Annotated in this window: 45 protein-coding genes (1 of these 45 running past the window's edge); 29 read left to right on the forward strand and 16 right to left on the reverse strand. The window is 67.2% G+C overall.

Features of this window, described 5'->3' with window-relative positions:
- Window positions 1-95: 95 nt before the first annotated feature.
- The gene (gene lipB, locus Q9R30_RS12130; RefSeq protein WP_311217729.1) at window positions 96-764 is read right to left on the reverse strand and encodes a lipoyl(octanoyl) transferase LipB; all 669 of its coding nucleotides are present in this window, start codon (window positions 762-764) and stop codon (window positions 96-98) included.
- A gap of 163 nt (window positions 765-927) precedes the next feature.
- Between lipB and Q9R30_RS12135 the strand changes: the two genes are divergently transcribed.
- A complete protein-coding gene (locus Q9R30_RS12135) occupies window positions 928-2595 on the forward strand; it encodes a serine/threonine-protein kinase (protein ID WP_311217730.1) in 1668 nt (555 codons plus the stop codon).
- Window positions 2596-2622: 27 nt separating this feature from the next.
- On the opposite strand, the gene Q9R30_RS12140 is transcribed toward Q9R30_RS12135, so the two are convergent.
- The gene (locus Q9R30_RS12140; protein ID WP_311217731.1) at window positions 2623-3549 is read right to left on the reverse strand and encodes a TIGR01777 family oxidoreductase; all 927 of its coding nucleotides are present in this window, start codon (window positions 3547-3549) and stop codon (window positions 2623-2625) included.
- Between the two features lie 73 nt (window positions 3550-3622).
- Between Q9R30_RS12140 and Q9R30_RS12145 the strand changes: the two genes are divergently transcribed.
- Window positions 3623-7129, forward strand: coding sequence for a S41 family peptidase (locus tag Q9R30_RS12145; RefSeq protein WP_311217732.1), 3507 nt, complete (start codon window positions 3623-3625; stop codon window positions 7127-7129).
- A 67-nt stretch (window positions 7130-7196) separates the two neighbouring features.
- Here the strand turns inward: Q9R30_RS12145 and Q9R30_RS12150 are convergent, their stop codons facing one another.
- The 5 genes from Q9R30_RS12150 to Q9R30_RS12170 form a co-directional block, all read right to left on the reverse strand.
- Complete coding sequence (locus tag Q9R30_RS12150; protein ID WP_104997535.1) at window positions 7197-7625, reverse strand: OsmC family protein; 429 nt, start codon at window positions 7623-7625, stop codon at window positions 7197-7199.
- A gap of 205 nt (window positions 7626-7830) precedes the next feature.
- Window positions 7831-8181, reverse strand: coding sequence for a hypothetical protein (locus tag Q9R30_RS12155; protein WP_104997536.1), 351 nt, complete (start codon window positions 8179-8181; stop codon window positions 7831-7833).
- A 151-nt stretch (window positions 8182-8332) separates the two neighbouring features.
- Window positions 8333-10099 carry a 2-oxoglutarate dehydrogenase, E2 component, dihydrolipoamide succinyltransferase gene (gene sucB / locus Q9R30_RS12160; RefSeq protein ID WP_311217733.1) on the reverse strand — a complete coding sequence of 589 codons (1767 nt, stop codon included), beginning with the start codon at window positions 10097-10099 and terminating at the stop codon, window positions 8333-8335.
- Window positions 10100-10213: 114 nt separating this feature from the next.
- Window positions 10214-11596, reverse strand: coding sequence for a dihydrolipoyl dehydrogenase (gene lpdA, locus Q9R30_RS12165; protein WP_104997538.1), 1383 nt, complete (start codon window positions 11594-11596; stop codon window positions 10214-10216).
- A 257-nt stretch (window positions 11597-11853) separates the two neighbouring features.
- Entirely contained in the window at window positions 11854-13380 is a 1527-nt protein-coding gene (locus tag Q9R30_RS12170; protein WP_104997539.1) for a leucyl aminopeptidase, read from the reverse strand.
- 259 nt (window positions 13381-13639) lie between these two features.
- On the opposite strand from Q9R30_RS12170, the gene Q9R30_RS12175 reads away from it, so the two are divergent.
- The 4 genes from Q9R30_RS12175 to Q9R30_RS12190 all read left to right on the forward strand — a co-directional run bounded on the left by Q9R30_RS12175 (window position 13640) and on the right by Q9R30_RS12190 (window position 18916).
- Window positions 13640-14578 carry a proteasome assembly chaperone family protein gene (locus Q9R30_RS12175; RefSeq protein ID WP_104997540.1) on the forward strand — a complete coding sequence of 313 codons (939 nt, stop codon included), beginning with the start codon at window positions 13640-13642 and terminating at the stop codon, window positions 14576-14578.
- A 51-nt stretch (window positions 14579-14629) separates the two neighbouring features.
- Window positions 14630-15982 (forward strand): MFS transporter, encoded by a 1353-nt coding sequence (locus Q9R30_RS12180; RefSeq protein ID WP_311217734.1) that lies wholly within the window; start codon window positions 14630-14632, stop codon window positions 15980-15982.
- Between the two features lie 77 nt (window positions 15983-16059).
- Entirely contained in the window at window positions 16060-17301 is a 1242-nt protein-coding gene (locus tag Q9R30_RS12185) for a DUF4192 family protein (protein ID WP_311217735.1), read from the forward strand.
- A gap of 304 nt (window positions 17302-17605) precedes the next feature.
- Window positions 17606-18916, forward strand: a complete 1311-nt coding sequence (locus Q9R30_RS12190) for an RNA polymerase sigma factor (protein WP_311217736.1) — start codon at window positions 17606-17608, stop codon at window positions 18914-18916.
- Between the two features lie 185 nt (window positions 18917-19101).
- Here the strand turns inward: Q9R30_RS12190 and Q9R30_RS12195 are convergent, their stop codons facing one another.
- Complete coding sequence (locus tag Q9R30_RS12195) at window positions 19102-19323, reverse strand: hypothetical protein (RefSeq protein ID WP_104997544.1); 222 nt, start codon at window positions 19321-19323, stop codon at window positions 19102-19104.
- 255 nt (window positions 19324-19578) lie between these two features.
- On the opposite strand from Q9R30_RS12195, the gene Q9R30_RS12200 reads away from it, so the two are divergent.
- A complete protein-coding gene (locus Q9R30_RS12200) occupies window positions 19579-21687 on the forward strand; it encodes a DNA topoisomerase IV subunit B (RefSeq protein WP_311217737.1) in 2109 nt (702 codons plus the stop codon).
- Window positions 21688-21730: 43 nt separating this feature from the next.
- On the opposite strand, the gene Q9R30_RS12205 is transcribed toward Q9R30_RS12200, so the two are convergent.
- Together Q9R30_RS12205 and Q9R30_RS12210 are read right to left on the reverse strand one after the other, a co-directional pair.
- On the reverse strand, window positions 21731-22720 hold the full coding sequence (locus Q9R30_RS12205) for a M56 family metallopeptidase (protein ID WP_104997546.1): 990 nt from the start codon (window positions 22718-22720) through the stop codon (window positions 21731-21733).
- Between the two features lie 6 nt (window positions 22721-22726).
- The gene (locus Q9R30_RS12210; protein ID WP_104997547.1) at window positions 22727-23113 is read right to left on the reverse strand and encodes a BlaI/MecI/CopY family transcriptional regulator; all 387 of its coding nucleotides are present in this window, start codon (window positions 23111-23113) and stop codon (window positions 22727-22729) included.
- 271 nt (window positions 23114-23384) lie between these two features.
- Here Q9R30_RS12210 and Q9R30_RS12215 point away from each other — a divergent pair, with 271 nt between their 5' ends.
- The 3 genes from Q9R30_RS12215 to cydD are packed head-to-tail and all read left to right on the forward strand — an operon-like array spanning window position 23385 to window position 29595.
- Window positions 23385-24989 carry a cytochrome ubiquinol oxidase subunit I gene (locus Q9R30_RS12215; RefSeq protein WP_311217762.1) on the forward strand — a complete coding sequence of 535 codons (1605 nt, stop codon included), beginning with the start codon at window positions 23385-23387 and terminating at the stop codon, window positions 24987-24989.
- Between the two features lie 27 nt (window positions 24990-25016).
- On the forward strand, window positions 25017-26066 hold the full coding sequence (gene cydB / locus Q9R30_RS12220; protein WP_311217738.1) for a cytochrome d ubiquinol oxidase subunit II: 1050 nt from the start codon (window positions 25017-25019) through the stop codon (window positions 26064-26066).
- 1 nt (window position 26067) lies between these two features.
- Complete coding sequence (gene cydD / locus Q9R30_RS12225) at window positions 26068-29595, forward strand: thiol reductant ABC exporter subunit CydD (protein WP_311217739.1); 3528 nt, start codon at window positions 26068-26070, stop codon at window positions 29593-29595.
- Here the strand turns inward: cydD and Q9R30_RS12230 are convergent.
- Both Q9R30_RS12230 and Q9R30_RS12235 read right to left on the reverse strand, forming a co-directional pair.
- Window positions 29577-30095, reverse strand: a complete 519-nt coding sequence (locus Q9R30_RS12230) for a DinB family protein (protein ID WP_104997551.1) — start codon at window positions 30093-30095, stop codon at window positions 29577-29579. The two genes, cydD and Q9R30_RS12230, sit on opposite strands and share 19 nt — an antisense overlap.
- A gap of 19 nt (window positions 30096-30114) precedes the next feature.
- Window positions 30115-32634 (reverse strand): DNA topoisomerase IV subunit A, encoded by a 2520-nt coding sequence (locus Q9R30_RS12235; RefSeq protein ID WP_311217763.1) that lies wholly within the window; start codon window positions 32632-32634, stop codon window positions 30115-30117.
- Window positions 32635-32723: 89 nt separating this feature from the next.
- Between Q9R30_RS12235 and Q9R30_RS12240 the strand changes: the two genes are divergently transcribed.
- From Q9R30_RS12240 to Q9R30_RS12255, 4 genes are read left to right on the forward strand one after another with little or no spacing between them, the layout of a single operon-like run.
- Entirely contained in the window at window positions 32724-35408 is a 2685-nt protein-coding gene (locus tag Q9R30_RS12240) for a GNAT family N-acetyltransferase (protein WP_311217740.1), read from the forward strand.
- A gap of 42 nt (window positions 35409-35450) precedes the next feature.
- Window positions 35451-36191: a DUF5998 family protein gene (locus tag Q9R30_RS12245; protein WP_104997554.1), complete on the forward strand. Its 741-nt coding sequence runs from the start codon at window positions 35451-35453 to the stop codon at window positions 36189-36191.
- Window position 36192: 1 nt separating this feature from the next.
- Window positions 36193-37461 (forward strand): alkaline phosphatase family protein, encoded by a 1269-nt coding sequence (locus tag Q9R30_RS12250; protein WP_234005548.1) that lies wholly within the window; start codon window positions 36193-36195, stop codon window positions 37459-37461.
- The gene (locus Q9R30_RS12255) at window positions 37454-38179 is read left to right on the forward strand and encodes a thymidine kinase (RefSeq protein ID WP_104997555.1); all 726 of its coding nucleotides are present in this window, start codon (window positions 37454-37456) and stop codon (window positions 38177-38179) included. Before Q9R30_RS12250 ends, Q9R30_RS12255 begins: the two co-directional genes overlap by 8 nt.
- A gap of 44 nt (window positions 38180-38223) precedes the next feature.
- On the opposite strand, the gene sepH is transcribed toward Q9R30_RS12255, so the two are convergent.
- Window positions 38224-39561, reverse strand: a complete 1338-nt coding sequence (sepH, locus tag Q9R30_RS12260) for a septation protein SepH (RefSeq protein ID WP_311217741.1) — start codon at window positions 39559-39561, stop codon at window positions 38224-38226.
- A gap of 208 nt (window positions 39562-39769) precedes the next feature.
- On the opposite strand from sepH, the gene Q9R30_RS12265 reads away from it, so the two are divergent.
- A complete protein-coding gene (locus Q9R30_RS12265) occupies window positions 39770-40069 on the forward strand; it encodes a DUF4193 domain-containing protein (protein ID WP_311217742.1) in 300 nt (99 codons plus the stop codon).
- Here Q9R30_RS12265 and Q9R30_RS12270 read toward each other — a convergent pair.
- Window positions 40045-40545, reverse strand: coding sequence for a DUF3093 domain-containing protein (locus tag Q9R30_RS12270; RefSeq protein WP_311217743.1), 501 nt, complete (start codon window positions 40543-40545; stop codon window positions 40045-40047). The genes Q9R30_RS12265 and Q9R30_RS12270 overlap by 25 nt on opposite strands.
- A 172-nt stretch (window positions 40546-40717) precedes the next feature.
- Between Q9R30_RS12270 and dut the strand changes: the two genes are divergently transcribed.
- From dut to Q9R30_RS12290, 4 genes are all read left to right on the forward strand, one after another.
- Window positions 40718-41248 carry a dUTP diphosphatase gene (gene dut, locus Q9R30_RS12275; RefSeq protein WP_311217744.1) on the forward strand — a complete coding sequence of 177 codons (531 nt, stop codon included), beginning with the start codon at window positions 40718-40720 and terminating at the stop codon, window positions 41246-41248.
- Between the two features lie 104 nt (window positions 41249-41352).
- Window positions 41353-42066: a DUF3710 domain-containing protein gene (locus tag Q9R30_RS12280; RefSeq protein ID WP_104997560.1), complete on the forward strand. Its 714-nt coding sequence runs from the start codon at window positions 41353-41355 to the stop codon at window positions 42064-42066.
- On the forward strand, window positions 42059-42448 hold the full coding sequence (locus Q9R30_RS12285) for a hypothetical protein (RefSeq protein WP_311217745.1): 390 nt from the start codon (window positions 42059-42061) through the stop codon (window positions 42446-42448). Before Q9R30_RS12280 ends, Q9R30_RS12285 begins: the two co-directional genes overlap by 8 nt.
- Window positions 42445-43233: a DUF3159 domain-containing protein gene (locus Q9R30_RS12290; protein ID WP_104997561.1), complete on the forward strand. Its 789-nt coding sequence runs from the start codon at window positions 42445-42447 to the stop codon at window positions 43231-43233. Before Q9R30_RS12285 ends, Q9R30_RS12290 begins: the two co-directional genes overlap by 4 nt.
- A gap of 21 nt (window positions 43234-43254) precedes the next feature.
- On the opposite strand, the gene Q9R30_RS12295 is transcribed toward Q9R30_RS12290, so the two are convergent.
- Together Q9R30_RS12295 and Q9R30_RS12300 are read right to left on the reverse strand one after the other, a co-directional pair.
- Entirely contained in the window at window positions 43255-44004 is a 750-nt protein-coding gene (locus tag Q9R30_RS12295) for a TrkA family potassium uptake protein (protein ID WP_104997562.1), read from the reverse strand.
- Window positions 44001-44675 (reverse strand): TrkA family potassium uptake protein, encoded by a 675-nt coding sequence (locus tag Q9R30_RS12300; protein ID WP_104997563.1) that lies wholly within the window; start codon window positions 44673-44675, stop codon window positions 44001-44003. The genes Q9R30_RS12295 and Q9R30_RS12300 overlap by 4 nt, the downstream gene beginning before the upstream one ends.
- A 119-nt stretch (window positions 44676-44794) precedes the next feature.
- Here Q9R30_RS12300 and Q9R30_RS12305 point away from each other — a divergent pair, with 119 nt between their 5' ends.
- From Q9R30_RS12305 to Q9R30_RS12350, 10 genes are all read left to right on the forward strand, one after another.
- Window positions 44795-46771 (forward strand): APC family permease, encoded by a 1977-nt coding sequence (locus Q9R30_RS12305; protein WP_104997564.1) that lies wholly within the window; start codon window positions 44795-44797, stop codon window positions 46769-46771.
- Window positions 46771-48141 carry a TRAM domain-containing protein gene (locus tag Q9R30_RS12310; protein ID WP_311217746.1) on the forward strand — a complete coding sequence of 457 codons (1371 nt, stop codon included), beginning with the start codon at window positions 46771-46773 and terminating at the stop codon, window positions 48139-48141. Before Q9R30_RS12305 ends, Q9R30_RS12310 begins: the two co-directional genes overlap by 1 nt.
- Before the next feature lie 165 nt (window positions 48142-48306).
- Window positions 48307-51132 (forward strand): aconitate hydratase, encoded by a 2826-nt coding sequence (locus Q9R30_RS12315; RefSeq protein ID WP_104997566.1) that lies wholly within the window; start codon window positions 48307-48309, stop codon window positions 51130-51132.
- Window positions 51133-51273: 141 nt separating this feature from the next.
- Window positions 51274-53247, forward strand: a complete 1974-nt coding sequence (gene dxs, locus Q9R30_RS12320; RefSeq protein WP_311217747.1) for a 1-deoxy-D-xylulose-5-phosphate synthase — start codon at window positions 51274-51276, stop codon at window positions 53245-53247.
- Complete coding sequence (locus Q9R30_RS12325) at window positions 53244-53861, forward strand: DUF402 domain-containing protein (protein ID WP_311217748.1); 618 nt, start codon at window positions 53244-53246, stop codon at window positions 53859-53861. Before dxs ends, Q9R30_RS12325 begins: the two co-directional genes overlap by 4 nt.
- Entirely contained in the window at window positions 53858-54418 is a 561-nt protein-coding gene (locus tag Q9R30_RS12330; RefSeq protein WP_104997568.1) for a hypothetical protein, read from the forward strand. The genes Q9R30_RS12325 and Q9R30_RS12330 overlap by 4 nt, the downstream gene beginning before the upstream one ends.
- A gap of 9 nt (window positions 54419-54427) precedes the next feature.
- Window positions 54428-55405, forward strand: coding sequence for an aldo/keto reductase (locus Q9R30_RS12335; protein ID WP_311217749.1), 978 nt, complete (start codon window positions 54428-54430; stop codon window positions 55403-55405).
- Window positions 55406-55413: 8 nt separating this feature from the next.
- Entirely contained in the window at window positions 55414-56439 is a 1026-nt protein-coding gene (locus Q9R30_RS12340; protein ID WP_311217750.1) for a nucleoside hydrolase, read from the forward strand.
- Window positions 56440-56599: 160 nt separating this feature from the next.
- Window positions 56600-57418, forward strand: a complete 819-nt coding sequence (locus Q9R30_RS12345) for an ECF transporter S component (protein WP_311217751.1) — start codon at window positions 56600-56602, stop codon at window positions 57416-57418.
- A gap of 8 nt (window positions 57419-57426) precedes the next feature.
- Window positions 57427-57671, forward strand: the beginning of a protein-coding gene (locus tag Q9R30_RS12350) for an energy-coupling factor transporter transmembrane component T (RefSeq protein WP_104997572.1). 499 nt of this gene lie beyond the right edge of the window; the window shows 245 of its 744 coding nt (coding positions 1-245); it begins with the start codon at window positions 57427-57429; its stop codon lies off the right edge, out of view.

Raw genomic sequence — 57671 nt, forward strand, 5'->3', positions numbered from 1 at the left:
GACCTTCGCCTTGATCCAGTCCGGCTTCCGCTCCACGGGAACAGCCGAGTTGCGCTGCTCAACGCGCAGCAACTTCCGGCCTTCAGGTGCCAATGTCACAGGAGAGCTCCTTCGGGGCTTGAGACGAGTGCTTCTTCATGCTTGCGGAATTCCTCGACGAAACGGTCCACGATGTCGGCCGGGGCAATGTCCTGGCCCGTCTCGAGGGACATCGTGGTGACCCCGGCATCGGTGATGCCGCAGGCGATGATCTGCGCGTAGGGCGCAAGGTCGTTGCTGCAGTTGATGGCAATCCCGTGCATCGTGACTCCATTCAGGACACGAATGCCGATGGCTGCGATCTTGCGGTCCGGGCCCTTGCTGTCAGCCTTGATCCAGACACCTGCCCGGCCCTTGATGCTTTCGGCCTTGATGCCGTAGTCCGCCATGACGGCAATCATGACCGCCTCCAGCCGTTCTACGTAGTCCCGGATGCCTGCCCGGTTCTTCAGCTTCAGGATGGGGTAGGCGATCAGCTGGCCAGGCCCGTGCCAGGTCAGCTTGCCGCCGCGGTCTACAGCCACCACCGGCGTGCCGTCAAACGGCCGCTCGTGGTCTTCTGTGAGCTTGCCGGCCGTATATACAGCCGCATGCTCCAAGAGCAGGACAGTGCTGGGTGCTTCCTCGGCGACGACTTTGTTGTGGAGTCCGCGCTGGATGTCCCAGCCCTTTTGGTAGTCGACGAAATCCGGAGCAAGACCCAGCGTGGAAAACTCAAGAGTCATGGCATCCAGCTTAGACCCCGCGGCGTCCCGCGCCCGGTTTAGTGCTTAACCTCACCCACCTGCTGGAGGCATGTCACTGGCGCTCCGGAACCAGTACGGCGCCCGGATGCCAAGCCTGTGGATAACTTCTGCGGGCCTTGCCGGATTGGGCTAGACATGAGCTATGGAAGATTTGCAGGCACCCGAGGTGCCGGGCTTCGCCGTTGAACGCTTGCTTGGGCAGGGCGGGAGCGCGGTTGTCTGGCTGGCCAGGGAGCAAAGGACGGGGCGGAACTTCGCGGTGAAATGCTTCCGCTCAGGTCAGCGCCGGGCAAACGGCCCGGCGACGGTGACGGAGGATGCCGTGCGGCGTGAGATCCGGATCCTGTCCGTCCTGGACCACCAGCACCTGGTCAAAGCGCGTGATGCCGTCCGGCTGGCAGGGCAGCCGGACGGCGGTACGGCCCTGGTCATGGACTATGCGCCCGGCGGGTCACTGGCCGCCCTCGTATCCAGCCGCGGCAGGCTCACTGTCGGCGAAACAGTCACGGTACTGACGCCCCTGGCCCAGGTCCTGGACTACCTGCACAGCAAAGGATTCACCCACTCGGACGTCTCCCCGGGAAACGTCCTGTTCACCGGACAGGGCAAACCGCTGCTGTCCGATCTCGGCATAGCGCGGATGCTGGGTGACCCCGGCAGCATGGCACTTTCCGGAACGCCCGGCTTCACGGACCCGGCCCCGGTGGACGCAGTGCGGGGCCTCCAACCCGAACGGGACGTCTACTCGACGGCGGCACTGGGCTGGTTCTGCCTGACCGGCCAGGCTCCGCCCCGGACGGCTGACCGGCCGCCGCTTTCGCTCCTTCTTCCGGAGGTTCCGCGGGAGATGGCGGCCGCCCTGGAAGCCGGGCTCAACGAAGACCGGCGGGCCCGGCCCTCAGCGGCTGCCCTTGGCACGGCCGTCTACCGCAGCGCCTCGCCCCGGCCGCTGGACCTCGCTGCAGCGGTCCATCCCACGGTGATCCCGGAACTCATTACCCGCCGGCACATCCCGGCGCCGTCCCGGAGCGGAACAGTCAAGGACAAGGCCGCGGCCGCCGGCAGGCGGATCGCCACAGCGAAGCGGGGGGCGCTGCCGCTTCCCAGGCAACGCATGCCGTTCCCGGACGCCACGGGTGAGGTTCATCCGGCCCGCGGCAAGCACCGGCTCACGGCGCCCGGCAGGGCGCGCCGCCGTAAGCCGGGATTGCGGCGCGCGCTGCCCGCCGCCGCGGCAGTGGCAGCCGCCGGCCTGTGGTGGCTCGCTGGAACCGGTGGTGCACCCGCCGAATCTGCCCCTGCTCCGGGACCAGCTGCCATTACTGCCCCGCCTCCGGCTCCTGCCGGTACAGCAACCGTAGGTACAGGGCGCGGCACTGAGGGCGGTGCAGGCCTTGCCGATGCCGCCAGGCAGCAAGCAGGGGACTCCGATCCCGTCCGGGCGGTCGAGGGCCTCGCCCTCCTGCGGGACCTTGCATTCAGCAGGGGCTATTGGGAACTGCTGGCAGAAGTCAACGCAAAGGATTCGCCGGCAGCGGCCACGGACCAGCAGTCAGCGGAGCACCTTCGCAGCTCCGGCCATGTCCTGGAGGGTTTCTCCAGTAACCTCGCGGAGCTTCGCGCCGAGGACGGTGCAACTGCCGCGCGGGCCGTGGTGAGTGTTGTGTCCAGTTCCTCCGCCTATGAGGAGAAGGACGCCCAGGGCGTCGTAGTAGGGGCCGGGCCGGCGGCGGGAGCGCGCCAGCTCAGGCTGGTCCTGATAGCCGGGGACGGCGGGTGGCGGATCAGCGAGATCCTGCCGGGCTCCTGATCCTGCCGCACCGGCCTGCCGGCAGCGTCAGCCCAGGCCGGCCCCTTCCCTGCCTGCAACCTTGTCCTTGCCCGCCACCCACTGCGCGGCCTGTGACAGCGTGGGATGCTGCCACTCGAAACCGGCCGCCTGCAGCACGGCAGGCTCCATGCGCTGGCTGGACAGCAGGAGCTCGTCCGCCAGGCCACGCATCACCAGCCGGAGGACAGGGGCAGGAACCCGCAGGGCCGCGGGGCGGTGCACGGCGCGGGCGAGAGCCCCCACCAGGGCATTGACGTCGGCATCCTCGGGAGCACACAGGTTGACCGGCCCGCTGATGCCGGACTCCAGCAAAAAGAGGAACGCCGCGGACACGTCCGGAAGGGTTATCCAGGGCCAGTACTGGCGGCCGTTCCCCAGCGGACCGCCCACGCCCAGCCGAATCAGCGGCAGCAGCCGGCCCAGGGCGCCTCCCTTCCTGCTGAGGACCACACCCGTCCGTGTCACCACCACCCGCACACCCGGGGGAGCGGTGGCAGCGGCGTCCTCCCATTCCCCGCAGATCGCCGCCAGCGTCCCGGACCCCCGTGGCGCATCTTCCCTGAGCACGGTATGTCCGGCGTCGCCGTAGTAATTGGAGCCGGACTGGCTCAACAGGACATGCGGCGGGGAATCAAGCTGCTGCATCGCCCGGGTGAGGGTATGCGTTGAATCCACCCGCGAGCGGAAGAGCTCCTCAACGCGCCTGCGGGTCCAGGGCCGGTCACCGATGCCGGCGCCGGAGAGATTGACGACGGCGTCCGCCCCGGCAAGGGCCTGCGGGTCCAGTTCGCCCGCGGCTGGGTTCCACCGGACTTCCGCCGCCGTGCGGGGGTCCCGCCTGACCAAGGACACGACGTCGTGTCCGGTGTTCCGGAAGGTTGCTGACATGGATTTGCCGATCAGCCCGGAGGCCCCGGCCATGACGATGCGCATGGTCCATCTCACCACGCCACGTCCCCGGCGGCACCTCCCGACGGGCTGCGGAAGGGTTGACTATGATCGAACGATGACCTTTTCGAGCTACTTCCGTTTCCCGCATCTGCATGGCGATCTGGTCACTTTCGTGGCCGAGGATGACGTGTGGATTGCGCCCCTGGGCGGCGGCCGCGCCTGGCGCGTCTCGGCACTCCAGCTGCCCGCCCGCAACCCCCGCTTCACCCCCGACGGGAAGCGGCTGGTGTGGACAGTGGTCCAGGGAACGGCGCCTGAGGTGGTATCGGCAGAGGTCGATGGCGGGGGGTACCGCCAGCTGACCTACTTCGGCCACAGCACCACCAGGGTCAAGGGCTTCACGGCCGGCGGTTCGGTAGTTGTGACGAGTGCTTTCCGGCAGGCGGAAAGCAGGCACACGCACGCCTACAGCGTTCCGCTGGAGGGCGGCTGGGCGGAGGAACTCCCGTTCGGACCTGTCGAGTCCGTGGCTTTTGGCCCCGAAGTGGGCGATGAGCGCCCCGTGGTGGTGGGCAGCGTGCTGTCCCGGGAACCGGCCTGGTGGAAGCGCTACCGCGGAGGCACGGCAGGGAAACTGTGGATCGACACCGATGGCAACGGGGAGTTCGAGCGCCTCCTCCCGGAGCTTGAGGGCAACCTCGCTGATCCAATGTGGGTGGATGGCCGCATTGCGTTCCTTTCCGACCACGAGGGTTACGGCAACCTGTATTCGGTCCTGCCCGGCGGAAAGGACCTGCGCCGGCACACGGACCACGAGGACTTCTACGTCCGGCACGCCTCCACGGACGGCAAGCGCGTTATCTTCGAGTCCGCCGGCGAGCTCTGGGTGCTGCACGATCTCGGTTCCGAGGCCGTCCGGCTGGACATCAGCCTTGGCTCCGCATCGCAATCCAGGCGCCCTGCACTGCTGAAGGCCACCAAACACCTCGGCGCGGTGGTACCGGACACCAGCGGCTCCGCCAGCGCTGTCGAAGCCCACGGCACCATCCACTGGCTTCGCCACAAGGACGGTCCCTCCCGCATCATTGAGGCAACGCCGGGCGTCCGCGCCCGGCTGCCCCGGCCCCTCGGCGACGGCCGGATCGCCTACCTGGCGGACCACGACGGCGCGGAGGCGCTGTATATCAAGGACATCGCGGCACCCGTCCCGCACCCTGCTGCTGCAGCCGGCGTGACCAGCGCGGCAGTGGACCACAAGGGAACTGGTGCCCCGCCCGCGCCGGCACCGACGGACGACGTCGTGCTGCCGCAGCCCGTCCCTGCTGCCGGCGCTGCCGCGCTCGCCGGGAACACCCCGGCGGCCCATGGCCCGGACGAGCAGGCCGACGTCGCGCCTGAATCAGGCGCCCCGGCTGCGGAGGCGCCGGCAGGGCCGGCCGCAATCCGCATCGCCTTCCCCAAGCCGTCGCGTGCCAGTGCCCTCGAGGCGAGCCCGGACGGGCGCCGGATAGCGTTGGGAACGTCATTCGGCGAGGTCTACGTGGCAGACACGCGCACGGGCGAACTGACACTGGTGTCCAGCATCGGCGAAGGCACCGTTGCGGACCTGGCATGGTCCGGGGACTCGCAGTGGCTCGTATGGTCGGAACCGGTCACGTCCTTCGGCTCCCGCAGCCGGTTGCGGCTGGCCAACGCGGCACAGCCCGGTGCCGCCCCGGTGGATGTCACCGATGGGCGCTTCTGTGACCAGTCGCCGGCCTTCACCCCCGACGGCAAGTTCCTGGCCTTCCTCTCCAACCGCAGCTTCGACCCGGTGTACGACGGACACTCCTTCGACCTCTCCTTCCCCAGTCCCATCAAGCCCTACCTTGTGGCGCTTGCGGCGGACACGCCGTCGCCCTTCGGCCCCGCCGTGGACTCAGACGGCGGAGGCGCGGCAGCCACACAGGAAGAGGAAAAGCCCGACGACGGCTCCCGCCCTGGCAACGCCCTGCCGGAGGCCCGGGTGGATCCCGAGGGCCTGGCGCACCGGGTCATCACCGTGCCTGTGCCGCAGGGCAACTACACGTCCCTGAAGGCCGCCGAAGGGGCGCTGCTGTGGCTCGACTGGGCCCTGGCCGGCGTGACCGGTGATGGAAAAGCCAGCCAGGAGGACAAGGACTCCCGGCCCAGCCTGGTCCGGTACGACCTTGGCCGGCGCAAGCTGGCCACCCTCGTGGATGCGCTGGACAGTTACCGGCTGTCAGGGGACCGCAGCACCGTGGTGCTGATCTCGGACAAGGAGGTCACCGTGGTCCCCGCCGACGCGAAGGCGGATGAGGAGTCCGGGAAGCTGGTCAAGGTGGATCTCGGCCGGATCAGGGTCATGATGGACCCGCTAAGTGTCTGGGGGCAGGCCTTTGACGAGGCCTGGCGGCTGCAGCGGGATTTCTTCTGGACGGAGGATATGGCAGGGCAGGACTGGGATTCCATCCACCGCCGCTACCGTCCGCTCGTGGAACGCCTCGGCTCGCACGATGACCTGGTTGACCTCCTGTGGGAGCTGCACGGCGAGCTGGGGACGTCCCATGCCTACGTCCGGCCGGCGCCTGTCACCGAAAACGGCAGCCACGGCCAGGGCAGGCTCGGCGCGGACCTGGCGTACGTCTCCGGCGGGTGGGAGATCACCCGGATCCTTGCCGGCGAGTCCTCCGATCCGCTGGCCACTTCACCCCTGACCAGGCCTGGAATCGGCGCCAAGGCGGGCGATATCCTGCTGGCTGTCGACGGCGTGCCGCTGTCCGAAGGCGTCACCCCGGCCATGCAGCTGGTGGGAGCGGTCGGACGGGCAGTCGAGCTCACCCTCCTGAATGGTCCGGCACACGGGGCCGCAGCAGGCACCCAGCGCCGCGTCGCCGTGGTTCCCGTCAAGGACGAGGAGCGCTTGCGGTACCAGGACTGGGTTGCCTCAAACCGGCGGACTGTCCGCGAAGCCTCGGGGGGCAAGTTCGGCTACCTGCACATCCCGGACATGATGGCCAACGGCTGGGCACAGCTGCACCGGGACCTGGACACTGAAACTGCGCTTGACGGCCTTATCGTGGACGTGCGCCGCAACCGCGGCGGCCACACCTCGCAGCTGGTCGCGGAATTGATCGGCCGCAAGGTGACCGGGTGGAGCATGCCGCGCGGTGAAAAGCCGCGGACATACCCGCACCACGCACCGCGCGGTCCGGTGATTATCCTGGCCGACGAATTCGCCGGCTCGGACGGCGACATCATCACCCAGGTGTCCAAGCTCAGGGGGATCGGACCGGTGATCGGCACCCGCACGTGGGGCGGCGTGGTGGGCATCGACAACCGGTTCTCCCTTGCGGACGGCACCGGCGTGACGCAGCCGCGGTACGCCACCTGGTTCGGCGGCGGTGTGGGCTGGAGCGTGGAGAACTACGGGGTGGAGCCGGATATCGAGGTGGTATTTCCTCCGCACGCCTATGCGGCAGGCCGGGACCCCCAGCTGGAGTACGGCATCGGCACGCTTAAGGAGATGGTGCAGGAACTGCCCACGGACCGCCCGCCGGCCCGCGAAGGGTACCGCCGGCTGCGTCCCGCTCCGCTCCCCGCACGGCGGCAGGGCCAGTAGCCGCCGCGCACAAAAAGCCCCGCCTGGCCGTCACGGCCAGGCGGGGCTTTTGCTTACCGGCGCCGGGTCAGGACTCCAGCGTTGCATCCAGGGTGATGTCGATGCTGGCCAGGGCGCCGGAAACGGGGCAGCCCACCTTTGCCTCGCTTGCGATCTTCTGGAACTCTTCCTCGGAGATGCCCGGGATCCGTGCCGACATGGTCAGGTGGCTTCCCGTGATGCCGGTTCCCGGGACGAACGTGACGTCAGCCTTGGTGTTCACTTCCTCCGGCGCGTGGCCCGCCTGGGCCAGTGCGTGGCTGAAGGCCATGGAGAAGCAGGCCGAGTGGGCTGCGGCAATCAGTTCCTCCGGGCTGGTCTTGCCGCCGGAAGCCTCGGTACGGGCCTTCCAGGTGACCTCATAGGTGCCGAGGCCTGAGCTGTCCAGCGTGGTGTTCCCGGAACCTGACATCAGGTCGCCGTTCCATACCGTGTGCGCGGTGCGTGTTGCTGCCATTACCACTCCTCAAGTCGATTCAAACCGGGGCAGGCCAGTGCCCGGCCCCGCCGTCTCCCATCCTAGGGATTTCGCGGGAACCGTGCACCAGCTGTCCGCTGTCAGAGGATTGTTACCACGCTTGTTATGTACCGCCGGTTAGATGGCGACGGCGACGCCCCCGCGGAAGGGGCGTCGCCGCTGTCATTGTTTCAGTGTGTGGCTGCTACTGCCAGAGCGTGGCGATGGCGATGTTCAGCAGCGCGAGTCCGCCCACGCCGTGGGCCAGGCCCGCGCTGATGTCCTCGCCCTTTTTGTACTTCCGGCGGCCGATGAAGGCCAGTACGCCCACAACCAGGGCGATGACGAGCTTGATGCCCAGCTTGGGGTAGTTGGCGTCCATGTCCAGTGCCGGGATGAGTCCCATCAGGGCAACCCCGGTCAGCAGCTGCAGCATGGCGCCGTCAAACTGGCGGGGGTGGACGGTGGGCTTCTTCATCTGCCCGATCCAGATGCCCACGATCATGGCCGCGCCGACGATGTGCAGGAAAACCACAATGTTATAGACGATGTTCATGAGACCAGTGTAGCCAGAGGTTCTACGGGACGTAGTAGTGCCGGCGCGGGCCCGTGCGCCCGGGGACGTGCCCGCTTAAATGCCGACGGCGGCGCAGGCTTTGCGGAGGTTTCCCGCCGCTGCCTGCGCCGCCGTCGTGCGCTTTTGCCTGTTACAGCCCGAGGTCCGCCTCGAAGGCGCCTTCCTCAAGGCGTGCCTTCAGGGTCTGGAGGAACCGGCCGGCGTCCGCGCCGTCCACCAGGCGGTGGTCGTACGTCAGGGACAGGTACATCATGGACCGGATGGCGATCGAATCGTCACCGTTGTCATCGGAAACCACTACCGGGCGCTTGACGATGGCGCCGGTGCCAAGGATGCCCACCTGCGGCTGGTTGATGATCGGGGTGTCGAACAGGGCGCCGACGGATCCGATGTTGGTGATGCTGAACGTGCCGCCGGACAGCTCGTCCGGGCCGATCTTGCCGTCGCGGGTGCGGCTGGCAACGTCGGCAATCTTCCCGGCCAGTCCGGCGAGGTTCAGGCTGCCGGCGTCGGAGATGACCGGGACCAGCAGGCCCTTGTCCGTGTCGACGGCGATCGCCAGGTGTTCGGCGTTGTGGTACGTGATTTCCTGCTTGTCCTCGTCGTACGCAGCGTTGAGCTTGGGGTGCTGCTTGAGGGCCTCGGCCACGGCCTTGGCGATGAACGGCAGGAAGGTCAGCTTGGTGCCGTTCTGGGCCTGGAACGAGTTCTTGGCCTTGAGGCGGAGCTTGGCGATCTTGGTCATGTCCACTTCGTGGACCTGGGTCAGCTGGGTGGAGATTTCCAGCGACTCACGCATGCGGCGGGCGATGACCTGGCGGATGCGCGGTGCCTTCTGGGTGGTGCCGCGCAGCGAGGAAACCGCGGCTCCGGATGCTGCCGGTGCCGGAGCGGACGCTGCCGGGGCTGCCTGAGCGGGTGCGGCCTTGGCTTCGGCTGCCGCGATGACGTCCTGCTTGCGGATGCGGCCTCCGACGCCGGTGCCGGAGAGCGAGGTGATGTCCACGCCGTGCTGGTTGGCCAGCTTGCGGACCAGGGGGGTGACGTAGCCGGACTCGCCGCCGGCGGCGGGTGCCTCGGCTGCGGCCGGAGCGGCCGGAGCTGCTGCGGCCTTCGGTGCTTCCTGCTTGGGTGCTTCCTGGGCAGGTGCAGCCTGCGGAGCCGGTGCCTCAGCTTTGGACTCTTCCGCCTTGGGGGCTTCCTCTGCAGGTGCAGCCGGGGCGGGGGCCTCTGCGGGCGCTGCTGCCGCACCTGAGCCCATGACGGCCAGGACGGAGCCAACCTCTGCGGTTTCGTCCTCGTTGACGCGGATCTCCTGGAGGGTGCCGGCCACGGGGGAGGGGATTTCGGTGTCTACCTTGTCGGTGGACACCTCCAGCAGGGGCTCGTCCACCTCGACGGCGTCGCCGACGGCCTTCAGCCAGCGGGTGACCGTGCCCTCGGTAACGCTCTCGCCGAGGGCCGGGAGGGTGACCTCGTGGCTCTCGCCGCCGCCGGCGGCCGGTGCCTCAGGTGCGGAAGCTTCCTGCGCGGGAGCTTCCTGGGCAGGTGCCTCCTGCGCCGGGGCTTCGTCCGGTGCGGCGGCTTCAGTGGACGGGGCCTCGGCCGGAGCGGACTGCTCAGCGGCAGGGGCCTCATCGGCCGGGGCGCCGCCGCCGGAGCCATCGCCAATGCGGACCAGGGGAGCGCCGACCTCGGCGGTCTCGTCCTCGGCAACCAGGATTTCCTCAATCACGCCAGCTACAGGAGAGGGGATTTCAGTGTCTACTTTGTCGGTGGAGACTTCGAGCAGCGGCTCGTCCACCTCTACCCGGTCACCTACCTGCTTGAGCCAGCGGGTGACGGTTCCTTCGGTGACGCTCTCACCGAGGGCGGGCAAGTTAACGGATTCAGACATGTCGTCCCCGTTCTCCTTATTGATCTTTAGTGCGGATGATTGCTGCCTGTTGGCCAGCCTAGTGCACCCGGCATTCCGTGCCGGGTGCACCAGGCCCTGTGATGCTGGGGGAGACTAGCCGTGAAGGGGCTTGCCCGCGAGTGCAAGGTGGGCTTCGCCCAGGGACTCGTTCTGCGTGGGGTGGGCGTGCAGCAGCTGGGCCACATCCTCGGGGTACGCTTCCCAGTTCACGATCAGCTGGGCTTCGCCCACCTGTTCGCCCATGCGGGCACCGATCATGTGGACGCCCACCACCGGGCCGTCCTTCTGGCGGACCAGCTTGACCAGGCCGGAGGTGCCCAGGATGGAGCTCTTGCCGTTGCCGGCGAGGTTGTATTCCTGGGTCTGGACCTGGTCTTCGCCGAACTTCTCCTTGGCGGCCTTTTCGGTGTAGCCGACCGTGGCGATTTCGGGGTCGGAGTAGGTGACCTTCGGGATGTTGATGTCCTCGACGACCACAGGCTTCAGGCCGGCGATTTCCTCGGCCACGAAGATGCCCTGCTGGTAGCCGCGGTGCGCCAGCTGGACGCCCGGCACGATGTCGCCCACGGCGTAGATGTTGCCGACGCCGGTGTGAAGGCGTTCGTTAGTGATGACGAAGCCGCGGTCGATTGTGACGCCCGCTTCCTCGTAGCCAAGGTTGGCGGTGACGGGGCCGCGGCCCACGGCAACAAGGAGGAGGTCGGCTTCGAAGGTCTTGCCGTCCACCAGGGTGACCTTGACGCCGTCGTCATTCTGCTCGACGCCCTGGAAGAACACGCCGGTGGAGAACTTGATGCCGCGCTTCTTGAAGGCCCGTTCGAAGTTCTTCACGATGGTGGCGTCCTCGTTGGGAACCAGCGAGGGCAGGCCCTCGACGATCGTGACGTCCACGCCGAAGGACTTCCAGACGGAGGCGAATTCGACGCCGATCACGCCGCCGCCCAGGATAATGGCGCTCTTGGGGATGGAATCCATGGTGAGGGCCTGGTCCGAGGTGATGACCTTGCCGCCGATTTCCAGCCCCGGGAGGGTGCGGGAGTAGGAGCCGGTGGCCAGGACGATGTTCTTGCCCTTGTACGCCGTGCCGTTGACCACGACGGTGTCAGTGCCCTGGAGTTTGCCTTCACCCTCGATGACGGTGATGCCCTTGGACTTGATGAGGCCCTGGAGACCCTTGTACTTGCCGGCGATGATGCCGTCCTTGTACGCGTTGACGGCGTTGATGTCGATGCCGTCGAGGGTGACGTTCACGCCGTACTTGGCGGAGTCCCGTGCGTGGTCGGCCAGCTCCGCGGAGTGCAGGAGGGCCTTGGTGGGGATGCAGCCGTTGTGGAGGCAGGTGCCGCCCAGTTTGGCTTTCTCCACGAGGCCGACGGTGAGGCCAAGCTGTACTGCCCGCAGCGCGGCGGCGTATCCGCCGCTGCCGCCACCGAGTACCAGGATGTCGAATTCTTGCGCAGTTGCCTGATCGGCCACTTAGACGCTCCCTCGCGTGAACGATGACGCGGTCCTGCGCATCATCTGGTCTTGGAACCTGGACTGCCGTGATTATTCCAGCAGGCCAATTCTTTTGCATTTGTGACTACCGTGGTTCACCTTAGCGAACCACTTATCCATGCTCCACCCTGGCACCACGTTTGTGGAGCGCTTGTGTCGAGTGTCACGCGGCTTTGTGGCACAGGGATCACCGGTCCCGCAAAGCCTGGTGCCAGCCCGCTGCGGGCCGCCATATGTCAGGCGGCAGCAGCCAGGATGTCCTCCACATAGGCCACCAGGGTCCGGACGGTGCAGCCCGTTCCCTGCTTGTGGGTGTAGCCATAGGGGCTCCCGTTGTTGAAGGACGGCCCGGCGATGTCGATGTGGGCCCAGGGGATCTGTTCCCCGTCCTTGCCCTTACCCACGAATTCACGGAGGAAAACTGCGGCGGTCATCATGCCGCCATGGCGTTCGCCGATGTTCGCGAGGTCGGCGACCTGTGAGTCGAGGCTGGGACGCAGTTCCTCGGGAAGCGGCATGGGCCATACGAGTTCGCCGGCGCGGTCCGCTGCGGCCTTGAGCGGGCCGGTCACGCTGTCCGATCCCATGACGCCGGCCGTCCGGTTTCCCAGTGCGATCAGCTGTGCCCCGGTGAGCGTTGCGACGTCGATGATGGCGTCCGGGTACTCGGCACTGGCAGCCACGATGCCGTCGGCCATCACCAGCCTTCCCTCGGCATCGGTGTTCAGGACCTCCACGGTCTTCCCGCCGAACATCGTCAGGACGTCGGCCGGCCGGGAAGCGGCGCCGGAGGGCATGTTCTCGGCGATGCAGAGCCAGGCGGTCGCCTTCACCGGCAGGCCAAGTCCCGCCAGGGCCAGGACAGTGTTAAGGACGACGGCGGCGCCCGCCATGTCGCTCTTCATGTCGCCCATGCCGAGGGCCGGCTTAATGGAGATTCCGCCGGTGTCAAAGGTGATGCCTTTTCCGACGAGCGCGATCTTTGACGTTGCCTTGGCGGGAGAGTATTCCACCTTGACCAGCCGCGGCTGGCGGGCGGAGCCCTTGCCCACGCCCATGATGCCGCCGAAGCCTTCCTTCTCGAGGCGCTTCTCGTCCCACACGGTGACCTTCACGGGCAGGCCCTTGGCCAGGTCCTTGGCAGCCTCGGCGAAGGACTCGGGGTAGAGGTGGCTGGGCGGCTGGTTCACCAGCGAACGGGTGGCGTTTACCGCCTTGCCGATCAGTGTGGCCCTTTTAAGGACAGGGGCAAGTTCCTTCTGGTCGGCCAGGTCGGTGAAAATGACCGCGTTGCGGACAGGATCCTTCAGGCCTTCCCTGGAGGTGCGGAACTCTGTGAAGGAATAGGCCCCCAGGGCGGCACCTTCGGCCACCGCTGCGACGTCGGCGGCAGTCGCCGTCGGGAACGCCAAGGCAACCGTGGCGAAACCGGCGAGCTGGCGGATGGCGGAACCGGCTGCCCGGCGCAGTGCTTCCCCGGCCAACGGTTGCGCAGGCGTTACCTTGCCCACGCCCGCCAGGACCAGGACGCCCGCGCCGGTCTCGGGGAGGCCCGGCAGGCGCACCAGCTGGTCCGCGGCACCCGTGACGCCGAGCGCCTTAAGGGAATCAGCCAGCGCTTCGGCGGACCTGGCCGTCAACGGGTTCTCCAGGAGGACGGGACCGTCTGCACCCTGCCCCACGCCTATGACCACTGCGTCGCTGGGACTCTTCTTCAGGTCCCGAGAGAGGGTACTAAGGTTGATTTCAGTATTCTTGACCACGGGGTCAGTCCTCGATTCTCGAAAGATGTTCGGGCAGGGAGCATGTTCGGCGTTCTGCCATGGTTCCCCGGGTACGGCCGTTCGGAACGCAGTCCGGGAGTTGCAGGCCCGTCTGGCAGGCCAGTTCCGATCGTAGCCCTTGGCCGCTGCGCACGGGGTATTTCGTGAGAGTTGCGCCACACCGGGCGCCGGAATGCGAGGCCGTCCCGGGGCGTTGTAAAGAAAGAATGTCCACCCGCACCTATGAAAGGAACATGCCGTGCTTGAACGGATTTCCGGCTCCCTCCTGGACCCCGGTGCGCTTTATGCGAGCAACATTGAGCTGTTCCACAGCCCCGGGCTCCGCGGGCTGAACCTGGTGATGGGCTTCACCGGGTTCGCCGATGCCGGCCACGTGGTGAAGCAGATCAACGCGGAACTGCTCGACTCCCTCGACGCCGAGCCGGTGGCGGTCTTCGACGCCGACCAGCTGATTGACTACCGCTCACGCAGGCCGCACCTGACGTTCGTGGAGGACCACCTCCAGGATTACCAGGAGCCGAAGCTGGCCCTGTACCGCCTCGTGGACGGGCTCGGGAAGCCCTTCCTCCTGCTGGCAGGTTTCGAACCGGACCTGCAGTGGGAACGCTTTGCGCGCGCAGTGGTGGGCATCGTGGAGCAACTGGACGTCAACCTGGTCACCTGGATCCACTCCATTCCCATGCCGGTTCCGCACACCCGCCCTGTGGGCGTCACGGTGCACGGCAACCGGCCGGAGCTGATCGAGGGCATCTCGGTGTGGAAGCCCACCGTGGAGGTTCCCGCAGCTGTAGGACACATCCTGGAACTCCGCCTGGTGGAGGCAGGACGGAATGTTGCCGGTTACGTCATCCACGTCCCCCACTACCTGGCCGAGGCCGAATACCCCACGGCCGCCGTCGCAGGCCTGGAGTACCTGGGCGCGGCCACCTCGCTGATGCTGCCCTCGGACAGGCTCCGCGAAGCCGGGCGCGAGGTCGGCCGCCAGATCGCCGAACAGATTGACGCCTCCGAGGAAGTCCAGCAGGTGGTGTCGCGGCTGGAGACCCGCTACGACGAAAAGGCCGAGGGCACGGTCCGCCGCTCGCTCCTCGCGGACGAGAATGACGAACTGCCCAACGCCGACGTCCTGGGCGCCGCGGTGGAAGCGTACCTGGCCCGGGAGAACCCGGGTCAATAAAGCGGCTGGGTCAATAAAGGCCGCCGGCGGCTGCCCGGGCATAATGAAGTGGTGACTGCACCCCGCGCCTGGCTTATCTGGACCATCGGAATCTTTGGGTACCTGGTAGCCGTGGCGCAGCGCACGTCCTTTGGCGTGGTGGGGCTGGAAGCCACGGAGCGGTTCCATGCCAGCGCATCGGCGATTTCGTTCTTCACTGTCCTCCAGCTCCTTGTCTACGCCGGGCTCCAGATCCCGGTGGGCCTGCTGGTGGACAGGTTCGGCTCCCGCGCCATGATCTCCTGGGGCGCTGCCCTGATGGGCCTGGGCCAGCTCCAACTTGCTTTTGCCGACACAATTCCCGGGGGAGTGGCCGGCCGCGTACTGGTGGGGGCCGGGGACGCCATGACCTTTATCTCCGTGATCCGCCTGATTCCCTTGTGGTTCGCTCCCGCCCGGGTGCCCCTGGTGACCCAGCTGACGGGCATGTCCGGCCAGCTGGGCCAGCTGTTCAGCGTCATCCCGTTCGCCTTCGTCCTCCATCTCTCAGGCTGGACCACCGCATTCCTGATGCTGGCAGGCCTGTCCGCGCTCGCCGTTGTCCTGGTCCTGCTGCTCCTGCAGGACGCCCCGCCGGGCACCGAGCGGCCGCACGCAAAGCAGGGCCTGCGGGCTACCGGCGCATCCCTGGCCCGGGCCTGGCGCCAGCCGGGGACGAGGCTGGGCATGTGGAGCCACTTCACCATCCAGTTCAGCGGCACGGTGTTTGCCATGACGTGGGGCTACCCCTTCCTCCTTTCGGGCCAGGGGCTGGACGCCGGAACGGTTGCCGCCCTCATGGCGCTGTACGTCGCCGCCGCAATGGCGGTAGGGCCATTCATCGGACGCTTCGTTTCACGGCATCCGTTGCGGCGTTCCACCATGGTCCTGCTGATTGCCGGCGCTACCGCGGGGGCATGGGCTGCCGTCCTGCTCACTCCCGGGCAGGCACCCCTCTGGCTGCTGGCCGGCCTTGTCGTGGTGCTTGCCGTCGGCGGCCCCGGTTCGATGATCGGCTTCGACTTCGCCCGGACGTTCAATCCGGCGCACCGGATCGGAACGGCGACGGGCATCGTTAACGTGGGCGGGTTCATCGCAGCCCTTGTTGCGATCTTCCTGATCGGGCTGGTGCTGGACGTCCTGTATGCCAGCGGTTTCTCCAACGGCATCCTGTACGGACTGGATCCGTTCCGTATTGCCCTGAGCGTCCAGTTCCTGCTGCTCGGATCCGGTGCGGCGGCGATGCTGGCATGCCGGCGAAAGGTGCGGCGCCAGATGGCCGCGCAGGGCGTCATTGTTCCACCCTTGCGCAGCGCCCTTGCCCGCCAGCGGCGGGAAAGCCTCGCCCGGCGCCGGCAGCCGACGCCTACGGACGGTGCCGACTAGTCCTGCACAGCGCACGTTTCCCCACATAGCCGGATCAGGTCCTTATCCGGGTCCGGCGGTCCGTGAAGGCTGGAGGCATGACACCTCCAGAACACCTGACAATCCGCAGCCCGGAAGACGTCCTGGGCTTCATTCCCCACTCACTGGGCTACTGGCCGTCCGCAAGCCTCGTCGCCATGACGTTGCAGGGCAAACGGCTGGGCGCCACGCTCAGGCTGGATCTTCCCGGCCCGGACGTCCTGGCGCAGCCCGCCGCTTTTGCCCGGACGGTCTGCAGCTACCTTGAAGCGGACCGGAATGCCGACGGGTCGCTGCTGGCACTCTTCACCAACAACGGCTGGCTGGCCGGGCCGGACGGCTATGGCAGCCTGCTCGCGGGGCTGCAATGGGCGCTGGACGGAGCAGGGATGCCGGTCCGGGATGCCTGGTACGTCGGCACCGAGTATTGGCGGGACGCGTTTTGTGCTGATCCTGCGTGCTGCCCCTTCCCCGGACGTCCGGTGCAGGAGATCCGGGACAGCACCCTGAACGCCGAAATGGTGTACCGCGGAAGCAGCGTGGGCCCGTCCCCCCAGGACCAGCCGGCTGCGGTCCTGCCCGGTTCCAGCCTGCATTGTGCTGCAGTGCTTGAGGCGGAAGCGGCGTGGTTGGCGCAACTGGACCTGCGCCGCGGAAGCAGGGCGCAGTTTGACGCTGTCCTGGGGCTATGGGATGCCCAGCTTAACCGTCCCCCGGGTGAAGCGTGGCTTCCCGAGGTTGAACGCGACGGCTTCCTGCGGGCAACCCTGTTGGTACCGCGATGGCGGGATGCCGTCCTGATGATGGCGGCCGCCGGAAGGGCGGCAGCGGAAGCCGGGGCCGGGCAGTCACCCACCTTTCGCGAGGAGTGCCGCCTTGAACCTGTGGCCCCGCCGGCAGGATCCCTTGGCGCCGGCATTGGCGGGAAGGCCGCTCCGGCCGGTGGTCCTGTACATGGCGGGGTGACGGAAGCGGGTGTTCCCCGCTACGGCGATGTCCTGATGGGGATCCAGCCTGCCGTTCCGGACTGGGAGAGGCTCGACGCCTTGGATTCCATTTTCCTGCAACTCGCGGCATCCGGAGGTAGGGCTGGGGCAGCATCGCTCACGGGAAGGGGCTGGATCGCATGGTGCCGGGGGCGTGGCTCCTTCTCCGCGGCCTACCTTGCCCAGGCCCTGGACGTGGAACCCGGGTACCGGCTCGCGGAACTGCTGCTGGAACTGGTCCGCCGGGGAACCATCTGCGGCTGGGCGGCACGGAAGGAGGCCGCCTGGCAGAAATTCGGCCCCGACGCGGCGTGATCGGTGGGCGCAGGGATTGCGGGGAGGGTGCAGCGGGCACGTGCCGGCGGGCTGGCCGAACGAGGAGAACGGGGGAGAGGCCCCTTCCGGGAAATCATGAGACAATGGATGCCGAGACCCGGTTGGGTCCGTGTATCGAGCGTCCAGGATTGTGCCCTTTCGGGGAACATTACAGCGGTTCCGGCAGTTGTCTTAATTGACTCTGCGGGCCGTGGTGGCGCTTGGTTTTCACCACGGACTTGACAGGGTCATAGTGGTGTTGCCCGTATGGTGATTCCACAGACCACCGCTAGAAAGGTTTTCTGTGACCCCGTCTTCCACGAAGAAGGACCCCTCCGCCCAGGACGAACTGTCCGCCGAGGAGAAGCAGGCTGCGACCAACGCCAAGCGGGCAGCTACGCGGGCAGCCAACAAAGCATCTGCCGGTGAGGCCGCGGACGGCAAGCGCGAGCCCAAGAAGCGCGGGCCCAAGCCCGGCGCAAAGGCAGCTGCCGAGGCCGCCGGCAAGTCTGCGGCTGGCGGCGCTGACGATGTAGAAGAAGTCGACGAAGAGCTCGACGACATCATCCTCGAAGGACCTGAGGTTATCGAGGACGACGCCGAGGCCGATCCCGCCAAGGGTGCCGCCGGCTCCGGCAAGGGCTTCGTCTACTCGGACGCTGATGACGACGACGCACCCGTGCAGCAGGTCATGTCCGCCGGAGCTACCGCCGACCCCGTCAAGGACTACCTTAAGCAGATCGGTAAGGTTGCGCTGCTCAACGCCGAGCAGGAAGTCGACCTTGCGCTCCGGATCGAAGCCGGACTTTTTGCCGAGGAAAAGATCAACGCCGACGACGGCTCCATGGATCCGAAGTACAAGCGCGAGCTTGAATTCATCATCCATGACGGGAAACGTGCCAAGAACCACCTCCTGGAAGCGAACCTCCGCCTGGTGGTCTCGCTGGCCAAGCGTTACACCGGCCGCGGCATGCTGTTCCTGGACCTCATCCAGGAAGGCAACCTGGGCCTCATCCGTGCGGTGGAGAAGTTCGACTACACCAAGGGCTTCAAGTTCTCCACCTATGCCACCTGGTGGATCCGCCAGGCAATCACCCGCGCCATGGCCGACCAGGCCCGCACCATCCGTATTCCAGTGCACATGGTCGAGGTCATCAACAAGCTGGCCCGCGTGCAGCGCCAGATGCTGCAGGACCTGGGCCGTGAACCCACGCCCGAAGAGCTGGCCCTCGAACTGGACATGACGCCCGAAAAGGTCGTTGAAGTCCAGAAGTACGGCCGCGAGCCCATTTCGCTGCACACGCCCCTGGGCGAGGACGGCGACTCCGAGTTCGGCGACCTGATCGAGGACTCCGAAGCCGTGGTTCCGGCGGATGCCGTGAGCTTCACGCTCCTGCAGGAGCAGCTGCACTCCGTCCTGGACACACTCTCCGAGCGCGAGGCCGGCGTTGTGGCCATGCGCTTCGGCCTGACGGATGGACAGCCGAAGACTTTAGACGAAATCGGAAAGGTCTACGGAGTCACGCGTGAGCGCATCCGCCAGATCGAATCGAAGACCATGTCCAAGCTCCGCCACCCGTCGCGGTCGCAGGTGCTCCGGGACTACCTGGACTAAACAGGACCGGTCAAACACAGCGGCCCGCCGGCCGCCGCGCCCCCCCCGCGCGGCAGCCGGCGGGCCGCTTGGTTTCCCCAGGCCGTCCGGGCTGTTGCGGCGGGCCAGGGCGGCGCTTTGAAGGTTGTGGTTAAAAGGATTGGGACCCCACCTTGCGGTGGGGTCCCAACAACTTCGGGAAGAACCTAGTCGATTTCCACGACTGCCTTCTCGTGAAGCCTGCCCGTCTCGTCGTGCCAGTCGGAGCTCAACGGCTTGAGGGTTGCCTCCACTGCACGGGCGTGGTGGCCGCAGAACAGCAGTTCACCGCCGGAGGACTCCAATACAACCCGGACGTAAGCCTGGGCTCCGCAACGATCGCACCGGTCGAGTGCGTTGAGTGTGCGGTCTGCCACTGCTGTTGTCATGTCGGCCTCCTTAGTAGATCAGTACGTCTATATAACCAGCATTCGTAACAAATCCATCGCAAGGATGGGGCAAGTTCGCTGTGCGCGTATCCGCAAAATTGGCTCAAGTTCGCCGCAGGGCCCGCCGGCACCACCCGCGTGGCACGGTCCACACCCCCGGCCAGGTGTGGCAGCCGGCCTGCCGGTGCCGGGCCGACTACCCTAGAGGAAGCGATCCCAGCCTGCTGTTTCCGTCCCTGAAGGAGTTCATCACCAGTGGCACCAAGTTCTGATTACACTGCCCGGCACCTGTCTGTACTGGAGGGCCTCGAGGCTGTCCGCAAGCGCCCGGGCATGTACATCGGTTCCACCGACTCCCGCGGACTCATGCACTGCCTCTGGGAGATCATTGACAACTCCGTGGATGAGGCCCTGGCCGGGTTCGGCCACGACATCAAGATCATCCTCCACGCCGACAACTCCGTGGAGATCCATGACGACGGCCGCGGCATCCCTATCGACAAAGAACCCAAGACCGGCCTGACGGGCGTCGAAGTGGTCTTCACCAAACTCCACGCCGGCGGCAAGTTCGGCGGCGGCTCCTACACGGCCTCAGGCGGCCTGCACGGCGTCGGCGCATCCGTGGTCAACGCGCTGTCCTCCCGCCTCGACGTCGAAGTGGTCCGCGGCGGCAAGACCTACAAGATGTCCTTCCGGCGCGGCGAGCCCGGACGCTTCAAGGACGTTGGCTCCAGGATCGACCCCGCCGCACCCTTTACCCCGTTCGTGGACGATTCCGTCCTGGACGTGGTGGGCAAAGCAAAGCGCGGGGTCACGGGCACCCGGATCCGGTACTGGGCCGACCGGCAGATCTTCACCCCGGATGCAAAGTTCTCCTATGACGAACTGGCGGCCCGTGCGCGCCAGACCTCCTTCCTGGTACCAGGCCTCAAACTGGCGGTGCGGGATGAGCGGAGGTTCCCGGGAACACCCGGGGAGGCAGGAGTCCACGAAGAGGTCTTCCACCACGACGGCGGCATCTCCGAATTCGTCGAGTTCCTCGCCGCCGATCCCGCCGTCACCGACGTCTGGCGGCTGCACGGCTCCGGAAAGTTCAAGGAGACAGTTCCCGTCCTGGACGAGCGCGGGCACAGCCAGCTGGCGGAGGTGGAACGGGACTGCGAGGTGGATGTCGCGCTGCGCTGGGGCATCGGCTACGACAGCACCGTCCGGAGTTTCGTCAACATCATCTCCACCCCCAAGGGCGGAACGCACCAGTCAGGCTTTGAGCAGGCCCTGGTCAAGACGTTCCGCAAAGCGGTGGAAACCAACGCCCGGAAGCTCAAGGCCGGCAATGACAAGATCGAAAAGGACGACATCTTCGCGGGCCTGACCGCCGTCCTGACGGTACGGCTTGCCGAGCCCCAGTTCGAAGGCCAGACCAAGGAAATCCTGGGCACCTCGGCGGTGCGCGCCATCGTGTCCAAGGTGGTGGAACAGGAGATCAGCGCCAAGCTCGGTTCCGCGAACCGGAATGACAAGGCCCAGTCCGCGCTGCTGCTGGAAAAAATCGTCAACGAGATGAAGTCGCGCATCTCGGCTCGGGTGCACAAGGAAACCCAGCGGCGCAAGAACGCCCTGGAAACATCCTCGATGCCCACCAAGCTTGCCGACTGCCGCACGGACGACGTCGACCGTTCCGAACTGTTCATCGTGGAAGGCGACTCAGCACTGGGCACCGCCAAGCTGGCCCGGTCCTCGGACTTCCAGGCCCTGCTGCCCATCCGCGGCAAGATCCTCAACGTCCAGAAGGCGTCCGTGGGGGACATGCTCTCCAACGCCGAATGCGCAGCCCTCATCCAGGTTGTGGGCGCTGGTTCCGGCCGCAGCTTCGACATCAGCGCCGCCCGCTACGGCAAAGTGATCCTGATGACGGACGCCGACGTTGACGGTGCCCACATCCGCACGCTGCTCCTGACGCTTTTCTTCCGCTACATGCGCCCCATGATCGAAGACGGCCGCGTTTTCGCCGCTGTCCCGCCGCTGCACCGGGTGGAGGTCATCAACGCGGGCCAGAAGGCGAATGAAATGATCTACACGTACTCGGAGGCGGAACTCCACGTCCTCCTGGCCCGCCTGGCCAAGGAAGGCAAGCGGTACAAGGAGCCCATCCAGCGCTACAAGGGCCTGGGCGAAATGGATGCCGAGCAGCTGGCCGAGACCACCATGGACCCGCGGCACCGCACCCTGCGCAAGGTGGGCATCGAGAACGCCAAGCAGGCAGAGGAAATCTTTGACCTGCTGATGGGCTCGGACGTCTCGCCGCGCAAGGACTTTATCATCGCCGGCGCCGCCAGCCTGGACCGGGAGCGCATCGACGCCTGACGGCGGGCGGTGAGCCGGAGGTCCGGAGGTACGACGCCGGGACTCAGCCCAGCAGGCCCGGCACCACCAGCAGGGCGGTGGGCAGCGCCAGCAGCAGCACGGATCCGGCCATCACCATGTTCCGGACCGGCGCCGGCAGCTCAGGCTGGGGTGAGAGCAGCCTGCTGACCCGGGAGGCCGTGGTGCGGGCCGGGTCCGGGCCGGGCGTGCCGGCGGCCTCGAGCCCGGACAGGGCCAGGCTGGAAGCTGCGGGACGGAGTTCCGCTCCGCCGGTGTTCCCGGCCGATCCGCTGGCCACGATGGCGATTGCCTTGATCAGCGTGGCCTTGCTCTCGGTTTTGAGCGCGACGTCGTCGGCCAGCATTTCGATCAGCGAATTCACCGCCTCCTGGGCAAGGCGGGTGGTGGGCAGCCATGGCAGCGCTTGCCGCCAGGCGGCAAAAGCCCACAGCAGCAGGTGGTGCCGTTGGTTCAGGTGCGCATTCTCATGGATCAGGACCGCCCGGAGTTCTGCCGGTTCAAGGGCCGCCATCAGGCCATCCGAGAGGACCGTCACCGAGCGGGCGCCGCCGGGAAGGCAGTAGGCCACGGGGGAGTCATGGCTGATAACGAGCGTTCCCGTTCCTTCAGCGGACGGTGAGGCCAGGAGGGCCAGCAGTTCGCGGTGGCGCCGGCGCTGGCGCTCAATCTTGTAGTAGGTCAGCAGCAGGGTGAACACCAGGTGGGCGGTAAGCAGGGCGGCGGCGGACAGGGCAAAGATGTGCCAGAATCCCAAAGCCGTGGTGGGGGCATTGAAGAGCACCATTCCGGCCAGCGCCCGAAGCCCCGCAATCAGGTTGTCGCCGATAGGCTCCAGGCCGTAGACCAGCATGGCGCCGATCATCGACAGGCCGCCGGCCAGTGCGATCGCCTGCCACAGGATCATGGCAGTGAACGGCGAACGGGCGGGCCACTTCGCCCGCGAGAGGAGGATAGGCACCGGCCACGCCAGGACTATCGCAAGGACCGCCAGCAGGTATGAGGCCCAGAACATGGTGCGTTACAGGTGGCCCAGCAGTTTGCGCAGCGTCTCGGCCTCGCCCTCGGAAACGGACCCAATGAAGCGTGCCAGCACGGCCTCGCGGTCCGGCGCGGACCCCAGAACTTCATGCATCAGCTCAGCGGTGTGGTCCTCACGGCTGGACACCGCCTGGTAGCGGTGCGGGCGGGTGCCGCGTTCGCGCTCCACCAGGCCCTTCTTTTCCAGCCGGGACAGCACGGTAAGGACGGTGGTGACGGCAAGTTCCTTGCCTTCATGGCCTGCAGAGCCGTCCTGTCCGGCCGACGTCCGCGCCAGCCGGTCCCGCAGGGTATTAGCGGTGGCTGCTTCCTGGCCCGCCCAGAGCAGATCCATCACTGCCCGTTCCAGTTCACCAAGACTAGCCATTGCACTTTTCCTTTGTTCCCCGAGCCACCGCGTGGAAGCGGCGGTGGCTGCATGCTTCGCTTCAACTACAGGTTCTAATTTACCCGGTTTTCACGGGACTTTCTACGTTGGGTAGAACACTTGGCCTGCCGCTTCCCTTGCCTGCGGCTCCAGGGGCGTGGAAGCTGGTTTTTACACCGCTGCCGACGTTGTTCTACACTCGGTAGAAGTTCGGTTCTACAAAACGTAGAAGATCTGCATTTCGCTGACACGAGGGACCGCCTTGGACGCTATGGACGCGCTGGAAATCGCACGCTGGCAATTCGGCATCACCACGGTTTACCACTTCATGATGGTTCCGCTGACCATCGGCCTTGGCCTGGTTGTGGCCGTCATCCAGACCGCCTGGCACCGCACTGGCAACCCCGAATACCTGCGGATGACCAAGTTCTGGGGCAAGCTGTTCCTCATCAACTTCATCATGGGCGTGGCCACCGGCATCGTCCAGGAGTTCCAGTTCGGCATGGCCTGGAGCGAATACAGCCGGTTCGTGGGCGATGTTTTCGGCGCGCCGCTGGCACTGGAGGCGCTCCTCGCCTTCTTCGTGGAATCCACGTTCCTGGGCTTGTGGATCTTCGGCTGGAAACAGCTCAAGCCCGGCATCCACCTGGCCTGCCTGTGGATAGCCGTTATCGGTTCCGTCTTCTCCGCCTACTTCATCATCGTCGCCAACAGCTGGATGCAGCACCCGGTGGGTGTGGAGATGATCGACGGCCGGCCCGTCATGACTGACGCCTGGGCCGTCTTCACCAACAACACCGCCCTCGTTGCCGTACCCCACACACTGTTCGGCGCCCTGGCGGTGGCGGGCGGCTTCCTCCTTGGCATCGCCTGGTACCACCTGTGGCGGAGGCGGCGCGACGGCGTGGACACCGTGGGTGCCGACGGCAAGGTGGTCCCCGGCGAAGCAGCAGATATACCCGGCCGTGACGTGAATGACCACAAGGTCTGGCTCCGGTCCCTGCGGATCGGTGCCGTGGTTGCCATGATCTCCTTCGCCGGAACTGCCCTCACCGGCGACCTCCAGGGCAAATTGATGTTCGAGCAGCAGCCCATGAAGATGGCCGCGGCAGAAGCTGCCTGCCACGACGGCACCGGCTTCTCGGTCCTCAGCATCGGCAACATCGGCTCGCAGAACTGCGACGACATCGTGGCCCTGATCGAGGTTCCGGGCATCCTCTCCTACCTGGCGAAGGGTGACTTCACCACCGAAGTCAAGGGCGTCAACAGCCTGCTGCCCGAATACCGGGAGAAGTACGGCACGAACCTGCCGGACAATCCGATCTACGGTGAACGCGCCGGGCAGGAGATCGACTACCTGCCGGTCATGGAGGTGACCTATTGGGGCTTCCGCATGATGATCGGCTTCGGCGGCCTTGCAGCCCTGGCAGCGCTGGTGGCGCTGTGGATCACCCGGAAGGGAACCGTTCCCGAGTCTTCGTGGCTCATGCGGCTGGCGGTCTTCGGCATCCTGGCCCCGTTCGGCGCCAACGCCGCCGGCTGGATCTTCACGGAAATGGGACGCCAGCCTTTTGTGGTGGCCCCCAATCCCGACCCCAGCGGCATCGACCAGGTGTTTATGTTCACCGCCGCCGCCGTTTCGCCGGGGGTCTCGGCGGGAGAACTGCTGGCATCACTGGTAACGCTGACGGCAGTTTACGCAGTCCTGCTGGTGGTTGAAGTCAAGCTGCTGGTCAAGTACATCCGGGGTGGAGTAGTTTCCGCCATGCCGGAACTGGTGCACGCCCCCGTAGACGAGGACGGGGACGCCACGCCCGGACCGGGCGGCCCGGGCGCGGGGAAACCTGCCGACGACGTCCTGGCCTTCGCGTACTAGCCCGATACCAAGCAGAGGAAACACAGAATGGAACTGCTCCCAACCATCTGGTTCATCGCCATCGCCGTGCTGTGGACCGGGTACCTCTTCCTCGAGGGCTTCGATCTCGGCGTCGGAATGCTCATGAAGCTCTTCGCCCGCAACAACACCGAACGACGGGTCCTGCTCAACACCATCGGCCCGGTCTGGGACGGCAACGAGGTCTGGCTCCTGACCGCCGGCGGCGCCACCTTCGCTGCCTTCCCGCTCTGGTACGCCTCACTGTTTTCGGCGCTCTACCTGCCGCTGCTGGTGGTGCTCGTTGCCCTGATCTTCCGCGCGGTGGCCTTCGAATACCGCGGCAAGGTGGACACGGATCAGTGGCGTGCCCGCTGGGACTGGGCCATCGCCCTGGGCTCCTTTTTCGCGGCTTTCGGAGTGGGCGCCGCGCTGGCCCTCACCACCACCGGGCTTCCCCTGAATGCGAACGGCGACCGTGAGGGCGGTCCGTTGGCCTGGTTCAGCGGCTACGCCGTGCTGGGCGGGCTGGCCGTGGCGGGTTTCTCGCTGCTGCATGCGCTGGCCTTCCTGGCCCTGAAGACTGACGGCGACGTCCGGCACCGGGCCCGCCGGTGGTTCGTGCGGCTGCTGCCGGTGCTGTTGCTGCCCATCGCCGCGTGGGCGCTCAGCATCCAGTTCCTCGACGGCAAGCCCTGGACCTGGGCCCTGGTCATCCTCGCCGTTGCCGCGGCAGCCGCAGCCTGGGTCCTGGCCCGCAAGGCAGCCGAAGGCAAGGCATTCCTGGCCCTCGGCGCCTTCCTGGTACTTGGTACTGCGTCCATATTCGGCGCAGTATTCCCCGTGGTGCTGCCCTCTACCTTGGACAGCGCCTTCGACCTGACCGTTTCAAACGCCTCCTCCTCGGACTACACCCTTGGCCTTATGAGTGTCGTGGCAGCCCTCGGCCTCCCCCTGGTCATCGCATACCAGGCATGGACCTACTGGGTCTTCCGGAGGCGTGTGAGCGCGGCACACATCCCGGAGGCGCACAGCTTCCTGCCGGCCATCGCCGCCACGGCCTTCACCACGAAGGGCTGACATGCGGCCACGTTTCCCGCCCGGTCCATCCACCCGCTCCGCCATCTATGTCCTGGGACTGCTGGCCGCGCTCAAGGCGCTGTCCCTTGTGCTCATGGGGCAGGCGGTGGCATCGGCCCTCGCCGGAATGGTGACGGGAGACCCGGGCTGGGCCGGAGAGGTCCCCCTGGGGCTGGCCGGCGCGGTCCTGCGCTCCCTGACGGTCTGGGGACAAGCCGTTGCATCCCGCCGGGCCGCCCTTGGCATCAAGGAGGAGCTCCGCGCCGGGCTCCTTGAACGGGCTCTGCGCAACGGCGTAAGGGAGACCGGACCGGCCGACGGCGGACTCGCCGTCCTGGCAACCCGCGGCCTGGACGCCCTGGACAGCTACTACAGCCAGTTCCTCCCCGCCCTGGTGAACTGCGCCGCGATTCCGCTGCTGCTCGGGGCACGGATCCTCTACGCCGACTGGGTCAGCGCAGTGGTGGTTGTCCTGACGGTGCCGCTCGTGCCGCTGTTCATGGTGCTGATCGGCCGGTACACCGAGGACAGCGTCCGCGAGGCGCAGGCCTCCCTCGCAAGGCTCTCCGCCCACATGCTGGAGCTCGCCAAAGGCCTGCCCGTCCTGGTGGGACTCGGCCGGGCCACGGCGCAGCGCAAGGCCCTGGAAGAGATCTCGGAGGAATACCGCGCACGCACCATGGGAACCCTGCGCACGGCCTTCCTGTCGGCGCTCGCGCTGGAACTGATCGCAACCATCTCCGTCGCTGTGGTGGCGGTGTTCATCGGCGTCCGCCTGGTGCACGGCGACATGCCCCTCGAGGCAGGCCTGCTTGCCCTGATCCTGGCGCCGGACTGCTATCTTCCGCTGCGGGAACTGGGCACCGCCCACCACGCCAGCGACGATGGCCGGGTTGCCCTCGCCGCGGCCACCGCTGTCACGGATGCTCCCGAGCCACGCCCGCTTCCTGCAGCCAAGGCAGGAAGGCCCGGGGCGCCGGTCACTGTCACGGACCTTGCCGTGAGCTACGGCGGAAGGGCGGGGCCCGCCGTCGGCCCGCTCACGTTCTCGGCGCCCCAAGGCAGGATCACCGCCCTCGACGGCGCCAGCGGCGCAGGAAAGAGCACGGTCCTCGGCGTCCTGGCCGGGACCATTGGCGACGGCGCCGGCACCACGGTAACCGGCACGGTCCGGGGCCTTGACCGTACCGTCCTGGCCTGGGTGCCGCAGCACCCCGCGATGCTCGCGGACACCGTCCTTGACGAGGTGCTGCTCTACCTTTCCGGGGACATCCAGGGCGCCCGCGTCCAGGCAGGCGCGGAAGCCGCCGCACGCGCCTGCCTGGCCCGCGCTGCCGCCGGCCACCTGGCCCAACAGCACCCGGCGGAACTGAGCCCGGGCGAGCTGCGCAGGGTCGCCCTGGCCCGGGGGCTGGCAAGGATCGAGGCCGGCGCCACCGTCCTGTTGCTCGACGAGCCCACCGCACACCTGGACGACGCCTCGGCGATGGCCGTCGAGGAGGCCATCAGGAAGCTCCGGGGCCGGGTGACGGTGATCCTGGTGGCGCACAATGAACGCACCCGCAGCCTCGCGGACCATGTGGTGCCGGTGGCCGGACCTGGCGGGACAGCACCCCCCGCCGCGCACCCGGCGGATGCATTCCGGGCAAAACCTGCTGCCGCGGCCGGCTCCGCCGTCGGCGAAGAGACCTACGCCCCGGCGGGCACGGCTGCCGGCGCCGCAACCCCCGCCGCCGAACCAGCCGACAGCCGCGCCACCGCCCGACTACTCGCAGTGCTCCTTGCGCCGGTCCGCGGCAAGTTCGCGGCCGCCGCGGTGGTGGGCACGCTGGCGGCTGTGTTCGCCGTGGCATTGTCCGGCCTGTCCGGCTGGCTGATCATCCGGGCCAGCGAGCAGCCGCCCATCCTGTACCTGCTGACCGCGATCGTGGGGGTGCGGTTCTTTGGAATCGGGCGGGCCGTGCTCCGATACTGGGAACGGCTCCTCCTGCATGATGCGGTGTTTTCCGCCCTCACCCGGCTCCGCGGACAGCTATGGGAGTCGCTAAGCCGCAGGGCGCTCGCACTCCGCCGCCTGCTCCAGGGCGGCAACGTCCTGGGATCGGTGATTGACGACGTCGATACTGTCCGCGACCTCCTGCCCCGCGTTGTGCTGCCGCCTGCTACCGCCCTCGCCGTCTCCTTGCTGGCACTGGCCACCACCGGCCTGCTGGTGCCGGCCGCGCTCCCGGCCGTCCTTGCCGCCGCCGCGGCCAGCCTGTTCCTGGCGCCCGCCGTCGCACTGTGGGCTGACGGCAAATCTGCCGGCGCCGAACAGATGCTGAGGTCCGGAGTTCTGCGCCGCACTTCCGCAGCCCTCGATGCCAGGGCCGATCTGCACGCCAACAGCGTCGCCTTCCCGGTCCTTGCCGGACTGCGCGCGCAGGACCGAAGTGCCACCCGGGCGTCCCGGCGCTCAGCCTGGGCGGACGGACTGGGACACGCCATCACCACCGCTTCGTGCTGCGCGGCGGCTTTCGCTGCCGCCTGGCTGGCGGCTCCCGCGGTGCTCGAGGGCCGCCTCGAGCCCGCCACTGCGGCGGTGGTGGTGCTGCTGCTCCTCGCTCTGGTGGAACCTTACGCAGCGATGACGACGGCGGTACGCCAGTTCCCGGCGCTTCGGACGGTCATGCGGCGCGTCGCCGCGTCGGGCGCGCTGGACGGCGCCGCCCCCGATTCCGGCGCCGCCCCCGATTCCGACGGCGGCACTGCCGACGGCCTGCAGGAGGTGCCTCCCCGGCGCAACGGTGCTCCCGGCGTCGAACTCGAAAACCTTGCCGCGGCCTGGCCGGGCGGGGCGCCGGCGTTTACCGGGCTGGACGCGGTTGCGGAACCGGGGCGTTGGCTGGCAGTCACCGGGCCCTCCGGCTCCGGAAAGTCCACCCTGCTCTCGGTCCTGCTGGGCTTCCTTCCGGCCGCCGCGGGGACTGCCCGGGTGACCGGCCGGGCCGCGTGGTGCCCGCAGGAGGCCCACCTCTTTGACTCGACCATCCGCGGCAACCTGCTGCTGGGCAAGCCTTCCTCCGGGGACCGGGCTGCCGGCGGCGAAGAAGCCGGCGGCGACGCCGAACTTCGGGATGCGCTTGCTTCCGTTGGGTTGTCCAGCCTGGTGGAGCGGCTGCCGGCGGGCCTGGACACCCGGATCGGTCCCGGAGGGGCGTTCCTGAGCGGAGGGGAGCGCCAGCGCCTGGCCGTGGCCCGCACGCTAATGACGGGCGCGGAGGTGATCCTGCTGGATGAGCCGACGGCCCACCTGGATGCGGAATCGGCACAGGCCATGCTGGCGGACCTCCGCGCGGGGCTGCGGAACCGCACTGTGGTGCTGGTAACCCAAAACCCGGCTGACATCGCCCCCGGAGACGCCCGCCTGGTGCTTGGCCCCGGCTCGGGGAACACAGGACGTGCGCCGGCGCCTGCTGCTGCCCCGACCTATGCCTCGACTGCGTATGCGCTTACCGCGGCAGAGGGGGATCAGCCGTCCACGTCGTGAAGGTGATGGACGACGTCGTGCAGGAAGTACTGGGCCAGCGTCAGGACAGTGAATTCAGAACCGTTGCTGCGCAGCCCTTTCCGACCCCACTCCGCTTCGCGGACACCGGCAAACGACTCCGCCACCTGCTTGCCCTCTGCGGCCAGCTCAGCGCTCACCACCGCGGGATCGGCGTTGGCGTAGTCCTTGTCCAGCGCTGTCCGGTCCTGGTCCCAGTTCTCGAACCGGGCGTCGTCCGAATCCAGCATGAGGTTCAGCCGCTGGTCAAAGAGGCTGAAGACGTCCCGGACGTGGCAGGCGTACTCCAGCGCCGACCAGGTGTGCTCATTCGGTCGCTCGGCAGCGTCCGGCCTGCGCAGGACAGCACGCCAGCGGGGAAGCATGTTTTCGATGGTCCCGGGGACCGTCGACGGCGTCACCGTGGAAGCGTCGAAAGAGCATTCCGGGCATGGACGGGTCAGGACCCAGGTCCAGTCCTTCTCATCAGGAACGATAGGCATGGAAGCAGTCTAAGCGGGATCAGGCAGTCCCGGCGGGATCAGGCCAGGCCATGGCGGGACCCACCACATCCACCGGCTGGGAGAGCGGGACGCCGGATCCGTCACGCCGGCCATGCTCCTGCGGCAGGGACCTGGCGACCCCGGCTGCCGAGGCCGCCTTGGCGGGGCCGTGGCCTGCCCAAGCGAGCAGCAGCGTGTCCTCGCCCTTCAGGAAGCGGTGGGCCCGCACACCGGCCGTTGCACGTCCCTTCACGGGGTACTCGGAGAATGCCGTCACCTTGGCCGTGCCGGGGGCGGTGCCGGGAAGGGCGCCGGTGGTCCCCGCGATGGTCACCACCACGGCGGCCTCGTCCTTCGGCTGGATGGCGCCGAAATACAGCACCCGGTCCCCGGGCGCCAGCTTGATGCCCGCCATGCCGCCCGCCGTACGGCCCTGCGGCCGCACGGTTGCGGCACCAAACTTCAGCAGCTGGGCCTGGCTGGTCAGGAACACCAGCTCGGCATCATCAGCTCCCGCCGGCACCACGTTGACCACAAAGTCCTTGTCCTTCAGGGAAATGACGTCCCAGTCTTCCCGGTTCAGCGGATAGTCCGGCTGCACGCGCTTCACCACTCCCTGGGCAGTTCCCATGGCCAGCACTTCGTCCAGCGGGACGAACGCCACCAGGGTTTCCCCCTTCACCAGGGTCAGGAAGTCCTTGGCCGGCACCCCGCCGGCGAGGTTCGGCAGGCCCGAGACCGGGGGCAGGACCGGCATGTCCATCACCTGGAGGCGCAGCATACGGCCCTGCGAGGTAACCGCGGCGATCTCGCCCCTCGCCGAGGTCTTGACGACGGACGTGTACACATCGTGCTTGGCCCGCGGACCGGCCTCCGCCAGCGGCTCCTGGTTGCTGGTGCGGGCCACCTGCCCGGACGCGGTCAGGATTGCCCAGCAGGGGTCGTCCGCAATTTCCAGGGCCAGCGGCGCGGCCTTGCCCTTCTTTCCCGCGGCCAGGGCGAGGTCGGCGGCAACTGTTGGGGCCACGGCCTCTGATTCCAGCAGGACCGTCCGCCGCGGCGTGCCGTGCTGCTCGGCGATGGCGCCCAGTTCGTCGGACACCAGGGTGCGCAGCCGCTCCTCTGAGCCCAGGATGGCCTCCAGCTCCGCTATCTCGCGGCGGAGCTCATCCTGTTCCTTCTCGAGCTCAATCCGGGAGTACTTGGTCAGCTGGCGCAGCCGGAGCTCCAGGATATAGTTCGCCTGGATTTCCGTGAGGTCGTAGATGGACATCAGCCGGGCCCGGGCGGCGGCGGCCTCATCCGAGGACCGGATGATCTGGATGACTTCGTCGATGTCCACGATGGCGATGAGGAGGCCCTCCACCAGGTGGAGGCGGTCCTTCTTCTTCCCCAGCCGGAACACGGTCCGGCGGCGCACCACGTCGATCCGGTGGTTCACGTAGACGGTGAGCAGCTGCACCAGGCCCAGGGTCTGCGGCTGGCCGTCCACCAGGGTGACGTTGTTGATGCCGAAGGAGTCTTCCATCGGCGAGTAGCGGTAGAGCTGCTGCAGGACGGCGTTGGGGTTGAAGCCGTTCTTGAGCTCGATGACCAGCCGCAGGCCGTGCTTCCGGTCCGTCAGGTCGACGATGTCGCTGATGCCCGTCAGCTTCTTGGCATTAACGGCGTCCTTGATCTTCTCGATGACCTTCTCCGGGCCCACCATGTAGGGGAGCTCGGTGACCACCAGGCCGGTCCGGCGCGCGGAAAGCTGCTCGATTTCCACCTTGGCCCGGGTCTTGAAGGACCCGCGCCCGGTGGCGTAGGCGTCGCGGATGCCGTCCAGGCCCACAATCCGCCCGCCGCTGGGCAGGTCCGGGCCGGGTACGAAGCGCATGAGGTCATCCAGCGTCGCGTCCGGGTTGGCGATCAGGTGCCGCGCGGCGGAGATGACCTCCACGAGGTTGTGCGGGGCCATGTTGGTGGCCATGCCGACGGCGATGCCGGTGGCGCCGTTGACCAGCAGGTTGGGGAACGCTGCCGGCAGGACGTCCGGCTGGGTCAGCTGGTTGTCGTAGTTGGGGACAAAGTCCACCACGTCTTCATCGAGATGGTCTGTCAGCGTGAGGGCGGCGGCGGCCAGCCGTGCTTCCGTATACCGCGGAGCCGCAGGGCCGTCGTCGAGCGAGCCGAAGTTACCGTGCCCGTCAATGAGCGGCAGCCGCAGCGAGAAGTCCTGCGCCATGCGCACCATGGCGTCGTAGATGGCGGTATCGCCGTGCGGGTGCAGCTTGCCCATGACCTCGCCCACCACGCGGGCGCTCTTCACGTGGCCGCGGTCCGGACGCAGGCCCATGTCGCTCATCATGTAGAGGATGCGGCGCTGCACCGGCTTGAGCCCGTCGCGGGCGTCGGGAAGGGCCCGCGAGTAAATCACCGAATACGCGTACTCCAGGAAGGACCCCTCCATTTCGGAGGTGACATCGATGTCCACGATGTTCTCCGTGTAGGGGGTGCTGTCTTCCACGGTGGGGGCTGGGCTTTGGCGGCGGGCCATGGGGTTGGTAAATCCTTCTGGTGTGCTGTGCAATCGGTTTATTGTGCGCGAGCGGCGGTGCTGCGGGAGATTTTGGCTAGGCTAAGCCTATGGTGGATCAGCCCGTGGACGGCGAATATCCGGAACATTGGGAAGCCGATGTCGTCCTGCGGGACGGCGGAACCGCGCATCTGCGGCCAATCCATCCCTCGGATGCGGACGCTGTCCAGGCATTCCACATGGGACAGTCGCAGAATTCAATCTACATGCGCTTCTTCGCGTTCAAGGCCAAACTCTCCAGCAAGGAGCTCAAGCGGTTCACCGAGGTGGATTACCGGGACCGGGTGGCGTTCGTCATCACCATCGGCGGCGAAATCGTCGGCATCGGCCGGTATGACCGGCTCGACGACCCCGCCGAGGCGGAAGTGGCGTTCAACATCGCGGACGCCCACCAGGGAAGGGGCATTGGCTCCATCCTGCTGGAACACCTTGCCGCCGCCGCCCACGAAAACGGCATCCGCCGCTTCAGCGCCGAAGTGCTGCCGGAAAACCGCAAGATGCTGATGGTCTTTTCCGATGCCGGGTATGACGTCAAACGGCATTTTGACGACGGCGTCGTCAGCCTGGAGTTCAACATCGACCCCACGGAAAAGTCCCGGGCTGTGATGGAATCCCGCGAACACCGCGCAGAGGCGAGGAGCGTCCGCGACCTGCTGACGCCGTCGTCCGTTGCCGTCATCGGCGCGAGCCGAAAATGGGGGACCGTGGGGTACCAGCTGCTGGAGCACATCATTGAGGGCGGCTTCCGCGGCAGCGTGTATGCCATCAACCCCGAGGCGCTGGAACTGGCTGGCATGATGTCCTTCGGCAGGCTCTCCGAGGTCCCCGAGCCCGTCCAGCTTGCGGTGGTGGCCGTCCCCTACGAGGAAGTCGCCGCCGTCGTGGCCGACTGCGCCGCAGCCGGAGTGAAGGGCCTGGTGGTTGCATCGGCGGGCTTCGCGGACGACGGCGAACGCGGCCTCGCGAGGCAGCGGGACCTGGTGCGCCAGGCCCGGGCCAACGGCATGCGGGTGATAGGACCGGCGTCCCTGGGAATTGTGAACACCCACCCCGACGTGTCGCTCAACGCTTCCATGGCACCCGTGATGCCGCTGCGGGGCAGCCTGGGGCTGTTCTCCCAGTCGGCCGCCATCGGCGTCTCGCTCTACGCCGCCTCCAGCAGGCGGCGGCTGGGCCTGTCCACTTTCCTCTCCGCCGGCAACCGCGCCGATGTTTCCGGCAACGACATGATGCAGTACTGGGAGGACGACGCCGACACCTCGGCAGTCGGCCTGTACCTGGAATCCATCGGCAACCCGCGCAAGTTCTCCCGTCTGGCCCGCCGTCTGGCCCGCATCAAGCCGGTGATCGTGGCCAAGTCCGACGCCATGGGGCTGCGGCTGCCGCCCGGGCACGCCGTCCGCACCACCCAGGCGCCGGCAGGAGCCCTCGACGCCATGCTGCGCCAGTCCGGCGTCATCCGGGTGGAAACCATAGAGCAACTGGTGGATGTTGCGCAGGTGGTCTCCGGCCAGCCGCTCCCGGCCGGGCCCGGGCTGGCCATCTTCAGCAACTCCCAGGCGCTGGGCAAAGTGGTGGCAGACAGTGCCTCCTCGCACGGCCTGGGCGTTGGCCAGGTGGTGGCCGGGGTGGACCTCGACGCCGGCCAGTCGGTTGCCCTTCCTGCCCTGCGCTCGGCCCTGCTCGCCGCGCTGGAGTCGGACGCCGTCCACGCAGCCGTCGCTGCCCTGCTTCCGGCCCGCGGGCTCACCGTGGACAGCATCGCCGAGGTCCTGGCCGAATGCTCCGTGAAGTCCGGAAAACCCGTGGTGGCCGCATTCACCGGGATCCTGGATCCGTCTGTCTACGTTGAGGGGATGGTGGGGGCCGGGGAGCGTGCCGTGCCCTGCTTTTCCAACCCCGGCGCAGCGGTGGCCGCGCTCGCGGCCGTGGTGCGGTATGCCGAGTGGGTCTCGCGCGACCACGGACATTTCGTTGAACCGGAAGGCTGCGATCCGCAGGCCGCCCGGGCCGAACTCGAGGCCCACCTCCGCGACGTGAAAGGTGAGCAGCTCAAGCAGCTGGACCCGGCAGCCACGCGCTCCCTCCTGGGCCACTACGGCATTACCGTGCTGCCCTCTGCCGGCTTTGACACCCCTGACGAGGCGGCCGAGGCCGCGGAGGCCCTCGGCTGGCCGGTAGCGCTGAAAACCACCGACCCCTCGCTGCGCCACCGGCTGGACCTCGGGGGAGTGCGGCTGGACATCCAGGACGCCGAGTCCCTGCGCCTGAACGTGCTCCAGATGCGCCGCACCCTGTCCCGCTACGGCGATCCTGCCCTGGAGGTGCAGACCATGGCCCCCGTTGGCCAGGCCTGCACCTTCCGGGCCATCGAAGACCCCCTCCTGGGGCCGGTCATCTCCTTCGGGCTGGCGGGCGACGCCGTCAATCTGCTGGATGACTGGGCCCACCGGGTGCCGCCCTTGTCCGCGGCGGACGTGCACGACTTCATCCGCGGACCGCGCGCGGCACGGAAGCTGTTCGGCTACCAGGGCCTGCCCGCCGTGGACGTTGCCGCACTCGAGGACCTTGCCGGCAGGCTCGCGTGGCTGAAGGACAGCCACCCGGAGATCGCGCTGCTGGAATTCAATCCTGTGCTTTGCGGGGCCTCCGGTGCGGTCATCCTGGCCGCGGACGTGCGGATCGGCAACGCGGCCCAGCGCACCGACAGCGCCCGCCGCGCCATGCTCGGCTGACGCGGTTAGCAATGTGACCTGCCCATCTGTGAAAATGGGGGAATGAGCTCACAGCCTCCCGCGTCGGCGCCCCAAACGCCCGGCAATGAAAATCAGGCAGTCCGCCACAGCTCACACAACCACGGTGCCCAGGGTCAAAGCCTGGACGGCGCACTGCAGAAGGCCGGTTTCTACCCGCGCCTTGTGGCCGACGTGGTGGATGACGCCCTGGACGGACGCGACTGTGTAGCCCACCTGGTGCACCTGGAAACCCACTTCGACCGGGCCGAGGTCCGGCGCCACATCACCGTGCTGGTGCTGACCGCGGACATGCTGGTGATCACCCATGTGGACGACCAGCAGCTGGACGAGGCCGGTGAACAGATCGTGGCCCAGATCTCCACGGAGTCGGTTCCCGTGGCGCAGATCCGCTCCGTGGTGCTCAGCTACATGTACGCCCAGCCGCAGAACTACAAGCCATCGGATCCCGTGCGCGAGGTGACGCTGTCCATCGCCTGGTCCGGCGGCCAGCGGCTGGACATGGGCCCCGCCAGTTGCGGTGATCCCCAGTGCGAAGCCGACCATGGCTACAGCGGCACCATTGCCCAGGAGGACATCGTCCTCCGGATCAGCGCTGAGGCGGACGGGCTGCAGGCAGTCCAGGACGCCAAGTTGTTCGCCCGTGCGCTGCGCGCAGTCAACACGGGCTCCGCCGCTCCCGTGCCGCACATCCAGTCCCTTCCTCCGCGCCCGCGTCCGGGTGTGTTCGGCAACCGGCTGAGCCGCGGGCACCAGCAGCGCTGAGATGCCGGAAGAACGCCGCCTAACCATTCCCGCCGCAGTTGCTCCGCCGCACGCCGCTCCAGTCCAGGCAGGCGCGGCGGCTGACCTTCCGCCCGCCCCCGCCTACGGGCGGCGCTCCGTAGCGGATGTGCTGACCAGCGCCGCGGCAAGCCTGGGCCTCGATGGCTTCACCAATACGCTTGGCCTTCCTGCGGCGTCGCGGGTCTGCGTCGTCGTGGCCGACGGCCTGGGCCGGAACCTCCTGAAGCAGAGGTCCGCGCACACACCCTTCCTCAGGTCCGTCATCCAGTCCGGGCAGGGGGAAGTTCCTGTGTGGCTGGACTCGGCATTTCCCTCCACCACGGCCGCCGCGCTGGCAAGTTTCGGTACGGGGTTGCCCCCCGGCCAGCACGGCATGGTGGGCTACGACGTGCTGGACCCGGCGCAGGACAAAGTGGTCAACATGCTCGGCAACTGGGACGCAGGGGTGGACCCCCTCGCCTGGCAGCCGTTCCCCACCGTGCTGGAACGGGCTGCAGGCCAGGCGGCCGTCACCACGGTCAGCCTTCCCCAGTTCGGGGATTCGCCCATGACCAGGGCTGCCCTGCGCGGCGGGACCTTCGTGGCAGGCACCACCTCGCACGCCCGGACGGAAGCCGCCGCAGAAGCCCTCGCCGCCCCCGGCCCCGCCCTGTTGTACTTCTACCTTAACGAGCTGGACAAGGCCGGACACCGCTACGGCTGCCAGTCCGAACACTGGGAGCACCAGCTCGAGGAGCTGGATGCCACCATGAAGCGGTTGCATGCCTCCCTGCCTGCCGGCACCACCATCCTGCTGACCGCGGACCACGGCATGCTGGATGTGCCGGAACAACAGCGCATCGACTTCTCAGCAGACCCGGCGCTGGTGGAAGGGGTCCGGCACACGGCCGGCGAACCGCGCATGGTGCACCTCTACCTGGAAACCGGAGCGGACGGCACGGGGCCCGACGCCGGTGCACGCGAACGGCTTCTCGCGGCCTGGCGCGGCCGGTTCGGTGCCCGTGTCTGGGCCTTCACCAGGGAGGACGCCATTGCGGCGGGCCTCTTCGGTCCGGTCCGGCCCGACGTCGAGGGCAGGATCGGAGACGTGATGATTGCGGCCCGGGATGAGCTGGCACTGTATGACACACGGCGTGTCCGCCCCACTGCGATGGAAGTCGTGGGCCAGCACGGATCACTGACCAAGGCTGAGCGGGAGGTTCCGCTGCTGTGTTTCACGGCCGGGGGCAGGAGCGTCCGCCGTGGCTGAACTCGTCTTCTTTTCGGGCACCATGGACTGCGGCAAATCCACGCTCGCACTGCAGATGGATCACAACCACCGTGCCCGGGGCCGGGGCGGTGTGCGCTTTAGCCGCAACGACCGTGCCGGCGAATCCCGCATCTCCAGCCGGCTCGGCCTCGAAACCGACGCAGTGGAGGTGGCGGACGGCACGGACTTCTGGGAGGAAGTCATGCTGCGGCGCACCCAGGGCCAGCGCGTCGACTACCTGATTTGCGATGAGGCACAGTTCTATACGCCGGAGCAGGTGGAACAGTTGGCGAAAGTCGTGGACGAGATCGGCGTCGACGTTTTTGCCTTCGGCATTACCGCCGACTTCCGCACCAGGCTTTTCCCCGGCTCGCAGCGGCTGATCGAACTTGCGGACCGGGTGCAGGTTTTGCAGGTGGAGGCCCTGTGCTGGTGCGGCCGCCGGGCAACGCACAACGCAAGGACGGTGGACGGCGTCATGGTCACCGAAGGCGCCCAGGTGGTGGTGGGTGACGTCGACATGGCCCTTGATGGAGCAGCGGCTCCCGCAGCAGGCCACATTCCCGTTGTGGGCTACGAAACCCTCTGCCGGCGCCACTTCATGCGGCGCGTCACGGCCCATGGTGCCAACCTCATGGCTGAGCAGGACCCGCTGCTGCCTTTCGAGGTGGATGCGTGCCTATGGCGCGGCACCGGCGCAACCGGGCCGGGCGCCTAAGCGTCCGGTGCTCCGGCGCCGGCTGGCCGGCGCACAGGCAGTACCTAGTCTCCGCGGGTCCCGAAGACTATCTCGTCCCAGGATGGAACGCTGGAGCGTTTGGGCCTTGCAGGTTGCCTTTCCGGTGCGCCCGTTTCCGGAAGCTGGCCGGTGGTGGGGGAGTTATCGTCAGTCCGCGGTGCCGGCCGGCGCGGACTGCCGCCCAGCAGTTCGTCCAGTCCTGCTCCGCTGCCTGAGGCGCCGTTGCCGCGTGCCGCGTCAGGATCCGCTGAACCGGAGGGGCACTGGGGCGATGCCACGATTGTTATCTCCCGGGTGTCTGTACTGACACCGTTGTGCAACCTGAGGTTGTCGTCCACCGGGTCCGGGTGCGGGGGGATGAGGCTCAGCCGGGAAAGCATCGACGGGCGGGCGTCCCGGCGCCGGATGAAGGCATCACCCTGGGCAGCGGGGGCACTGCCACGGTCCGCCTCCGGCTCCGCGTCCTCGTCATCCGCTTCCGGCGTGACCTCGGAGGGCCGGGGATGGGCGGCCGGCACGCCGTGCGTGAGGAGAAGGGCCAGCGCGTCGTCGGAATCCTCATCCACGCCAAGCCGCTGGCCCCGGCGCGAACGCAGCATGTCCAGGAGGCCGTCGGATTCCTTTTCCTTGCCCGGGGCCTGGCCGGGGTTGCCTCCCTGGCTTCCGGGAGCGGCATCGGCATCGGTTTCAAAGTCAAAGGGCCGGTCGGAAACGGCCGACAGCCGGCGGGCAGGAACGGGACCGTCCAGGGGTTCCAGTTCGCTCAGTTGCTGGGCCCACCGGTTGGCGTTCTGCAGCGACTTCCGCGCCGGGCTGAAGGTCCACAGTGCCGGGGGCTCCTCACCAATGCCCGGGGTGTTGCCCTTCTTGGCTTCGAAGGTGGCCGAGACAGTCCAGGTCCCATCCTGGCGACGCCAGGAATCCCACTCCACCGTTGCCGGGTCAATGCCATGGGCGGCGAGCCGGTGCCCCACCATGTCATTGAGCGTGGCAGGGTTGTCGCCGAACGCGGACCGGTAGCCGTCATGGCCGGGGGAAGGAGTGGCCACTTCCACTTTTCGGGCCTGCTGGGCTACATATTCCCGTTCGGCAAGGACCGGCCCCTCATACCGTTCAACCTTGGCCAGCGGAAGCCCGGAAAGCTCGGCGACGTCGGCTGCGGTGGCACCGGCGCGTATCCGCGCCTGGATGTCCCGTGGGGACATCGGAACTCCTGGCCGCTCAGCACGCGGCTTAACCGCAGGCCGGCTGGCCGTCCTCAGCGCTTCGTCGATCGGCAGCTGGAACATCTCGCCGCCGGCCCCGCTCAACAGGAGGTGAGTCCCGTCGTCGTGTACGCCTACAAGCCGTAGATCCTGCATACAAATCCTCCACCCTGGCATTACTATCACTCGAAACTTTGCCACCCGAGGGGCGGGTTTTCGGTCAAGGGGCAGGGCGCGCCGCGATTTTCCGGGACAAGGCTCGCAAATCGGGTACCCCCGGCCTTCCGCCCGGGCACCGACCCGGTGCACCCTGCGTTATGAAGGGTGTTGTCCCGGACACGTCAGGAAGAAGGCCAGTGCCGCGATGTCCACCGATTACGATGCGCCGCGCAAGTCCGGGGAAGACGCCACGGCGGATTCCCTGGAAGAGCTGAAGGCGCGCCGCGCGGACAAACCGGTTGCTGTGGTGGATGAGGACGAAAGCGAGCTTGCGGCCGGCTTCGAACTGCCGGGCGCGGACCTCTCCGGCGAGGAACTGGTGGTCCAGGTGGTTCCGGCCCAGGCTGACGAATTCACCTGCTCCTCGTGCTTCCTGGTACGGCACCGCTCCCAGATCGCCAGGGAGAAGGACGGCCGGTTTTACTGCAGGGACTGTGAGGGCTGAAGGGCTGCCGCGAGTTTGTCCGGGTGCCGGGTGGAAGCCAGCCAGTAGGGCGTGGGGTCCGAGGGGTCGGTAATGCCGATTTTGACGACCGGATCAATCCAGCCACGGATGCAAAGGTAGGCCAGGCCGTTCAGCCGGGTGCCGCGTTCCGCCGTCGCTTCTTCACCGCGGAATGGCTGGGCGGCACCCACGAAGCGGCGTTCAATGGTTGCCCGCCCCACCGTCAGGGTGTTTTCGGTGACCAGGATGGTGGGGGTGGAAAGGATCAGGAGTACGGCGATGATCGTGAAGAGCACCACCGCAGCCGTGTAGCCCGCAGCCGCGCTGATAGGTGCAAACACCAGGATTCCGGCACCCGAGATGCCCGCTGCGATGATCCAGATCCAGGCATTGGGCCACAGCTTTTCCCGGTAGACCACTGCAGCTTCGGCGGATGGTGTGTTCGGAACGGGCGCGGCGGAACTGGATTCGGGCATGACGCAAGCTTTCCATCTTTCCCTCGCTATTTCATCCCGGCCGCTTCTGTCCCGGCGCCTGCTGCACACTCCCCGCCGGCACGGTGCCTGCCGCCCCCGGTAGGTGCTGGCAGGCGCCGGCGGGCGCCCGCGCCTAGGTGCGGACGATGGGCGCGGGTTAGAGTGAGTGACTGTGACTGATCATTCCGCAGCCGTAGACACCTTCCCCGCAGCAGCACCTGCCGGCCTGGCGGCGTCGGCCGCGGCGCCCACACTGCAGGTGCAGCTGAAGATGCTGGATCCAGGCCTTGAGGCGCCGTCGTACGCGCACCCTGGTGACGCCGGCGCCGACCTTCGTGCCAGGGAGGACGTTGTCCTGCAGCCGGGGGAGCGAAAGCTGGTGCCCACGGGAGTGGCAATTGCCCTCCCTGAGGGCTTCGTTGCCCTGATCCATCCGCGGTCCGGGCTTGCCACCAAGCACGGCCTGACCATCGTCAACGCCCCCGGAACGGTTGATGCCGGATACCGGGGTGAAATAGCCGTCACCCTGCTGAACACCGACGCGAACCAGTCCATTGAGCTGCGCCGCGGCGATAGAATTGCGCAGATGGTCATCCAGCGTGTGGAGCACGCGCAGTTCATCCCCGTCAATGAATTGAGCGGGTCCGTGCGCGGTACGGGAGGATTCGGATCTACCGGCGGATTCAACCCGCCGGGGGCCTAAAGAACGATTTCCGTTCGGGCAGTATTGCTGCCGGGCGCGTACAGCAGGACGGCGGGACCCCCACGGGCCGGACCGGCACATTTCACAACTAAGGAGACACCCTCATGGTCTTTGGGCTCGGCAGGAAAGCCAAGAAGGAACAGACAGCCGAACCGGACGACTCCCTGAACGCCGCGGAGGCTTCCGCCGACATGGCGGCCGCCGCGGGCATCCGGGCGAACGGCCCCTTTGATGAATCCGAAATCACCAGCCGCGACGGCTACGTGGATCTGGGCGCGCTGCTGATCACGCCCAGCGAGGGCCTCCAGTTGCGCCTTGAGGTCGAGGAAGCCACCCAGCGCGTCGTTGCGGTGACGCTGGACCTCAATGGCTCCAGCCTGCAGCTGCAGGCATTCGCCGCTCCCAAGACCGAGGGCCTGTGGGACGAGATTCGCGAGCAGATCGGCCAGTCCGTGGGTGCGCAGGGTGGCCAGGTGGAAGAGATCGACGGCAGCTTTGGGACCGAACTCGTGGCCAAGTTGCCTGCGGGGCTTCCCGACGGCAGCCAGGGCTACCGGGTGGCCCGCTTTGTGGGCGTGGATGGACCGCGCTGGTTCCTTCGCGGAGTGCTGGGCGGTCCGGCGGCCCTGGAACGTGAAGCAGCCGAGCCGCTGGAGGCGCTGTTCAGGCAGGTTGTGGTGATCCGCGGGGACAGCCCCATGCCGCCCCGCGACCTGCTGCAGCTGCGCCTGCCCAAGGACGCGGCCACCACGCCTCCTCCGCCTGCCCCTTCCCTTGGGGAACCGGAACGTGGTCCGGAAACCACACAGATTGGCTGACGCGGCACCCGGGGACGGGCTCCAGCCCCGCCCTGCCGTTCTCTCCCTGGATGAGCTTCCGGACAAGGGCCGCGTCGTTTGCCAGGGACGCATTGAATCGGTGACGTACCTCCCGGCGGACCAGGCACCTGCGTTCACCGCCATTGTTTCCGACGCCGAGCCGGGCCGCGCCGAACCAGGCCGGGCCGAACCCGGCAGGAGGCAGTCCGGCCAGGCCAAGGCACATGGCAGGCTCCGGGTTGTATGGCTGGGGCGCCGCCGCGTGCCGGGCATCGAAGCCGGCGCCGAGCTCCGGCTTGAAGGAATGCTGTCCCGCAGCCAAGGCCTGCCTACCATGTTCAACCCACGCTACGAAATACTGTCCCGCCAGGAGAACGAATGACCGAGCCCCAGCCCGACCCGTCCTCCGGACCCCCAAGCAACGGCACCCCTGGCCGTGATGGAAGCCAGGGACCGGCCCGGGAGCCGTCACCGGTGGCCGGCCTTGCGGCGGAGTACGCGGCCAAGGCGGGGCTGCACCGGACGCACGACGGCCGGGTGGACGTCCTGCGCAGTGCCGGCGGTGTCCAGGGCATTGCCGAAAGCATCGTGCCCGGACTCATGTTCCTGGTTGCCTTCACCATTACCAGGGAGCTGACGCTGTCCCTGGTGGCGGCACTGGCTTCCGCCGCGGTGTTCACCGTGGTCCGGCTGGTCCAGCGGCGCCCCCTCACCCAGGCGTTGGCCGGTGTGGTGGGCGTAGGCATCTCGGCCTGGCTCGCCAACAGCACCGGCAAGGCGGAGGATTTCTACCTCCCCGGTTTCTTCACCAACGCCGGTTACATCCTGGCGATGGTGCTCTCCATCTTCCTCAAATGGCCGGTGGCCGGTCTGCTCTTCGGGTTCATCCGGAACGAGGGCCTCGACTGGCGCAAGGATCCCGCCCGGGTCAGGGCCTACCAGCTCGGCACCTGGATCATCGTTGCGGTCCTGGTGCTTCGGCTCGTGGTGCAGGTTCCGCTCTACCTCATGGGCCCGGACGGGCTAGCCGCGCTGGCCACCACCCGGCTGATCATGGGCGCGCCCCTGTACATCCTGGGTGTCTGGATTGCCTGGCTGGTGACACGGCCGGCCCCCGTCGACGCCGGCACGGACCCCAACGGGGAGGACGCGGGCCGGAAAGCCTGACGCCCTGACGGCCGGATCGTCCTAGCCCTCGAACCCGTCGTCCTCGGGCGCCTGCTGCGCGCCCCTGGCCCCGGCCGGCAGCGGAGCGTCCGCCTCCCCGGCCGTATCAAGGGCGTCAGGCGCCAACAGGGCGCGCAGGTGGTCCTCAGCTGCAATGGTGGTGACGAAGAACAACTCGTCGCCGCCGTCGATCACGTCGTCCCGGCTGGGCGTGATGGGAGCATGATCACGCAGGATGGCCACCAGGGTTGAATCCTCCGGCCACCGGATGTCGCCGACCGTCTGGCCGATCACATGCGAGTCGTGCGGCACGGTGAACTCCACGAGGGAAGAAACGCCGGTCTGGAGGGTGAGCAGCCGGACCAGGTCGCCGATCTCCACGGCTTCCTCCACGAGGGCGGTCATGAGCTGCGGAGTGTTGACGGCGACGTCAACGCCCCAGGAATCGTTGAACATCCAGTCGTTCTTGGGGTTGTTCACCCGCCCCACGGTGCGGCCCACCCCGAATTCGGTTTTGGCCAGCAGGGAAACCACCAGGTTGACCTTGTCATCGCCGGTGGCCGACACCACCACGTCTGCGTCTTCCACTTTGGCCCCCTGCAGCGTGCTCAGCTCACAGGCGTCGCCCACCAGCCAGTGTGCGCCGCGGAGGCCGCTGCGTCCAATGACCTCCGGTTTGAGGTCGATCAGGAGGATCTCATGCTTGTGCGCCAGCAGTTCCCTGGCGATGGACGAGCCGACGCTGCCGGCACCCACAATCACGACTTTCACTGATACTCCTTGGCGGGTGCTTTGGCGAGGATATGGGCTACCTGGGCGCTGCGGTCAACCTGCAGCATCGCATGCACGGTATCGCCGTCCTGGTAGGCGGTGGCGGCGTCCGGCAGGAGTCCCTCACCAAAACGGGTCAGGTACGCCACCCGGATAGCGGCGGCTTTCTCAATGGTGCTCACCCGTTGCCCGATCCAGCTGGCGTCGAGGTCGAGCTCGGCGAGCACCAGGCGTCCGGACGGCTCCCGGAAATCACCTGCGAGGTGCTGTTCGGGCAGGATACGCCGCAGTACCTGGTCCGCGCTCCAGCGCACGGCCGCAACGGTGGGAATCCCAAGGCGCTGGTAGATCTCGGCACGGCCGGGATCATAGATGCGGGCCACGACGTGGGGGACGTGGAACGTTTCCCTGGCTACCCGGGTGGCAAGGATGTTGGAGTTGTCGCCGCTGGAGACGGCGGCGAACGCGTACGCTTCAGCCACGCCGGCCTGTTTCAGGGTGTCCCGGTCGAAGCCGACGCCGGTGACTTTGCGTCCGGTGAATCCTTGCCGGAGCCTGCGGAAGGCGCGGTCGTCCTGGTCGATGATGGCCACGGAATGCCCGGCGTCCTCCAGCGTGTGCGCCAGCGTTGCCCCTACCCGGCCACATCCCATGATCACGAAATGCGCCACGGTCTCTCCTCTGTATTCCTGTCAAGCTCCTGCTGCTAGAACTCTACCGCCAGCGTGCGGGCTCCCGTTGTCGCCCGGTCCGTCATGACATCGTCCGGGAATCAGACTAGCTTTGTGGGGTGTTGACAATATTGAACGCCGTCAAGCGTGTGCTGGTGGGAAGGCCATTTCGAAATGACCGCCTGGCCCACACGCTGCTTCCCAAACGGATCGCACTTCCGGTCTTCGCCTCCGACGCACTCTCTTCCGTAGCCTATGCGCCGGACGAGATCCTGCTGACGCTGGCGCTGGCGGGCGTCAGTGCGGTGGCGTTCTCGCCGTGGGTGGGCGTGGCGGTGATGGTGGTCCTGCTGACGGTGGTGGCCTCCTACCGGCAGAACGTCCACGCCTATCCTTCCGGCGGCGGCGACTACGAGATCGCCGGCGAGAACCTGGGGAGGTACGCAGGCCTCACGGTGGCGTCGGCACTGCTGGTGGACTACGTCCTGACAGTGGCGGTGTCCATATCCTCGGCGGCCGCCTACCTCACCACCGCCGTCCCTTCCCTGCACGGCCAGCAGGCCGCCATTGCCGCCACCGGCGTCGTCATCCTTGCTCTGGTGAACCTGCGCGGGATCAAAGAGGCCGGCACCCTCTTCGCCGTCCCCACCTACATCTTTATGGCCTCCATCCTCGGCATGACGGCGGTGGGACTGTTCCAGGCGGCAACCGGACAGCTGGGCCAGGCGCCCTCCGCTGCCTTCACGATCGTCCCCGCCCCTGGTTTCGACGAGGGCCTTGTGGGCCTCGCCGGCGCCTTCCTGCTGCTGCGGGCCTTTTCCTCGGGCGCCGCGGCGCTGACCGGCGTCGAAGCCATCAGCAACGGCGTGCCCAACTTCCGGCCGCCGAAGAGCAAGAACGCCGCCACCACCCTGTTGCTGCTGGGCGTCATCGGCGCCACCATGCTGGCAGGCATCATCTACCTGGCCAATGCCACCAAGGTGCACATCGTCCTGGACCCGGCAACCGAGTTCCTGCTCAACGGCAACCCGCTGCCGGAGGGGTACATCCAGAACCCTGCCATCAGCCAGATCGCCCAGACGATTTTCGGTCCGGGATCCATACCGTTCTACATCGTGGTGGCCGCCACCGGCGTGATCCTGGTGTTTGCCGCCAACACCGCCTTCAACGGCTTTCCGGTGCTGGGCTCCATCCTCGCCCAGGACGGCTACCTGCCGCGGCAGCTGCGCACCAGGGGTGACAGGCTGGCGTTCAGCAATGGCGTCCTGGCCCTCGCCGCCGGCGCCCTGGTGCTGATCATCGCCTTCGACGCGGACGTCACCAAGCTCATCCAGCTCTACATCGTGGGTGTCTTCATCTCGTTCACCGCCAGCCAGCTGGGGATGATCCGGCATTGGGGGCGGCAGCTCAAGCTGGCCAAGGACAAGGCAGTCCGGCGCCGGATGGCCAAGTCCCGCGTCATCAACAGCATCGGCTTCGGCATGACGGCCACGGTCCTGGTCATCGTGCTGGTCACCAAGTTCGAGCAGGGCGCCTGGATTGCCCTGCTTGCCATGGTCATCCTGTTCCTCATCATGTGGAGCATCAGGGCGCACTACGACAACGTGGCCAGGGAACTGGCAGTGGACGAGGACTCTTCGCCGCGTGCCCTTCCCACCAGGGTGCACGCCGTCCTGCTGGTGTCCCATGTGCGCAAGCCCGTGCTGCGGGCGCTGGCGTATGCCAGGGCATCCCGGCCTTCCCGGCTTGATGCGGTGACAGTGGACATCGATGCCGAGGAAACCGCGCAGACCGTGGCTGACTGGGAAAAGCTGGAGATTCCGGTGCCGCTGACCGTGCTGGCCAGTCCGTACCGCGAGACTGTCACACCCATCATGGAGTACGTCAAACACATGCGGAAGGATTCCCCGCGCGACCTGATCGTGGTCTACATCCCCGAATACGTTGTAGGCAAGTGGTGGGAGCAGCTGGTCCACAACCAGACTGCCCTGCGAATCAAGACCCGGCTGCACTTTGAACCCGGCGTCATGGTGGCGAGCGTCCCCTGGCAGTTGAAATCATCCGAAGAAGCGAAGAACCTGCAGGACGTCCAATAATGGCAAACACAGAAACACGGCCGCCCCTGACCGGAGACGCAGGCAGGGAAGTAGTGCTCGACGTCGGTCCGGTGGCCCACGGCGGCCACTGCGTTGCCAGGCATGAGGGCCGGGTGATTTTCGTCCGGCACGGCATTCCGGGGGAAAAGGTGCGGGTGCGGCTGACGGATGCGGAGGAAAAGGCCAAATTCTGGCGGGCGGACGTCGTCGAGGTCCTTGAAGCCTCTCCGGACCGCGGGGACCACTTCTGGCACCTGGCCGATTCAACGCGGGCCTGGAGCCACGGACACCCCCCGGTGGGCGGAGCCGAGTTCGGCCACATCACCCTCGCCCGCCAGCGCAGCCTCAAAGCGGAAGTGCTTGCCGAACAGCTCAAGCGGCTCGCCGGCGTCGAGCAGCTGCCCGGTGGGGCCGGGAGCGTGGAAGCCGTGGGCGGAACGGCCGACGGCGGGGACGGCCTTGGGTGGCGCACGCGCGCGGGCTTTGCGGTCACCCCCGGCGGCAAGCTGGGCATGCACGCGCACCGCTCCACGCACATCGTTCCGGTCCGGGAGATGCCGCTCGCTTCGGAGGCAATCAACAACCTGCGCCTCTGGGACATCGACCTGCAGGGCATCGAGCGCGTGGAAGTGGCTGCACCGGCCAACGGCTCGCGTCCCCTGGTGCTGCTGGCGCCAGGACCGGGAACCAAGCCCAAACGGCTTAGCGCCATCGCAGCCCAACTGCCCGGCGAGGTGTCCGTAGCCACTTTCGACCCCGCTACTGAGGCCGTGCAGCAGCTTCGCGGCCGTACGTGGGTGCAGGAATCAGCGGCCGGGCACGACTACCGGGTCACCGGCGCAGGGTTCTGGCAGATCCACCGCGACGCGCCCGGGGCCCTTGTGGGGGCTGTCACAGAATTCCTCCGCGGCGGGGGCTTCCTCCACCCCGGGGCGGTTGTTGCCGACCTCTACGCGGGAGCCGGCCTCTTCACCGCAGTCCTGGCTGACGCGGTGGGGGAGACGGGGTCCGTCCTGTCCGTGGAAGGTGCCGCCGGAACCAGCCGGGATGCACGGAAGAACCTGCAGGGGGCACCCCAGGTGGAGATCGTCCAAGGCAGGGTGGAGCGCGTGCTCCGCCAGAAACCGCGGAGTTTTGACGCCCTGATCCTGGACCCGCCCCGGGCGGGGGCAGGGAAGGCAGTGGTGAGCCAGCTTGTTGAGGCCCGCCCCCGCGCCATTGCCTACGTGTCCTGTGATCCGGCGTCGTTCGCCCGGGACGTGGGGTACTTCCGCCAGGCGGGATGGGGGCTGTCAGGCCTCCGTGCCTTCGATCTCTATCCCCATACCCACCATCTGGAGACGGTGGCGCTGATGGCGCCCCTTCCGTGATGCCACTGCTGTTTTCGACTACGATGGCCGTAGTAGTCCCACGTCGCGCTCCGTAATCACGGCCGACCGTGTGCAATTTTCGGGCCCGAAACTAATTAGGGCCTCCTAACTAGCAGGCGGTCAACCGCGCGACAAAGATGAAACTGTTGCGAGAGGAGTCCTGCGATGAGCACTGTGGACAGCTTCGGTTCAAAAGGCAAACTTAATGTAGCCGGAACCGAATACGAAATTTTCCGGTTGAACTCCGTTGAAGGTGCAGAAAACCTTCCGTTCAGCCTCAAGGTATTGCTTGAAAACCTGTTGAGGACCGAGGACGGCGCGAACATCACTGCCGATCACGTCCGCGCCTTGGCGGGCTGGGATCCCAATGCCCAGCCCGATACAGAAATCCAGTTCACGCCTGCACGCGTGATCATGCAGGACTTCACCGGCGTCCCCTGCGTGGTGGACCTGGCGACGATGCGTGAAGCGGTCAAGGAACTGGGCGGCGACCCCAAGCGGGTGAACCCCCTGGCGCCTGCCGAGATGGTCATTGACCACTCGGTCCAGATCGATGCTTTCGGCAACTCCGGCGCACTGGAGCGCAACATGGAGATCGAATACCAGCGCAACGGGGAGCGTTACCAGTTCCTGCGCTGGGGCCAGACCGCGTTCGACGACTTCAAGGTGGTTCCCCCGGGAACCGGCATCGTCCACCAGGTCAACATCGAATACCTGGCACGCACCGTCATGACCCGTGAAGTTGACGGCGCGCTCCGTGCGTACCCGGATACCTGCGTGGGCACCGACTCGCACACCACCATGGTCAACGGCCTGGGCGTGCTCGGCTGGGGCGTTGGCGGCATCGAAGCCGAGGCGGCCATGCTGGGCCAGCCCGTCTCCATGCTGATCCCGCGTGTTGTGGGCTTCAAGCTGAGCGGTTCCATCCCGGCGGGCGCTACGGCAACCGACGTGGTGCTGACCATCACCGAGATGCTCCGCAAGCACGGCGTTGTGGGCAAGTTCGTGGAGTTCTACGGCGAAGGCGTGGCCGCTGTGCCGCTGGCCAACCGCGCCACCATCGGCAACATGAGCCCGGAGTTCGGTTCCACGGCCGCCATGTTCCCGATCGACGACGTCACCCTGGACTACCTGCGCCTCACCGGCCGCTCGGAGCAGAACGTCGCCCTCGTGGAGGCGTACGCGAAGGAGCAGGGGCTCTGGCACGATGCTTCCCGCGACATCAAGTTCTCCGAGTACCTGGAACTGGACCTGTCCACGGTTGTTCCGTCCATCGCAGGCCCCAAGCGCCCGCAGGACCGCATCGAACTGACCGAGGCCAAGGACGAGTTCCGCCACGACCTCAAGAACTACGTTTCCCACGATGCTAATGCCGGTACCCTGGACGAATCGCTGGAGGAGTCCTTCCCCGCCTCCGATTCGCCTTCCTTCACCGCCGGTGCCACGCACATCTCCGACACCGACCGGGAGCCCCCGAAGTACTCGGCAGGCCACGGGGCGGCGGGCCGGATCTCCCAGCCTGTGCCGGTCAAGACGGCTGACGGCCGCGAGTTCGAGCTGGACCACGGTGCCGTCACCATCGCCTCCATCACCTCCTGCACCAACACGTCCAACCCCTCGGTCATGCTGGCCGCCGCAGTCCTGGCGCGCAACGCCGTGGACAAGGGCCTGACGTCCAAGCCGTGGGTCAAGACCTCCGTAGCCCCCGGCTCGAAGGTTGTCACCGACTACTACGAGAAGTCCGGCCTGACCCCCTACCTGGAGAAGCTCGGCTTCTACATCGTGGGCTACGGCTGCGCCACCTGCATCGGCAACTCCGGCCCGCTGGAAGCTGAAGTTTCGGAAGCCATCCAGGCCAACGACCTCGCCGTTGCTGCTGTCCTCTCGGGCAACCGCAACTTCGAAGGCCGCATCAACCCGGACGTCAAGATGAACTACCTGGCCTCCCCGCCGCTGGTCATCGCCTACGCCCTGGCCGGTTCCATGGACTTCGACTTCGAAACGGACGCCCTGGGCAAGGACCAGGCCGGGAACGACGTCTTCCTCAGGGACATCTGGCCCAACCCGGTCGAGGTCCAGCAGGTCATCGACTCCTCGATCGACAAGGACATGTTCGCGAGGGGCTACGAAGGCGTCTTCGAGGGCGACGCCCGCTGGAAGGCGCTCGACACTCCCGCCGGCGACACCTTCGCCTGGGATCCGAACTCCACCTACGTCCGGAAGCCCCCGTACTTCGAGGGCATGCAGGCGCAGCCGGAGCCGGTCAAGGACATCACGGGCGCCCGCGTGCTCCTGAAGCTGGGCGATTCGGTCACCACCGACCACATCTCCCCGGCCGGTTCGTTCAAGTCCGACACCCCTGCCGGCCAGTACCTGCTGGCCAACGGCGTGGAGCGCAAGGATTTCAACTCCTACGGTTCCCGCCGCGGCAACCACGAGGTGATGATCCGCGGAACGTTCGCCAACATCCGCATCAAGAACCAGATCCTGGACGGCGTCGAAGGTGGCTTCACCCGCGACTTCACCCAGGAAGGCGGCCCGCAGGCCTACGTCTACGACGCCGCGCAGAACTACCAGGCAGCCGGCACCCCGCTGGTGATCCTGGCCGGCAAGGAATACGGTTCCGGTTCCTCCCGCGACTGGGCTGCAAAGGGTACCGCCCTGCTGGGCGTCAAGGCCGTCATCGCCGAGAGCTACGAGCGCATCCACCGCTCCAACCTCATCGGCATGGGCGTCCTGCCGCTGCAGTTCCCGGCCGGCGAGTCCGCTGCAACCCTGGGCCTTTCCGGCACGGAGACGTTCTCGGTCGAGGGCGTCACCGCCCTGAACGAGGGCACCACGCCCAAGACCCTCAAGGTCACCGCCACCGCTGAAGACGGCACCGCCAAGTCCTTCGACGCCATCCTGCGCATCGATACTCCGGGTGAAGCGGACTACTACCGGAACGGCGGCATCCTGCAGTACGTGCTGCGGCAGATCTCCGTCAACTAGCGGGTTCCGCGAGCAGGCACCACCTCCCGAAGCCCCGGCCGGTCACCGACCAGCCGGGGCTTCGGCTTTTGGGGTGAGCCAGGCCCTGCGGGCCGAGGCGTTAGAGTTAAACGGCACGTCTACCACCCGAAGGAGGGGTCATTGGGAATCTTGGACACCATCCGGAATCCGCAGGACCTGAACGAGTTGTCCGAAGAACAGCTGAAAGAGTTGGCTTCGGAGGTCAGGGAGTTCCTGATCACGAACGTCTCCCAGACCGGCGGCCACCTCGGACCAAACCTCGGCGTGGTGGAGCTGACACTTGCCGTGCACCGCATCTTCGATTCGCCCCGTGACAGCATCGTTTTTGACACCGGCCACCAGTCGTACGTCCACAAGCTCCTGACCGGGCGCCAGGACTTCAGCACCCTTCGCCAGGAAGGCGGCCTCTCCGGCTACCCATCCCGCGCGGAGTCCGAACATGACATTGTGGAGAGTTCGCACGCCTCCTCTTCACTGTCGTGGGCCGACGGCATCTCCCGCGCCCGGCAGCTGACCGGCGAAGGCGACCGGCACGTCGTCGCCGTCGTAGGCGACGGCGCCCTCACCGGCGGCATGGCCTGGGAAGCCATCAACAACATCGCCGCGGACAAGAAGCGCCGCGTTGTCATTGTGGTCAATGACAACGGCAGGTCCTACGCTCCCACCGTGGGCGGCTTCGCCGACTACCTGGCCTCGCTGCGCCCCACCATCGACTCCTTCCGCGCCACCCCCGCCTACGAACGGGCGCTGGACTGGTGGAAGAAGAAGCTGCAGAGCGGCGGGCCCGTTGGCCAGTTCACCTACAAGAGCCTGCACGCCATGAAGAAGGGCATCAAGGACTGGTGGGCGCCGCAGGGGATGTTCGAGGACCTCGGCATGAAGTACATCGGCCCGGTGGACGGCCACAACCTCCAGGCGATGGAGCACGCCCTCGCCACGGCCAAGCACTACGCGGGCCCGGTGATCGTCCACGCCATGACCGAAAAGGGCCACGGCTACGCTCCTGCACGTGCCCATGAGGCTGACCAGTTCCACGCCGTCGGCATTATCGACCCCGAAACGGGCGAGCCCACCGGAACCGCCGGGGCCCAGTCCTGGACGTCCGTGTTTGCCGATGAGATCGCCGCCATCGCGGATGAGCGGAAGGACGTCGTGGGCATTACCGGCGCCATGCTCATCCCCGTGGGCCTGCACAAGTTCGCTGCCCGGCACCCGGACCGCGTGATCGACGTCGGAATCGCCGAACAGCACGCCCTCACCTCCGCTGCGGGAATGGCGTTCGGCGGCCTGCATCCGGTGGTCGCCGTCTACGCCACCTTCCTCAACCGGGCCTTCGACCAGCTCCTGATGGACGTGGCGCTGCACAAGGCAGGCGTCACCATCGTCCTGGACCGTGCCGGGGTCACCGGGCCGGACGGTGCCAGCCACCACGGCATGTGGGACATGTCCATGGTCCAGATCGTTCCCGGCCTCCACCTGGCGGCGCCGCGCGACGCCACCAGGCTGCGCGAGGAACTCCGCGAAGCTGTAGCCGTCAGCGACGCACCCACGGTGGTCCGCTTCTCCAAAGGCTCCGTTGGAGCCGAAGTGGAAGCGTTGGAACGGCTCCGTGACGGCGTGGACGTGCTGGCCCGCAGGCCCAGCGGCTCAACCGAGAACGATGTCCTGATCATCAGTGTGGGCGCCATGTCCGAACTCGCGCTGGATGTGGCCAACCGGCTTGGCGCGCAAGGCATCAGCACCACGGTGGTGGACCCGCGCTGGGTCCTGCCCGTTCCGCGCTCCATCATTGCCCTGGCGTCCCACCACCGCCTGGTCATTTGCATCGAGGACGGCGTCCGTGCCGGCGGCGTCGGTTCACGGATCCGCCAGGAAATGCGCGCAGCAGGCGTGGACACCGCCCTGAACGAGGTGGGCCTGCCGGTCGAATTCCTGGACCACGGCACCCGCGGACAGATCCTCGAACGCGTGGGCCTGACCGCCCAGCAGATCACGCACGACGTCGTAGCGCAGGTTCTCGGGACCAAGGTCCCGTTTGCGCGTCCCCTGCCCGGACAACAGCACCCCACCACCGGCAGCCTTCCGATTCTGTGAGGGAAGAAGACGCACTGAAGTACCCGGGTGCAGCGGGGGAGTCCGGGCGGCCCGTGCACACCACTACCACGCGGGTTCCCGCCGGGCTGCAGCCTGGCCAGCTGGTAGTGGCCAGGAACAGGAAATGGAACGGCAAGGCGCACTGGGTAGTGCCGGGGCGCTACCTGGGCGAAGACGAACATGGGTGGTGGATCTTCCAGGGAACCAATGAGTTCTGCTCCAGGCCCGGTGCGGCGTTCTACACCAAATCCGACGCCGTGCTGCTGGTTCCGCGCTCCGGCGACTGGGTTGCCACGTTCTACGATGACGCCCACCCGAACGGGGTCCGGGTGTACGTGGACCTGGCCGTGGGCCACGAGTGGACCGTCATCCGGCCCGCCGTCACCGAGTTCCATGTGATCGACATGGACCTGGATGTCATCCGCACCGAAGACCGCGGAGTGTTCATCGACGACCAGGACGAGTTCGCCGAGCACAGTATCTCCATGCATTACCCGGACCGGCTGGTGGCGGACATCCAAAAGGCCGCAGACCAGCTTTACCATGCCGTCAAGGCGCAACAGGCTCCGTTCGACGGCACTGACGTCGCATGGTTCACAAAGGGACGAAAATGAGCGGAATTGTCAGGGTCTACAAGCGCGACGACGAGGGCACCCTCCACTTCCGGGAGGCCTGGTACGACGGGGACTACAGCCAGTTCGTCATGAACTACGGCGTGGTGGGGCACCAGAGCAAAACGGAAGAAACCGACGTGCCGGATGCGGAGGCAGCCGAGGGGCTCCTGGACGCCTTCGCGGCCCAGTGCGCCGAGGACGGCTACGCCGAAATCCCCGACGAGGAGCAGTTCTGGGTGGTTGCCCAGTTCGCACTCAAAACCAGGGAAGGCACGGACCGGGACCGCTACCTCGAAGAGAAGGCAACGGACGCCCTCATCAGCCACCTCGCCTGGCGTGGACTGGGAACCGTGGAGCGTTCCGGGTTCACGGATTACAAGCTGAACATCTTCTGCCTTTGCCCCGACGTGAATAAGGCCGTCAACGCCATCAAGGTCTGCACCCGCGGCGAGGACCTGGACTTCACCAAGCTGAGCATCGGGGCCGCCCCGTACAACGAGCCCGAGCACTTCAAGCTCAAGCACTCAGCCAAACCCGCCACCGGCTTCAGCCTTTAGGAGCATCCCGTGACCGCGTACCGCCGCGTAGGCAAATCCGGCCTGACCGTCTCCACCGTGGGCCTGGGCTGCAACAACCTTGGCCGCGCCAACACCGTCACCGAATCCCAGGAAGCCACGGACGCCGTCGTCCACGCCGCACTCGACGCCGGAATCACCCTGTTCGACGTCGCAGACACCTACGGCCGGGAACCCGGCCTCAGCGAGACGATGCTGGGCAGGGCCCTCGGCAGCCGGCGGCCCGACGTCGTCCTTGCCACCAAGTTCGGCATGGACATGAAAGGCGCGAGCGGGCCGGACTTCGGCGCCCGAGGCTCGCGCCGCTACATCATCCAAGCGGTGGAGGCGTCGCTGCGGCGGCTGGGCACCGACTGGATCGACCTCTACCAGTTCCACACCCCGGATCCGCTGACCCCGATTGACGAAACCCTGTCCGCACTCGACACACTCGTCACCAGCGGCAAGGTCCGCTACCTCGGGCACTCCAACCGCGCCGGCTGGCAGATCGCCCAGGCCGAGTACGTCGCCCGCGAACTCGGCGGCGCCCGCTTCATTTCAACCCAGAACCACTACAACCTCCTGGACCGCCGGGCGGAACTCGAGGTGACCCCGGCCGCCGAGGAGTTCGGACTGGGCGTCCTGCCGTACTTCCCCCTCGCCAACGGACTGCTGACCGGCAAGTACTCGCCCGGCCACGCCCCGGAGGGCTCCAGGCTCAGCCACACCCGCACGCACCTCGTCCACGACGCCGACTGGGACCAGCTGGACAGGTTCAGCAGCTTCGCCAGGGACCGCGGCCTGAACGAAATCCAGGTTGCGTTCTCCTGGCTGGCGGCCCAGCCCTCGGTGGCCAGCGTCATCGCCGGAGCCACCAGGCCTGAGCAGGTGCGCCAGAACGCCGGAGCAGCGGACTGGGTTCCTTCTGACAAGGACCTTGCCGAGCTCGACGATATTTTCCCCGCAGCGCCCAAGGTGGCGCTCTTCTAGGAAACGACATGACCGCCTTCCTACTGGATGTGGACACCGGCATCGACGACGCCCTGGCACTCGCGTACCTTGCCGCCCTCCCGGACACGGAGTTCGTCTCCGTCACCGCAACCCCCGGAAACGTGGACGCGGACCAGGTGGCCCGCAACACGCTGGCACTGCTGGAACTCTGCGGACGCCCCGGGGTGGAAGTGGCGGTCGGCGCGCGCGGACCGCTGGCCATACCGCTGCTGACCACGCCGGAAACGCACGGCCCGCAGGGCATCGGGTACGCGGTCCTGCCGGAACCTGCCGGCGCTGTGTCGGCGCGCCACGCCGTCGACCTGTGGGTTGACCACGCACGCAACCGGCCGGGGGAGCTCACGGCCCTGATCACAGCGCCCCTGACCAACTTCGCGCTGGCCCTGCGGCAGGAACCCCGGCTGCCCGAGCTGCTGGCAAAGGTGGTGATCATGGGCGGCAGCTTCTACCACCAGGGCAACACCACGCCCACGGCGGAGTGGAACACGCACGTGGATCCGCACGCGGCCAAGGAAGTCTATGCCGCCTTCCGCGGGCAGCCGCTGGAGAAACTGCCGGTCGTCTGCTCGCTGGACACCACTGAGCGGATCGAGCTGCACCCGGCGCACGTCCAGCAGCTGGCCGAGGCGGCCGGCGCGACAGTTCCCGAGCTGGTGCTGCCCGGCCAGCCCGAAGGACAGCGCAGCACCTCGGACAACGTGCTCATCAGGCACCTGTCCGATGCCCTGCGGTTCTACTTCGAATTCCACCGCCACTATGACCAGGGATACCTGGCCCATGTCCACGACTTCTTCGCCGCCGGTGTGGCCGCGGGCACCCTGGAGTTCCAGGCACTGCCCGCCACCGTCGACGTCGAGACCGGGTCTCCGCTCCTGATGGGCACCACCGTGGCGGACTTCCGGGGACTGTGGTGCATTCCGCCCAATGCCAGGGTGGTGACGGCGAACCAGCCTGAAGCCGCCTTCCGGGAACTGGTGTCCGCCGTCGGGAGCATGGCCCGGCGCCTGGGCTGAGCGCCGCAAAACCTCGCTGGGCCGCGCAAAACGGCCGCGGTAGAATGGTTCGCGTCCGGCCCGGCCACACGCCGCCGGCTGCTGCCGAGGTGACATAGGCGGCGCTCCGCCCGGCCCGGGAACTCCGGGTCCTCCGCGCCCGCACCCTGAAGGAACCTCCATGTCATCGCATTCCCTGACGTTGCCGTCCCCGGCGCCCGCCGCCGCCCGCAAGCGCCGGCTGCTGGAAATCCTCGGCGCCCTGGCCATCGCCGGCACCTACGTCTACCTGGTGCTGAACCAGCCTGCAGACATCACCGGGGGACCGGGCAGCGCGTCCGCCCTGATCGCCCTTTCCGGCTTCCTCGTCGGCGCCGTGCTGCTGATTGTCGCCGTCCTGCCTACGCTGCCGGCCTCCACTGTGGTGCTGATCCCCGTGGCACTGGTGCTGAACATTGTGCTTGGCCAGTTCGTCGGCAGCACCCTGGTCCCGTTCTACCTTGACACCATCGGCACGGTCCTCATCGCGGTGCTGGCCGGCCCGGCGGCGGGTGCGGCGACCGGTGCGCTGAGCAGCATTGTCTGGTCCTTCTTCAACCCCACCGTGCTGCCGTTCGCCGCCGGGGCCGCACTGATCGGCTGCCTTGCCGGCCTCGCCGCCCGCCATGGAATGTTCCGCCGCTTCTACCTCGCCCCCGTAGCAGGGTTTGCCACCGGCATCATCGGCGGCGTGGTGTCCGCGCCGGTGGCGGCTTTCGTCTTTGGCGGTACTTCCGGAGTGGCCACCGGTGCCATCGTCAGTGCCTTCCGCGCCATGGGCGACACCCTCCTGGCCGCCATCACCAAACAGGCGCTCATCTCCGACCCCATGGACAAAGCGATAGTGTTCACCGTGGTGGCCCTCCTGGCCTACGCGCTTCCGCGCCGCGCGCGGCTGCAGTTCCCGTTCATCCGCCGGCACCGCGTGCTGGCCGGCAAGATGCCGGAACAGGGTTCCTGACCAGTCTGATGCGCCTCCACCCGCTGACCTCGCTGGCAGCCGCCGGCAGCACGGCGGCCATTACGACGGCGGCAGCCAGTTTGCCGCTGTCCCTCGCCGTCGTGGCCGCGGCCGCCGTCGTGTCGGCCCGCGCGGGCACGGCGCGCAGGACGCTTCCGGCCGCCGCTGCTGTCCTGGTCCCGCTGGGGCTGTCACTGCTGGTCATGCATGGGCTGTTCTTCCCTGAGGGGCGGACCGTCCTGGCGCAGTGGGG

Source organism: Arthrobacter sp. AB6 (assembly GCF_031844545.1).
GTDB lineage: Bacteria > Actinomycetota > Actinomycetes > Actinomycetales > Micrococcaceae > Arthrobacter.

Bases quoted from the DNA above. Each gene is read 5' to 3' on its own strand.
- Q9R30_RS12270 (WP_311217743.1), bottom strand. From the start codon at position 40,545: ATGCCCGAATCCAGTTCCGCCGCGCCCGTTCCGAACACACCATCCGCC.
- cydB (WP_311217738.1), top strand. From the start codon at position 25,017: ATGGAACTGCTCCCAACCATCTGGTTCATCGCCATCGCCGTGCTGTGG.
- sepH (WP_311217741.1), bottom strand. From the start codon at position 39,561: ATGCAGGATCTACGGCTTGTAGGCGTACACGACGACGGGACTCACCTC.
- Q9R30_RS12205 (WP_104997546.1), bottom strand. From the start codon at position 22,720: ATGTTCTGGGCCTCATACCTGCTGGCGGTCCTTGCGATAGTCCTGGCG.
- Q9R30_RS12315 (WP_104997566.1), top strand. From the start codon at position 48,307: ATGAGCACTGTGGACAGCTTCGGTTCAAAAGGCAAACTTAATGTAGCC.
- sucB (WP_311217733.1), bottom strand. From the start codon at position 10,099: ATGTCTGAATCCGTTAACTTGCCCGCCCTCGGTGAGAGCGTCACCGAA.
- Q9R30_RS12195 (WP_104997544.1), bottom strand. From the start codon at position 19,323: ATGACAACAGCAGTGGCAGACCGCACACTCAACGCACTCGACCGGTGC.
- Q9R30_RS12310 (WP_311217746.1), top strand. From the start codon at position 46,771: ATGGCAAACACAGAAACACGGCCGCCCCTGACCGGAGACGCAGGCAGG.
- Q9R30_RS12155 (WP_104997536.1), bottom strand. From the start codon at position 8,181: ATGAACATCGTCTATAACATTGTGGTTTTCCTGCACATCGTCGGCGCG.
- Q9R30_RS12135 (WP_311217730.1), top strand. From the start codon at position 928: ATGGAAGATTTGCAGGCACCCGAGGTGCCGGGCTTCGCCGTTGAACGC.
- Q9R30_RS12185 (WP_311217735.1), top strand. From the start codon at position 16,060: ATGACACCTCCAGAACACCTGACAATCCGCAGCCCGGAAGACGTCCTG.
- Q9R30_RS12265 (WP_311217742.1), top strand. From the start codon at position 39,770: ATGTCCACCGATTACGATGCGCCGCGCAAGTCCGGGGAAGACGCCACG.
- Q9R30_RS12210 (WP_104997547.1), bottom strand. From the start codon at position 23,113: ATGGCTAGTCTTGGTGAACTGGAACGGGCAGTGATGGATCTGCTCTGG.
- Q9R30_RS12235 (WP_311217763.1), bottom strand. From the start codon at position 32,634: ATGGCCCGCCGCCAAAGCCCAGCCCCCACCGTGGAAGACAGCACCCCC.
- lipB (WP_311217729.1), bottom strand. From the start codon at position 764: ATGACTCTTGAGTTTTCCACGCTGGGTCTTGCTCCGGATTTCGTCGAC.
- Q9R30_RS12215 (WP_311217762.1), top strand. From the start codon at position 23,385: ATGGACGCGCTGGAAATCGCACGCTGGCAATTCGGCATCACCACGGTT.
- Q9R30_RS12280 (WP_104997560.1), top strand. From the start codon at position 41,353: ATGGTCTTTGGGCTCGGCAGGAAAGCCAAGAAGGAACAGACAGCCGAA.
- Q9R30_RS12150 (WP_104997535.1), bottom strand. From the start codon at position 7,625: ATGGCAGCAACACGCACCGCGCACACGGTATGGAACGGCGACCTGATG.
- Q9R30_RS12245 (WP_104997554.1), top strand. From the start codon at position 35,451: ATGAGCTCACAGCCTCCCGCGTCGGCGCCCCAAACGCCCGGCAATGAA.
- Q9R30_RS12340 (WP_311217750.1), top strand. From the start codon at position 55,414: ATGACCGCCTTCCTACTGGATGTGGACACCGGCATCGACGACGCCCTG.
- Q9R30_RS12330 (WP_104997568.1), top strand. From the start codon at position 53,858: ATGAGCGGAATTGTCAGGGTCTACAAGCGCGACGACGAGGGCACCCTC.
- Q9R30_RS12290 (WP_104997561.1), top strand. From the start codon at position 42,445: ATGACCGAGCCCCAGCCCGACCCGTCCTCCGGACCCCCAAGCAACGGC.
- Q9R30_RS12345 (WP_311217751.1), top strand. From the start codon at position 56,600: ATGTCATCGCATTCCCTGACGTTGCCGTCCCCGGCGCCCGCCGCCGCC.
- Q9R30_RS12145 (WP_311217732.1), top strand. From the start codon at position 3,623: ATGACCTTTTCGAGCTACTTCCGTTTCCCGCATCTGCATGGCGATCTG.
- Q9R30_RS12240 (WP_311217740.1), top strand. From the start codon at position 32,724: ATGGTGGATCAGCCCGTGGACGGCGAATATCCGGAACATTGGGAAGCC.
- Q9R30_RS12230 (WP_104997551.1), bottom strand. From the start codon at position 30,095: ATGCCTATCGTTCCTGATGAGAAGGACTGGACCTGGGTCCTGACCCGT.
- cydD (WP_311217739.1), top strand. From the start codon at position 26,068: ATGCGGCCACGTTTCCCGCCCGGTCCATCCACCCGCTCCGCCATCTAT.
- Q9R30_RS12140 (WP_311217731.1), bottom strand. From the start codon at position 3,549: ATGCGCATCGTCATGGCCGGGGCCTCCGGGCTGATCGGCAAATCCATG.
- Q9R30_RS12250 (WP_234005548.1), top strand. From the start codon at position 36,193: ATGCCGGAAGAACGCCGCCTAACCATTCCCGCCGCAGTTGCTCCGCCG.